General features: G+C 43.7%; 59 protein-coding genes and 1 pseudogene. 25 read left to right on the top strand and 35 right to left on the bottom strand.

The features are described 5' to 3' along the window. Positions 1-221 precede the first annotated feature (221 nt). The 5 genes from MICAI_RS20320 to MICAI_RS20300 form a co-directional block, all read right to left on the bottom strand. Entirely contained in the window at positions 222-542 is a 321-nt protein-coding gene (locus MICAI_RS20320; protein ID WP_008206554.1) for a P-II family nitrogen regulator, read from the bottom strand. A 398-nt stretch (positions 543-940) separates the two neighbouring features. Further along, entirely contained in the window at positions 941-1,789 is an 849-nt protein-coding gene (locus tag MICAI_RS20315; protein WP_008206552.1) for a transglutaminase-like domain-containing protein, read from the bottom strand. After that, a complete protein-coding gene (locus tag MICAI_RS27415; protein WP_002799014.1) occupies positions 1,783-2,289 on the bottom strand; it encodes a glycosyl-4,4'-diaponeurosporenoate acyltransferase CrtO family protein in 507 nt (168 codons plus the stop codon). Before MICAI_RS27415 ends, MICAI_RS20315 begins: the two co-directional genes overlap by 7 nt. After that, positions 2,290-3,384 (bottom strand): glycosyltransferase, encoded by a 1,095-nt coding sequence (locus MICAI_RS20305; RefSeq protein WP_008206545.1) that lies wholly within the window; start codon positions 3,382-3,384, stop codon positions 2,290-2,292. Positions 3,385-3,419: 35 nt separating this feature from the next. Beyond that, the gene (locus MICAI_RS20300) at positions 3,420-3,611 is read right to left on the bottom strand and encodes a Thivi_2564 family membrane protein (protein ID WP_039900597.1); all 192 of its coding nucleotides are present in this window, start codon (positions 3,609-3,611) and stop codon (positions 3,420-3,422) included. Between the two features lie 236 nt (positions 3,612-3,847). Between MICAI_RS20300 and MICAI_RS27410 the strand changes: the two are divergent. Next, positions 3,848-4,500, top strand: a pseudogene (locus tag MICAI_RS27410) (ISAs1 family transposase); the annotation flags it as partial. A gap of 170 nt (positions 4,501-4,670) precedes the next feature. Here the strand turns inward: MICAI_RS27410 and MICAI_RS27405 are convergent. The 3 genes from MICAI_RS27405 to MICAI_RS26090 form a co-directional block, all read right to left on the bottom strand. After that, a complete protein-coding gene (locus tag MICAI_RS27405; RefSeq protein ID WP_039900603.1) occupies positions 4,671-4,853 on the bottom strand; it encodes a hypothetical protein in 183 nt (60 codons plus the stop codon). Between the two features lie 451 nt (positions 4,854-5,304). Beyond that, positions 5,305-6,489 carry an ATP-grasp domain-containing protein gene (locus tag MICAI_RS20285; RefSeq protein ID WP_008206543.1) on the bottom strand — a complete coding sequence of 395 codons (1,185 nt, stop codon included), beginning with the start codon at positions 6,487-6,489 and terminating at the stop codon, positions 5,305-5,307. An 89-nt stretch (positions 6,490-6,578) separates the two neighbouring features. After that, the gene (locus tag MICAI_RS26090; RefSeq protein WP_008206542.1) at positions 6,579-6,734 is read right to left on the bottom strand and encodes a hypothetical protein; all 156 of its coding nucleotides are present in this window, start codon (positions 6,732-6,734) and stop codon (positions 6,579-6,581) included. 540 nt (positions 6,735-7,274) lie between these two features. Between MICAI_RS26090 and MICAI_RS20275 the strand changes: the two genes are divergently transcribed. After that, positions 7,275-7,943 carry a hypothetical protein gene (locus tag MICAI_RS20275; protein WP_008206540.1) on the top strand — a complete coding sequence of 223 codons (669 nt, stop codon included), beginning with the start codon at positions 7,275-7,277 and terminating at the stop codon, positions 7,941-7,943. Between the two features lie 53 nt (positions 7,944-7,996). Here the strand turns inward: MICAI_RS20275 and MICAI_RS20270 are convergent, their stop codons facing one another. The 5 genes from MICAI_RS20270 to MICAI_RS20250 all read right to left on the bottom strand — a co-directional run bounded on the left by MICAI_RS20270 (position 7,997) and on the right by MICAI_RS20250 (position 12,468). Further along, positions 7,997-8,935 (bottom strand): GDP-L-fucose synthase family protein, encoded by a 939-nt coding sequence (locus tag MICAI_RS20270; RefSeq protein WP_008206537.1) that lies wholly within the window; start codon positions 8,933-8,935, stop codon positions 7,997-7,999. A gap of 12 nt (positions 8,936-8,947) precedes the next feature. Then, positions 8,948-10,030, bottom strand: coding sequence for a GDP-mannose 4,6-dehydratase (gene gmd, locus MICAI_RS20265; protein WP_008206535.1), 1,083 nt, complete (start codon positions 10,028-10,030; stop codon positions 8,948-8,950). Positions 10,031-10,152: 122 nt separating this feature from the next. Further along, positions 10,153-10,497, bottom strand: a complete 345-nt coding sequence (locus tag MICAI_RS20260; RefSeq protein WP_008206533.1) for a TIGR03792 family protein — start codon at positions 10,495-10,497, stop codon at positions 10,153-10,155. Between the two features lie 12 nt (positions 10,498-10,509). Continuing rightward, a complete protein-coding gene (locus MICAI_RS20255; protein WP_008206532.1) occupies positions 10,510-11,397 on the bottom strand; it encodes a ParA family protein in 888 nt (295 codons plus the stop codon). A gap of 15 nt (positions 11,398-11,412) precedes the next feature. Next, positions 11,413-12,468, bottom strand: coding sequence for a metallophosphoesterase family protein (locus MICAI_RS20250; protein WP_008206530.1), 1,056 nt, complete (start codon positions 12,466-12,468; stop codon positions 11,413-11,415). 108 nt (positions 12,469-12,576) lie between these two features. Between MICAI_RS20250 and MICAI_RS20245 the strand changes: the two genes are divergently transcribed. Beyond that, positions 12,577-13,047: a pyroglutamyl-peptidase I family protein gene (locus tag MICAI_RS20245; protein ID WP_008206527.1), complete on the top strand. Its 471-nt coding sequence runs from the start codon at positions 12,577-12,579 to the stop codon at positions 13,045-13,047. An 89-nt stretch (positions 13,048-13,136) separates the two neighbouring features. Here the strand turns inward: MICAI_RS20245 and MICAI_RS20240 are convergent, their stop codons facing one another. The 3 genes from MICAI_RS20240 to MICAI_RS20230 all read right to left on the bottom strand — a co-directional run bounded on the left by MICAI_RS20240 (position 13,137) and on the right by MICAI_RS20230 (position 16,147). Then, positions 13,137-13,598, bottom strand: coding sequence for a hypothetical protein (locus MICAI_RS20240; RefSeq protein ID WP_008206526.1), 462 nt, complete (start codon positions 13,596-13,598; stop codon positions 13,137-13,139). Between the two features lie 509 nt (positions 13,599-14,107). Beyond that, complete coding sequence (fni, locus tag MICAI_RS20235) at positions 14,108-15,160, bottom strand: type 2 isopentenyl-diphosphate Delta-isomerase (RefSeq protein WP_008206525.1); 1,053 nt, start codon at positions 15,158-15,160, stop codon at positions 14,108-14,110. 228 nt (positions 15,161-15,388) lie between these two features. Continuing rightward, positions 15,389-16,147, bottom strand: coding sequence for an FkbM family methyltransferase (locus tag MICAI_RS20230; protein ID WP_008206524.1), 759 nt, complete (start codon positions 16,145-16,147; stop codon positions 15,389-15,391). A gap of 344 nt (positions 16,148-16,491) precedes the next feature. Here MICAI_RS20230 and cobS point away from each other — a divergent pair, with 344 nt between their 5' ends. Further along, on the top strand, positions 16,492-17,232 hold the full coding sequence (gene cobS, locus MICAI_RS20225; protein ID WP_039900593.1) for an adenosylcobinamide-GDP ribazoletransferase: 741 nt from the start codon (positions 16,492-16,494) through the stop codon (positions 17,230-17,232). On the opposite strand, the gene MICAI_RS20220 is transcribed toward cobS, so the two are convergent. The 3 genes from MICAI_RS20220 to MICAI_RS20210 form a co-directional block, all read right to left on the bottom strand. Beyond that, the gene (locus tag MICAI_RS20220) at positions 17,229-17,690 is read right to left on the bottom strand and encodes a PPC domain-containing protein (protein ID WP_002766150.1); all 462 of its coding nucleotides are present in this window, start codon (positions 17,688-17,690) and stop codon (positions 17,229-17,231) included. The two genes, cobS and MICAI_RS20220, sit on opposite strands and share 4 nt — an antisense overlap. Positions 17,691-17,991: 301 nt before the next feature. Next, a complete protein-coding gene (locus MICAI_RS20215) occupies positions 17,992-18,192 on the bottom strand; it encodes a DUF4278 domain-containing protein (protein WP_008206522.1) in 201 nt (66 codons plus the stop codon). A gap of 93 nt (positions 18,193-18,285) precedes the next feature. Beyond that, entirely contained in the window at positions 18,286-19,341 is a 1,056-nt protein-coding gene (locus MICAI_RS20210; protein ID WP_008206521.1) for a potassium channel family protein, read from the bottom strand. 520 nt (positions 19,342-19,861) lie between these two features. Here MICAI_RS20210 and MICAI_RS20205 point away from each other — a divergent pair. Further along, the gene (locus tag MICAI_RS20205; RefSeq protein ID WP_008206520.1) at positions 19,862-22,069 is read left to right on the top strand and encodes a PhoX family protein; all 2,208 of its coding nucleotides are present in this window, start codon (positions 19,862-19,864) and stop codon (positions 22,067-22,069) included. A gap of 85 nt (positions 22,070-22,154) precedes the next feature. On the opposite strand, the gene infC is transcribed toward MICAI_RS20205, so the two are convergent. After that, complete coding sequence (gene infC / locus MICAI_RS20200; RefSeq protein WP_002797889.1) at positions 22,155-22,685, bottom strand: translation initiation factor IF-3; 531 nt, start codon at positions 22,683-22,685, stop codon at positions 22,155-22,157. 470 nt (positions 22,686-23,155) lie between these two features. Between infC and MICAI_RS27400 the strand changes: the two genes are divergently transcribed. From MICAI_RS27400 to MICAI_RS20185, 3 genes are all read left to right on the top strand, one after another. After that, positions 23,156-25,093: a phospholipase effector Tle1 domain-containing protein gene (locus MICAI_RS27400; RefSeq protein WP_008206519.1), complete on the top strand. Its 1,938-nt coding sequence runs from the start codon at positions 23,156-23,158 to the stop codon at positions 25,091-25,093. Positions 25,094-25,241: 148 nt separating this feature from the next. Continuing rightward, positions 25,242-26,663, top strand: a complete 1,422-nt coding sequence (gene glnA / locus MICAI_RS20190; RefSeq protein WP_008206517.1) for a type I glutamate--ammonia ligase — start codon at positions 25,242-25,244, stop codon at positions 26,661-26,663. A gap of 363 nt (positions 26,664-27,026) precedes the next feature. Then, entirely contained in the window at positions 27,027-27,434 is a 408-nt protein-coding gene (locus MICAI_RS20185; protein ID WP_008206510.1) for a hypothetical protein, read from the top strand. A 12-nt stretch (positions 27,435-27,446) separates the two neighbouring features. Here the strand turns inward: MICAI_RS20185 and MICAI_RS20180 are convergent, their stop codons facing one another. From MICAI_RS20180 to petC, 5 genes are all read right to left on the bottom strand, one after another. After that, positions 27,447-29,096 carry an ABC1 kinase family protein gene (locus tag MICAI_RS20180; protein ID WP_008206509.1) on the bottom strand — a complete coding sequence of 550 codons (1,650 nt, stop codon included), beginning with the start codon at positions 29,094-29,096 and terminating at the stop codon, positions 27,447-27,449. A gap of 208 nt (positions 29,097-29,304) precedes the next feature. Beyond that, positions 29,305-29,499: a hypothetical protein gene (locus MICAI_RS27395; protein ID WP_045360803.1), complete on the bottom strand. Its 195-nt coding sequence runs from the start codon at positions 29,497-29,499 to the stop codon at positions 29,305-29,307. Between the two features lie 182 nt (positions 29,500-29,681). Beyond that, the gene (locus MICAI_RS20175) at positions 29,682-30,743 is read right to left on the bottom strand and encodes a mannose-1-phosphate guanylyltransferase (protein WP_002781460.1); all 1,062 of its coding nucleotides are present in this window, start codon (positions 30,741-30,743) and stop codon (positions 29,682-29,684) included. 133 nt (positions 30,744-30,876) lie between these two features. Then, the gene (gene petA, locus MICAI_RS20170) at positions 30,877-31,863 is read right to left on the bottom strand and encodes a cytochrome f (RefSeq protein ID WP_002754684.1); all 987 of its coding nucleotides are present in this window, start codon (positions 31,861-31,863) and stop codon (positions 30,877-30,879) included. A 43-nt stretch (positions 31,864-31,906) separates the two neighbouring features. Then, positions 31,907-32,446: a cytochrome b6-f complex iron-sulfur subunit gene (petC, locus tag MICAI_RS20165; RefSeq protein WP_002781457.1), complete on the bottom strand. Its 540-nt coding sequence runs from the start codon at positions 32,444-32,446 to the stop codon at positions 31,907-31,909. 512 nt (positions 32,447-32,958) lie between these two features. Here petC and MICAI_RS27615 point away from each other — a divergent pair. Beyond that, positions 32,959-33,138: a Rieske (2Fe-2S) protein gene (locus MICAI_RS27615; protein WP_106909155.1), complete on the top strand. Its 180-nt coding sequence runs from the start codon at positions 32,959-32,961 to the stop codon at positions 33,136-33,138. A 59-nt stretch (positions 33,139-33,197) separates the two neighbouring features. On the opposite strand, the gene MICAI_RS20160 is transcribed toward MICAI_RS27615, so the two are convergent. After that, on the bottom strand, positions 33,198-33,854 hold the full coding sequence (locus tag MICAI_RS20160; protein WP_008206503.1) for a PEP-CTERM sorting domain-containing protein: 657 nt from the start codon (positions 33,852-33,854) through the stop codon (positions 33,198-33,200). 433 nt (positions 33,855-34,287) lie between these two features. Here MICAI_RS20160 and MICAI_RS20155 point away from each other — a divergent pair, with 433 nt between their 5' ends. The 3 genes from MICAI_RS20155 to MICAI_RS20145 all read left to right on the top strand — a co-directional run bounded on the left by MICAI_RS20155 (position 34,288) and on the right by MICAI_RS20145 (position 35,340). Continuing rightward, entirely contained in the window at positions 34,288-34,575 is a 288-nt protein-coding gene (locus tag MICAI_RS20155) for a nucleotidyltransferase family protein (RefSeq protein ID WP_008206502.1), read from the top strand. After that, complete coding sequence (locus MICAI_RS20150) at positions 34,565-34,891, top strand: HepT-like ribonuclease domain-containing protein (protein ID WP_008206501.1); 327 nt, start codon at positions 34,565-34,567, stop codon at positions 34,889-34,891. Before MICAI_RS20155 ends, MICAI_RS20150 begins: the two co-directional genes overlap by 11 nt. Positions 34,892-35,043: 152 nt before the next feature. Beyond that, the gene (locus MICAI_RS20145; protein WP_008206499.1) at positions 35,044-35,340 is read left to right on the top strand and encodes a nucleotidyltransferase family protein; all 297 of its coding nucleotides are present in this window, start codon (positions 35,044-35,046) and stop codon (positions 35,338-35,340) included. Between the two features lie 151 nt (positions 35,341-35,491). Here the strand turns inward: MICAI_RS20145 and MICAI_RS20140 are convergent, their stop codons facing one another. From MICAI_RS20140 to polA, 3 genes are read right to left on the bottom strand one after another with little or no spacing between them, the layout of a single operon-like run. After that, positions 35,492-35,740 (bottom strand): heavy-metal-associated domain-containing protein, encoded by a 249-nt coding sequence (locus MICAI_RS20140; protein WP_008206496.1) that lies wholly within the window; start codon positions 35,738-35,740, stop codon positions 35,492-35,494. 36 nt (positions 35,741-35,776) lie between these two features. Then, positions 35,777-36,022, bottom strand: a complete 246-nt coding sequence (locus tag MICAI_RS20135) for a hypothetical protein (protein WP_002746191.1) — start codon at positions 36,020-36,022, stop codon at positions 35,777-35,779. A gap of 4 nt (positions 36,023-36,026) precedes the next feature. Beyond that, positions 36,027-38,897 carry a DNA polymerase I gene (gene polA / locus MICAI_RS20130; protein ID WP_008206494.1) on the bottom strand — a complete coding sequence of 957 codons (2,871 nt, stop codon included), beginning with the start codon at positions 38,895-38,897 and terminating at the stop codon, positions 36,027-36,029. 337 nt (positions 38,898-39,234) lie between these two features. On the opposite strand from polA, the gene MICAI_RS20125 reads away from it, so the two are divergent. The 9 genes from MICAI_RS20125 to MICAI_RS20085 all read left to right on the top strand — a co-directional run bounded on the left by MICAI_RS20125 (position 39,235) and on the right by MICAI_RS20085 (position 47,733). Beyond that, positions 39,235-39,471, top strand: a complete 237-nt coding sequence (locus MICAI_RS20125; protein ID WP_002781452.1) for a hypothetical protein — start codon at positions 39,235-39,237, stop codon at positions 39,469-39,471. Then, the gene (locus MICAI_RS20120) at positions 39,468-39,896 is read left to right on the top strand and encodes a type II toxin-antitoxin system VapC family toxin (protein ID WP_002781451.1); all 429 of its coding nucleotides are present in this window, start codon (positions 39,468-39,470) and stop codon (positions 39,894-39,896) included. Before MICAI_RS20125 ends, MICAI_RS20120 begins: the two co-directional genes overlap by 4 nt. Positions 39,897-40,060: 164 nt before the next feature. Then, a complete protein-coding gene (locus MICAI_RS20115; RefSeq protein WP_008206493.1) occupies positions 40,061-40,987 on the top strand; it encodes a UDP-glucuronic acid decarboxylase family protein in 927 nt (308 codons plus the stop codon). Positions 40,988-41,032: 45 nt separating this feature from the next. Continuing rightward, positions 41,033-42,418: a UDP-glucose dehydrogenase family protein gene (locus MICAI_RS20110; RefSeq protein WP_008206492.1), complete on the top strand. Its 1,386-nt coding sequence runs from the start codon at positions 41,033-41,035 to the stop codon at positions 42,416-42,418. A 248-nt stretch (positions 42,419-42,666) separates the two neighbouring features. Beyond that, positions 42,667-43,350 carry a Mo-dependent nitrogenase C-terminal domain-containing protein gene (locus MICAI_RS20105; RefSeq protein WP_008206491.1) on the top strand — a complete coding sequence of 228 codons (684 nt, stop codon included), beginning with the start codon at positions 42,667-42,669 and terminating at the stop codon, positions 43,348-43,350. A gap of 128 nt (positions 43,351-43,478) precedes the next feature. After that, complete coding sequence (locus MICAI_RS20100) at positions 43,479-45,167, top strand: SulP family inorganic anion transporter (protein ID WP_008206490.1); 1,689 nt, start codon at positions 43,479-43,481, stop codon at positions 45,165-45,167. A gap of 149 nt (positions 45,168-45,316) precedes the next feature. Beyond that, complete coding sequence (locus MICAI_RS20095; protein ID WP_008206489.1) at positions 45,317-46,936, top strand: SUMF1/EgtB/PvdO family nonheme iron enzyme; 1,620 nt, start codon at positions 45,317-45,319, stop codon at positions 46,934-46,936. A gap of 171 nt (positions 46,937-47,107) precedes the next feature. Further along, positions 47,108-47,401: a nucleotidyltransferase family protein gene (locus MICAI_RS20090; RefSeq protein WP_002790317.1), complete on the top strand. Its 294-nt coding sequence runs from the start codon at positions 47,108-47,110 to the stop codon at positions 47,399-47,401. Further along, entirely contained in the window at positions 47,398-47,733 is a 336-nt protein-coding gene (locus MICAI_RS20085) for a HepT-like ribonuclease domain-containing protein (protein WP_008206488.1), read from the top strand. Before MICAI_RS20090 ends, MICAI_RS20085 begins: the two co-directional genes overlap by 4 nt. A 139-nt stretch (positions 47,734-47,872) precedes the next feature. Here MICAI_RS20085 and MICAI_RS20080 read toward each other — a convergent pair whose 3' ends face one another. Then, positions 47,873-48,679: an Rpn family recombination-promoting nuclease/putative transposase gene (locus tag MICAI_RS20080; protein WP_008206487.1), complete on the bottom strand. Its 807-nt coding sequence runs from the start codon at positions 48,677-48,679 to the stop codon at positions 47,873-47,875. Between the two features lie 149 nt (positions 48,680-48,828). Then, a complete protein-coding gene (gene gatA / locus MICAI_RS20075) occupies positions 48,829-50,280 on the bottom strand; it encodes an Asp-tRNA(Asn)/Glu-tRNA(Gln) amidotransferase subunit GatA (protein WP_008206486.1) in 1,452 nt (483 codons plus the stop codon). Positions 50,281-50,415: 135 nt separating this feature from the next. Between gatA and MICAI_RS20070 the strand changes: the two genes are divergently transcribed. The 4 genes from MICAI_RS20070 (at position 50,416) to hetL (ending at position 54,468) form a co-directional block, all read left to right on the top strand. Then, positions 50,416-51,426: a DUF6398 domain-containing protein gene (locus MICAI_RS20070; RefSeq protein WP_008206485.1), complete on the top strand. Its 1,011-nt coding sequence runs from the start codon at positions 50,416-50,418 to the stop codon at positions 51,424-51,426. A 197-nt stretch (positions 51,427-51,623) separates the two neighbouring features. After that, complete coding sequence (locus MICAI_RS20065; RefSeq protein WP_008206483.1) at positions 51,624-51,986, top strand: ArsR/SmtB family transcription factor; 363 nt, start codon at positions 51,624-51,626, stop codon at positions 51,984-51,986. Between the two features lie 770 nt (positions 51,987-52,756). Beyond that, positions 52,757-53,476, top strand: a complete 720-nt coding sequence (locus tag MICAI_RS28010; RefSeq protein WP_039900586.1) for a PEP-CTERM sorting domain-containing protein — start codon at positions 52,757-52,759, stop codon at positions 53,474-53,476. Between the two features lie 329 nt (positions 53,477-53,805). Continuing rightward, on the top strand, positions 53,806-54,468 hold the full coding sequence (gene hetL, locus MICAI_RS20055) for a heterocyst differentiation pentapeptide repeat protein HetL (protein ID WP_008206482.1): 663 nt from the start codon (positions 53,806-53,808) through the stop codon (positions 54,466-54,468). Between the two features lie 118 nt (positions 54,469-54,586). Here hetL and MICAI_RS20050 read toward each other — a convergent pair whose 3' ends face one another. The 4 genes from MICAI_RS20050 to clpP form a co-directional block, all read right to left on the bottom strand. Further along, a complete protein-coding gene (locus MICAI_RS20050) occupies positions 54,587-54,724 on the bottom strand; it encodes a photosystem II reaction center protein K (RefSeq protein WP_008206475.1) in 138 nt (45 codons plus the stop codon). A gap of 50 nt (positions 54,725-54,774) precedes the next feature. Beyond that, entirely contained in the window at positions 54,775-55,899 is a 1,125-nt protein-coding gene (gene tgt / locus MICAI_RS20045; protein ID WP_008206473.1) for a tRNA guanosine(34) transglycosylase Tgt, read from the bottom strand. 94 nt (positions 55,900-55,993) lie between these two features. Then, positions 55,994-56,455 (bottom strand): hypothetical protein, encoded by a 462-nt coding sequence (locus MICAI_RS20040; RefSeq protein WP_039900599.1) that lies wholly within the window; start codon positions 56,453-56,455, stop codon positions 55,994-55,996. A gap of 210 nt (positions 56,456-56,665) precedes the next feature. Beyond that, the gene (gene clpP / locus MICAI_RS20035) at positions 56,666-57,307 is read right to left on the bottom strand and encodes an ATP-dependent Clp endopeptidase proteolytic subunit ClpP (protein WP_223211172.1); all 642 of its coding nucleotides are present in this window, start codon (positions 57,305-57,307) and stop codon (positions 56,666-56,668) included. Between the last annotated feature and the right edge of the window lie 165 nt (positions 57,308-57,472).

Below are 57,472 nucleotides of genomic sequence, written 5' to 3'. Positions count from 1 at the left end.
CTATGGAGATAATCCTTAAGAGTAAAGTTAAAGTCCCTTACCGCAACACAATCCAGATGTCTTGTCTAACAACGCTTTACCAATAGAGCTTAGAGGTAATCCGAACTAGGGAAGTATTCGGAAGTCTGGGCCAGATTGTGTCTCGATCGGTAGTCTCTACTTGCGTCGCCTAAATTGGTCTAGGCAAGCCCCGTCCCTTTTAGGGCGGGGTTAGTGACGAATTAAATTATCTCAAACCCAGTCAACGCTTCGACATTTTGTCGGAAAGCGATTAAGGCATGATTAGCTTGATACTCGACGAGACCAGAGAAGATCGCCTCCGAGACTTCCTGCGAGACAACGGTTTTGATCTCAATATTGGTGTTATAACCGACCATATCTCCCTGGCGGTTGCCGTGGCGACCTGCGCCCTGGGCTTGCGAGAGGGTATAGCCAGTTACGCCTAACTCTTGCAGCAGCTTGATCATGCGGTCTTGCAAGACGGTTTCACCAATGATGACAACCAGTACAGCCAGTTTAATGGGTAGGGATGAGGATGACATGGGCAACTCCTAAAATGGGTTTTTCAAAGACAATGTTATTGACATCCTCACCACGCCACTTTTTTTGGATGGTCGCGTCAATGGGGTTGACGCAGATAGCGAAAAACGCTTAATTGCTTAAGTCTGACACTTTCGACCCGTCCGTTTTGAGTGTCCGAATGCCGGACGGCCACTTTGAACAAGTCGAAAAAATCTCATGTTCAACCTTATTTCCTAGAAAGTTTTACTCGTTCAAGGCCGAATTTGAATTCTTTTCTGAACGAAACCCCCTACTATCTGTGGTCAGGGTTTAGTTTTTAGCTTGGTTATCGCTTTTTCCATTGTAGCTTAAAGCCGTCCTCAAAGGACGGGGTTTTCAACCCAAATTTTCGATAATAGAATACCTGACTGGGGTACGCTCAAGAGATGGCGATCGCCTCTGTTGTCGGTATCAAAATATTCTCGGAAATCGGCTTGGCATCGGGTAAGTAGTCCATAAAAAGCCTCATCTGATTCATTTGTACCGGACCAAAAATAGTGGCAAAAGAAACATCGGCGGCATCTCGTCCTGTGCCAACGCGAATTAGCCCGCTCTGAGGCACAAGGCGGGTAGGATCGAAAAGATACCAGCGATCCCCTAGATAAGCCTCAAACCAGGCATGAAAATCGGGGGGATTTAAACCATAGGCGTAGCCGGAAACAAAGCGTGCCGGAATGTTCAAAGCTCGACAAAAAGCAATGCCTAAATGGGCAAAATCACGACAAACGCCTACCCTTTCTATCGCTGTATCGCAAGCAGAAGTTAAAGAATCACTGCTACCAGAGAGATACAAAACATTGTCATAAATCCAGTTACAGATAGCTGTCACCCTGGAATAACCAGGGACTAAATGGCCAAATTCAGCCGCGACAAAGCGCAATAATCGATCTGACTGACAGTAACGACTCGGATAAAGATAGTACAAGATATCGAGGGGTAAATCGGCTGGCTTTACTTCAAAAATCGTACTGGGGTCTGAATAATAAGGAGATAAGCCAACGGTTGCTCGATAGGAAATTTGCAAATTGCCAGGAGGGGCATTGAGTCGAAAGTATCGATTTCCACTGACAGAAGTGATGTATTCCTCAATCGACCGTTGAGAGTTAGAATGGAGGTCTTCCTGAACAATAATCTGATGGTTGTTGCTGACAATAGCAACATTAAGAATTAGAGTGCTTGCTTGCTCAATGCTGTAGGTTAATTCACAGCCAAGTTCATACTTTAGCATATCGTTTTTCCCTGTCCTTTCAATACGAGCAGATGCTGGAGCCGAAGCCGATTGTAACGCTGCACCCACAAACAAGGCAGGTTGAAGGCTGTTCCTACGGCGAGGTTTACCAGCACACCCCAGCCAGGAGTCCAGAGCATCGTCACTAACCAAAACAGCCAGATGGCGATGTGAACGTATTCCGCGCGACGGGTTTCAGCCAAAAAACGGGACATTACGGCACAGTCCCCACCGCCAACGGATGTTTTGCGAAAACCTCCCGGGAAGAAATCCCCTGCTTCTGGCAACCGATCCTTCCATCGCTTGATCCGCAGTACCCGATTGTACCATTGTCTATCTTCCCCCCAGGGTCGTGGCCGGGTCAGGCAGGTGTCCGTTTCTAGGAATTTCAGGGGAAGTCGATGACCGACAAAACCGATCAAAAGTGACCAGGCTGTCCAACCGACCACACAAAGCCCGACGATTACCCCATCCGGTAACTGTAGTATAGATAATCTCATTCATTCACCTTGCCATCGGGTACTTATCCTTCGTCCTTTCCATTCGATTTGACCACGTTCGAGATTCAGAATTGCCAGCAGGAACACTGCAATGAAGAAGGCAACCGGAATGGGGAAGAAAAAGACGATTGCTCCGAATGAACCCACTGGCCATACAATTATGGCTAACTGTATGGCGAAGGCAAGATAAAGCAGTACGTTATATAGTAAGGATGAATTCCCGACAATCGGCCAGCCGAATAGGGATGCGGGCAGACACCAAGCCGCCCAGAACAACCCTGAAAGCCAGAACACAACCGCCAGCATCCGCAGCCAAGAGACTTCCCCTGCTGCCGTTGCAAAGTTTTTGTCGAAACCAACAACCAAGTCCCGCAGCCCGCCGGGGTACATCCGATAGTCCAGTTGGCCATGACCAATGTATGCACTCACTGGCAGTCCCGCACTCTCATAAATATGAGCCATGAACCAGTCTTCTACAACATATCCTGCCACAGCGTCGTGGCCGCCGACCCGCTCATAGTCATCCTTGCTGGTAGCCATAGCCGGTCCAAAAGCCACACCACCTCTTGCTCCCAGTTTGACAGCCATCAAGCCGACGAGATTGAACAGAACCGCTAACAGTTCGTAGGGGCGTTCAGTGCGGTGATAGGGCTGAACTGAGACCAGACCACCTAAGTGTTGAACAGTTGCCACCAGCCTGCGGAGCAGCTCCTCCCCTGGCTCAGTGTCGGCATCGAGAAAGACGAGAATATCGCCAGATGAGGCTGCATATCCGGTTTTGAGTGCCCAGTTTTTCCCTGTCCAACCTGTGGGCAAAGGGCTAGTCTGCACTACTTTCACCCCGGCCTGTTCGGCGATCTGTGGGGTAGCATCGGCGGACTGGTCATCGATGACAATGATTTCGTAGGGCTTGAATGTTTGCTGCTTTAAGGCTGTTAGCAAATTAGGGAGGGTACTCTCTTCATTCCTCGCCGGAATCAAGACCGAGACTTTAGGCGAACCGACGACTGAAAGGTCTGGAAGTCGCGGCAACCGCCACATCAATCCCCAGCCTATTAGCCAGCGCACCACCAGTGTGATGGACATCAGATCCATAATAATTCAACCTTTCCTTCCGTCTAGAACATCACTCACCTACCGATACGAATTCCCTTGAGAAAACTCAGCAATCCGAACACCTTAAGAATCCACAAAACGAGGGCGATGACAACCACAATGTTCAGGATTTGCTTGATCTTGCTGTCCATCGGAATGTAGTTGTTCACGAGCCCCAATAGAACCCCAACCACGATGATAACTACCATAAACTGGACCAGATCCATGACTGACCTCCTTTCTCCGATCTAATGAGTTTCGTCAAGTATTTTATTCTCTTCATTATTATATATGCTCGTTTATATATGCTCGTTAGGTGACCAGGGCAATCGCACACAATTCTTGAAGATACGCAATAAATCTACAAGATATCCTCATGGAATAGCAATTAGGAGATAAATATTAAATTTTTCAAGTTAGTATACAGAATATTAACTATCTGTTTACAGGTTCGCACAAAACAATGTTAACGGACAAATGTTCATCACCAACAGCCCTGATTGAAAAACACTTTGGCACTCTAAAAGACCCTAGAGCGTTACACAACATTGAGCATTTGTGATAGATATTATTGCGATTAATATCTGTGCAACCATTTGTGGGGCGAACAACTGGGAAGCGGTTGTTGCCTATGGTATAACCAAATATGAATGGCTAAAAACTTTTCTAGCTCTGCCTAATGGGATTCCCTCTCATGATACATTGATCCGATTATTTGCCCGTTTAAAATCAGAAGAACTCCAGTCATGCTTTATTAGTTGGATGCAAGCAGTTCATCAGGTGACCAATGGAGAACTCTTAAATGTGGACGGGAAAACCTTACGAGGGGCAAAAGAACGAGGAAATAACCGCAGTTTAATTCCTATGGTAAGTGTCTGGTCAGCCACTAATCATTTGGTACTTGGTCAACGAAAAGTCGCTGAAAAATCCAATGAGATTACTGCTATTCCTGAATTATTGAAGATTTGAGAAATTCGAGGTTGTTTAGTAAGTATTGATGCCATGGGATGTCAAACTGAAATTGCCTCTACAATTATTGAGCAAGGCGCTGATTATGTATTAGCATTGAAAGCTAATCAAGGCAATCTTTATGAAGATGTCACCCAATTGTTTAATAGTACATCAGTGTCTCATGCTGACGAGGCTTTACTTCTGTCTTAAACTGTATTATTGTCGGCTCTTCTAGAGTAGTTATGATATATTAAGTAGTCGTGCAAAATTAATTTCCTAGTGAAGATAGGCAAAAGGCAAAAGGCAGGAGGCAAGAGGTGGTTAGATATGTATAATTAGGGTCTGCTGAATAAATCTAAAAACCTTGTTGGATAAGACTTTTGGACTTTTTTACCCTCAAAAAGTGCCAGCCATTGCGGGGATCGGGGGGAAAATCCCTGGACTTTTTCCCTGAAAATTAGGTAGTTGACCACCTGAAAATCGATAAAACCCCACACCCCACACCCCACCCCCCCGATGTCGGGGGGGTTGGGGGGCACACCCTGCCACCACCGAAAAGCTTTTTGCCGCAAACCCTAATTAATTTTGCTTAGGTACTTAGCAGAAAATAATCCACGCAAGCCCTGCGGCTCTTCTAGGTTCTGTGTGATAAGTTTAATTGACATAGGATCGATCGATCTTTGTGTCCTTTGTGTCTTTGTGGTTCGTTCCACCCCCTCGCTCTTGAGAAATGTATCTTAGAATACATTTTACCCACCAAAGCTGGGAGAGCCGCCCTGCCAAAAGGCTCACCAGAATTCAAAAAAGCAATTTTCAAAAAAAAGCTTTTTGCTTTGTTGGATTCCAGGCTATTTAAGGGGTTAGGCTCATTTAAACTACTAATTTGCTATAACCAGTCTAGGAGAGCCTTATTGTCTTTGAGTAAAAAATGCAAGTTATAGCCGTGCAAATTATAACTGATCACTGATTCTAGGCTAATTTAATTGCTGCAGTGACTACCTCTTCTAAAGACTCTAACCAATGAAAGTTAACATCAGCTAAACTCTGACTGAGATCGATCGCTTTGCTGTCAGCTAGGACGCGAAAAATTATTTGTGGTAGGGTGGGATTGAGAAAAGAGCGGGGTTCCAAGGTTTGTCTTTCCTGTCGTGTGGCCCGGATCGTTCGTTCGCCGCTGCCCCGGCTGGGTGATAATGGGCTATAACTGCGGTAGTAATGGCTAATACTCTCGATCGCTTTTTGGCCAAAGTCGGGATAACTGACAATATCAACGATAACCACTTTTAAATTAGACAATAGTTGGAATTGTTGCAGACCAGCCTCTATTTGCTCGTTTAATTGCTCTAATTCTAGTCTTTCCTCCAGTATAAGCCAGGCTGCCAGTTTTGCCCCCTTGCTGGCTAAGGCATCCCAGACAGTGGACATCAAACCCTGGCCATTGCTAATCACGGCTATTCGGCCGGTTTGATCAATTATCGACCAAGGGGATTGTAATTGGGGTGGGGTCAAAGCGAGGAGATCGAGATGTCTAGCTAAAGCGGCATCATTAACAGTTATTTTGCCATCTAGGGCCATCACTTCCCCGGCTTCGTTGATACCCAGGGGATTAATCTCGATAATATCGAGATCTTTGCTGACAAAGAGACTATACATTTTTTCGAGAATTTGACTGATAGACTCGATCAAAGACCCTCTTAAACCCATAGATACGGCTAATTGCCGACAGAGATAGGGGGAAAATCTCGCTTCGATGACCACTTTTTGCATGGTTGCCAGTAAACTGTCCACATCCATTCCCCCTTGACTCGCACCCAGTAAAACCGGTCTTTGCAGATGATAATCGAGTAAAATCGCTAAAAATATCTCCTGTTGCGGATTATACCTGGCTTCTGCTAAGATTACCTCTGGATATTCTCCGGCGATCGGTAAATGAAAGATAGCATGGGCAGCAGCGATCGCATCGATGGTATTAGCGACAAATTTCACTCCTCCCGCTTTTCCCCGGCCTCCCGTGCGTACCTGGGATTTCAGCACGATAGGATAGGGAATGTTTAATCTTTTTAGTCCCGCCGGTTCGTGGATTGGTTGGGAAGGTAAAATGGGGATACCTACTTGAGCAAATATTTCCTTGGCTTGGTATTCGAGTAAATCCATAATTGATTAATTGATAAAGTGGCGGTTCTCTCTTTGCTCGTTTCGGTAGCTTGGGGACTATGAAGATTATTTTAGCAACAGCATCCAGTTCACGGGTGATCGGGGAGAATATTCTTGGTTTCTAGGGATGGGGGACTGGTAGTGACGGCAATCTCGATCGCAAAAATTAAAGTTATACTAAATCCAGTTATTAAAGACTGATTATTTATTCCTCCTTTTGCCTCTTGCCTTTTGCCTGTCCTCATAAATAGCCTATACTCAGCGGATTTAGTATTAATTGTGTGATTATGGGGTTAAAGGCGAGACTTTTTGAGCTATCCACTCCCAGCAGTCTAGCAATCTTTGACTCTCTCTATTTCTATCTTTAGCTGGCTTGACTGCATTTAAACTGTGTATTAAATTAGTACGAGCGCACCACTCACCACTTCCCACTTCATAATTCATAATTCATAATTCCCCACTCCCTCAGTTTTTTGTCACAATTGTTACATTTTTTCAGAGATTTTAATTCGATCGGGTGATTTTTTTTGATAGGAGTGAACCTATAATTTGCTCAGAAATAGTTATTGTTCTCCATTGACCGTGTAAAACTAAGAACTGCGAACAAATCAAGAGTTTTGGCGTTTCAATAGACCAACTAAACTAACAACTGGCAATTAGTCGGAAATATCAGTTATTTTTTGCTAAAATTCTCCTTTTTCCCGCATTTTCCTGCTTGGAAACAAACTTTTTCCCGCTTTCGTCTCTGTCTTTAATTCGCTCCCACTAGGAAACTCAAGGGTAAGATGCTATATTTTCAAAAGCAGGGTCGTCATCATCCTTTGACCCTATTAACAATGCTTTTAAGTGCTTCTTTCGTTGTGGTCTGCCTCTCCTTGACTCCCGCGATCGCACGTCAATTCGCCCCAATTAAACCGATTCTTTTGGGGAATAATCAATTAATTCCTGCCGGCACAGACATCCCTGTAAAATACGAGCAAGGGAAAAAAATTCTTTTAACCAAACAAGAAACTTTTTCTTTATCTCTGACCGTCACCGATAATATCAAAAATTCCCAAGGACAGACAATTATTCCCGATGGTAGTCAGATTATCGGAGAAATTAAACCTGACGGTCAAGGTTCGCGTTTTCTATCCCAAAAAATCTTTTTAAAAACCCCTCAACCCCAAGAAAAATCTATCGATGCTATTTCGGCAGTTTTCACTCGTCTAGAAAGACTAATTAAAGGAGTTAACCCCGATAAAATTATTCAGGGTGCGGTATTAGGAAAATCCGCCGCTTCTGTCCTCGCTTCCTTTACTTCTGACCAACCAGTTAGCGAGGGATTATTACGAGGAGGAGGATTAGAAGTATTAGCCGGCTGGTTATTACGAGGAGAATCTGTGGAATTATTGTCAATTAACCCCAAGGAAGATTTAAAATTAACCCTTCGTTCTGATTTTACAGGTCAGTAAGCTTAAAAAAATCTGGTGTGTTAGTTATTAATCTAACACACCAGCTATCGAGACTAGGCGGCGTTTTGCCGATACCATTCAATGGTTTTTTGCAAACCTTCTTTAAATTCCATTTGAGCAACAAAACCGAATTTTTCCTGAGCGCGGGTTGTATCTAAACAGCGTCGCGGTTGACCATTCGGTTTATCTATTTCCCAAACAATTTCGCCATCAAAACCCATTAAATCAGAGATTAATTCGACTAAATCTTTGATAGAAATCTCATAATTTGTACCAAGATTAACTGGCTCCGATTCATTATAGAATTGACTGGCCATGACAATGCCGCGTGCTGCATCGGTGGAGTAGAGAAACTCCCGGGTTGGACTACCATCTCCCCAGACAGGAAGTTGTTTATCCCCCCGTTGTTGTGCCTCATAAACCTTGCGAATTAAAGCAGGAATTACATGAGAACTACCCGGATCAAAATTATCCTCTGGCCCGTATAAATTCACCGGTAAAAGATAAATTCCGTTGAAACCATACTGGAAACGATAGGACTCTAATTGTACCAATAAAGCCTTTTTAGCGATACCATAAGGCGCATTGGTTTCTTCGGGATATCCTGACCATAAATCGTCTTCATGGAAAGGTACTGGAGTAAATTTTGGATAGGCACAAATTGTCCCCACACAGACAAATTTTTGCACTCCTGCTAGATAGGCAGCGTGAATTAATTGGGTTCCCATCATCAAATTATCATAGAATAATTCGGCGGGTTTTTCCCGATTGAGACCGATGCCTCCCACATGGGCCGCCAAATGGATAATTAAATCTTCTTGGTCGGCTAAACGTTGACAGTTTTCCCAAACTCTTAAATCACAATCTTTAGACCGAGGAATTGTAATTTTTTCGGGATTGGCCCCCGCTGCAATTAATTGATTAACTACTTGCCGACCTAAAAATCCGGCCCCTCCGGTGACAACGATTCTCTGTTCGCTTAAATTCAGCATATTTTCACCTCTTTAATCCACAGTTGTCATCGAACGATTGCGAAGATAGGCCAAATCTTTTAATAACTGTCCGCTATCACCACCGTTATTAAGATTAATCCCCAAAGCCGCTAAATCCGCATCTACCATTAATTTTACCAGTCCCTCGAATGTCACCGACGGCTGCCAGCCTAATTTCTCTCTGGCTTTTGTGGAATCCCCTATCAATAAATCCACTTCCGCCGGACGCAAATAACGTTGATCAAACTCCACATAATCCTGCCAATTTAGATTAACGTATTGAAAGGAAATATCGAGAAACTCCCGGATAGAATAGGTTTCATTTGTCGCCACCACATAATCATCTGGTTCTTGCTGTTGTAACATTAACCACATCGCCCGCACATAGTCCTTAGCATAACCCCAATCCCGTTTAGAATCGAGATTTCCTAGGTAGAGTTTTTTCTGTTGTCCGGCAATAATTCGGGCCAAAGCGCGGGTAATTTTGCGCGTGACAAAAGTTTCTCCACGACGGGGGGATTCATGGTTAAATAAAACGCCGTTACAGGCAAATAAGTCGTAGGATTCCCGATAGTTGACCGTTTGCCAGTGACCGTAAACTTTCGCACAAGCGTAGGGACTGCGGGGATAAAATGGCGTGGTTTCTTTTTGGGGAACTTCCATGACTTTCCCGAACATTTCCGAGGAACCTGCTTGATAGAAACGGACTTCGATGCCGGTTCTTTTTTGGTAATCCCGAATTGCTTCTAGTAGTCTTAAGACACCCACACCGACAGCATCAACGGTGTATTCTGGGGCATCAAAACTAACTCGCACGTGGGATTGGGCCCCTAAATTATACACTTCTACCGGTTGCACTTGTTCAAGGATACGCCGCAGGGTCGTCCCGTCGGTGAGGTCGCCATAATGAAGAAATAATTTAGCATCGGGCTGGTGGGGGTCAATGTAGATATGATCGATGCGATCGGTGTTAAAAGTTGAAGTACGACGGATGATACCGTGGACTTCATAGCCTTTTTCTAGTAACAATTCGCTCAGATAGGAACCATCTTGACCGGTGATGCCGGTAATGAGGGCGCGTTTAGCTTCAGTCATCAGTAATTTACCTAATCGGAAAGAATAAAGACCAGGGCAGGGTCTGACTGCTTATAGCATACTTTAGCCCCTCATGACAAGTTTGGCTAGGTTGACAGGGGACAAAAAGATGAATTGATTTTTTATCCGGGCTGCATAGATACTAAATTGTTCTGACAATTTTCTCGGAATTTTCTGACTTGAAATTCCTTGACTTTGGTTAATTGATAATTATCTTTTCCCATGGCCAAGGAAAATTTGGCTTCGGTCTCATTGAGTAAATTTTTGGAGATAGCTTTCCACTGTTCTTCTGTTTGCCAATGGACAACGATAATTAATTCCTCCTCAATGGCGGGATTAATCCAAAGTTCTTTACCTAAAAAACCCGCTTGTTTTGCTAAAAAATTTGTCCAAATTTCTTGATCTTTTTGGATAAATTTTTCCCTAGCTTCGGGTTTAACTTGAAATTCTAGCCACTCAATAACCATAGTAATTATCTCCTATTTTTTGGTTTTGATCAAGAATTCTTCTGTGAGTTTCATAAAAGCTTTGGACCCACTAGAAGAGGGCATGGCTGCCACCGCAGGCACGAACATATCCACAGCTTTAGCTACATTAACATCCATAGGAATCGCATTAGCAAAAATTTGATGGGCTTGAAAATCCTGTTGTACCCGGCGCATGACTTGATTATAGTAGCGACTGAGTAAACCACCACCAGAAAGAATAAAAACTATACCGAGTAACCCGGGGTTAATCGGTTCGGTTTCTTGATGACTAGCTTTCAGTTTCACTATTCTTCTTTCTAATAGCTGAATGCCGACAATTGATAAGGGTTCTGGACGGGCAGGTAGTAAATAAAAATGACTGCTACATAGACCACTACGAGTTAAAAGATTATAGCCCGGAGCGCAATCCATGATAATATAATCGTAACGGTCTTGAATGGGGTCAATGATTTTTTGAATTAGGATTCTTTCTAGGTTATTCCAAGCATGATCAAAGCCTAAATCTTCCTCTAGAATTGCTTGATGGTGCAGGGTTTCTGAGACGACATATTCATCATAAAGCTCGATGTCTCCCGGCAGTAAATCTAATCCTTGAATTTCACATACTGAAGGGACAATAATATCATCAATAGTTAATTTATTGTAGGGATTGGGTTTGATAATTGCTTCTAACAAATAGCTTAAAGTGCGTTTTTTGCGACGCAGTTGAGCAAATTCATGGGGGGACATTAAACTAAGAGTTGCACTGATTTGAGCGTCTAAATCGAGGACAAGCACTCGTTTTTGCTGAAATTTAGCTAAACAGGTGGCAAGGTTGACGGTAAGGGTAGTTTTTCCTACTCCTCCTTTCATATTAACGGTGCTGATGACAGTGGCCATTAGGGTAATTCCTTTCTAGTTAACCGATGGAATATCTCGACGCAAAACCTGCCCGTTGGGAGCCATAATCAAAGGGGGTAAACTGGTAATATCGATCGCCTCTTGGGTTTTCATGTCGTAGGTGGTGTAAACTGTTTCCTGTTGATTGGGATTAATATCGACAATTGTTAGGGTTTTTCTGGGTGCTTGTTCACTGTTCAATAACCGTCGCGGTCCACTGCCTAAAGCTCCTGCGTGTAATAATTGTAATTGCCCCCGTTTACCCGGATAGTAAGCGTGAGCGTGGCCACTAATATAAGTATGCACCTGATGGCTTTCTAAAAAGGCTCTTAATTGCTCGGCATCGGCTAAATAATCCCCCGGTCGATTTCTGCCCACGGCAATACCGTAGAGAGGTAAATGACCGATTACTAACCGCATTTTAGCATTTTTAGCGTCGCTACTACTCAAGTTTTTTGCCGCCCAATTTAGTTGTTCCCGAGAGATTAAATGAGTGGAGGCATCCCAAACTAGATAGAATATACCATTTTGAGTGAAAGTATAATAAAAAGGAAAGCCAGTTTTATCGATAAAATTTAAACTTGTATTATGTTGGGGATTTTGCCAATAATCCTGGGCTAATTTCCTCTCTTTAGCATAGATAAATTTTCCCGTCGATAAAGCTCCAGAAGCGTCATGATTACCGATGGTAAAAGCAAAAGGTATTTTAGCAGCTCGCAGGGGTGCAGCGATATGGTGATCAAAGGCTGACCACATGGCGTTAATTGCTGCCTCTGTCAAGCTGCTTTTTTGTCCTGCCACCATGTCGCCACCACAGAGAACCAGATCGGGTTTATGATTGATAATTAAGGGGATAGCTCGATCGATTTCGGGATCGTAAGTAGTGGAACCGTATTGACTATTAAGGTCACTAATGACGATTATCTTGACTTTTTTCGCCTTTTGTGCTTGTTTAACGGGAGACTCAGGGGGATTTTTGGAAGTAACGGGCTGTAAAATCTGATGAGCGCAAGCCACCAAGCTAAAACCGCCTAAACTGCCACTAATCAGCAAAAATTTACGGCGTTGCATAGGCTATCAATCTCGTCTTTAATTGAGGTCACGTCAGTTAGTGTAGCAATTTTTGTCCCTTCGATCGCTTTTTTTCTCCATCATCCCAATTAACCCTCAGGAGATAACTTGACAATTCTCTTAACTTCTTTTGCGCCTTGGTTATGCCATCACCGCAGTAATTCCTCCGATGATTTGTTAGTATCTATTCAAGATAATTATGCAAAAAAGCTTTTATTTTTGCGTCAACTTCCCGTTAATACCCATCGAGCCAGTGAACGAGTTATCAAAGCTATTCAAGACAAAAACCCCGATTTTGTTATTTGTTGTGGCATGGCAGAAAGTCGTTATCGTTTAAGTTTAGAATCTCAGGCTAGGAGTAGCACAAAAAAGTTATTGACACCAATTCCTCTTCAGGATTTGGTCAAAGAGCTTGCCTATACCTACATCAGCGATAATGCCGGTCAGTTTGTCTGCGAAGAATTATATTTTCAAGTCTTAAAACATCATCCGAGGGCTTTATTCGTTCATGTGCCGCTTTTAACTGACAAAAATTTCGCTATCATTCAAAGAGATTTTCAAAAAATTATCAGTAAGTAGTCGTTAGCTTATAGACTATCATCGGGGAGTCAGTTTCAAGGGAAAAAGGAAAAAGAAGATACTGGTATTTTGCCAAGCAACAAGCAAGGTTATTGCAAACGTGCAGTACATTGACCTATACTTGTATTTTGCCAAATCACATAGTAGGTATTATTTGGTATTACATTAATTAACCCTTCCCCATAGACTTGACAATTGCCAATAGTTTGACAACGAATTTGTCCAGTTATTTGATATCTTTGTTGTCCTAAGTCAATATTATTTATAGTAGAAAAATTTCCTTGCGGATAAAAATATTGACCACTAATGTTGATAGCTATGGGCAGAACACATCCAAAATTATCCCCCAGATAAGCTATATTAATTAAGGTTTTTTGTGGCGTATATGTAGGGGTTGGTATTGGTGTTAGTGACGGTTCCGGTGGTTTACGAGCAAAAAAAGATTTAATTTCTTGCCACCACCAGGGGGCTGTCGCTCCAGCAAGAAGGGCTATAATAACAGAACTAATAATCTGTACGATTAAACTATTGTTTTTATTATCACCGGACATTTTCCTATTCCTCACTTGTGGATACAGCGTTTACCAGATACATGAGGTTCTTTCTCGCATCTGAAACACCTAATTGGTAAGGATTAGTCTCCGCTTCACCTTGACGAGAAAGGCTGTAATTAATTAGCTATTGACATTTAAGAAAATCACTGGGAGTCTAAGTAGTGTAATATCCATTGCCAGACTAGCACATAATTGGGGATAGGTCATCTACTTGTTACATTAGTTAAAAATGATGCAAAAACCTTCTATTAGTTAAGAAGAGATTAATTACTTTAACAACAAAAGAGTCAGATAAAACTAAAAAGCTCCTCAATTATCCAAACTGGTAGTGACTTTACTAAAAAATGTTTACTGCTGAAACGCTCCCGCATAGTGAGATAAAATCTCGGATACAGCAGTTAAGTACCTAAGCAAAATTAATTACACATATCTAACCACCTCTTGCCTCTTGTCTCTTGCCTCTTGCCTATCTTCACTAGGAAATTAATTTTGCACGACTACTTATCTTAATGGTGAGTTATAGCACCGGAATTTTTTAAGGCCGATAAATTAGCATTACCCGTACAGAATAAAGCAATTTCTAATTCAGCAATTAAAAAAGTCACCAACTCATCTACCGCCGCCTCCGATGCCACGGCTGCGGTGAGAAAAGGCCGGGCTAAACCGCCTAAATCAGCCCCTAAAGCGATAGCTTTGGCAATATCGACCCCATTTTTCAGACCTCCGGAAGCGATGAGAGGAATAGTAGAATTAATCGCCCGGATAGAGGTAATACAATCGGCTGTGGGTAAACCCCAATCGGCAAAAACTTGACCTAAATGACGCTGTTTTTTGTCTTTTGCCCTTTGACTTTCCACCTTGGCCCAAGAAGTACCGCCAGCCCCCGCCACATCAATCGCCGCCACCCCCGCCTCTATTAACTTTTCAGCCATTGCCCCGGAGATGCCGTTACCCACTTCCTTGGCCACCACAGGAACGGGCAATTTAGAGCAGACAAGGGCGATTTTGTCAAGGAGTCCTCGAAAATTTTTATCGCCTCCCGATTGTACCCATTCTTGCAGGGGATTAAGATGAAGAATCAGGGCATCAGCCTCTAATAAATCGACTAATTTGAGGCATTCTTCCACACCACAACCATAATTTAACTGTACTGCCCCTAAATTGGCCAAAAGTAGGATATCGGGGGCGAGATGGCGAACGGAAAAAGTGGCGGCTAATTCTGGCTGTTCGAGGGCGATACGTTGGGACCCAACCCCCATAGCTAAACGGTAACGTTGGGCGACGGTTGCCAGTCGAGTATTGACTAGATGGGCTAAGGTAGTTCCCCCGGTCATCGAAGAAATCAACAGAGGGGCGCCGAGGCTTTTGCCCAAAAAGCTAGTAGCGATATTAAGATCACTGCGGTCTAGTTCTGGCAAACAGCAGTGATTAAAGCGATATTTCTCTAATCCGCTGCTAATTTCGCTAAATTCTACGTCTTCTTCCAGACAAACTCGCAAATGTTCGGCTTTACGATTTTCTATGTCACTAGCGGCATTAACGGGGGGGAGAGTGGTCATAGGTGAAGGATGACAATCGCTACACAGTTAACTATACAGGATATCGCCTCACAGTTTTGATCAACAATTCCCCGCATCATAGAGTTATCGCCAACGACCTACACCAAAATGTGCAGGGTGCGTTCCCCAAAAATCGATCAGTGGAGCAGTAGGAGCCACTTTAGGGAACGCACCCTACGGCGATCGCACTCAATAGCCGGTGGGTGAAAACACTCAAAGTGATCTCATCTAAAACTGCTCCTTATCTCTAAAAAATGTCCCCATTACCTGAAGCAGTCTTCCTGTACGATAATCATAAAATCCAGGAGTCAAGTTATAAAGGGAAAACCCCATTTCATTAATATTGCTTAGCATCTCCTCAAACAGCACTTGGTCTTCATATAGAGGAACCAAAGACATTTCTAAAAACATTCCTTTAATTGAGGGTAGAATTCCTGATGCACCTTGCAGAACTCTATCTTCATACCCTTGTGTATCAATTTTGAGAAACGGCGCTTGGAAATTGGAAAAGCAGTGGCTCACTAGTTCATCTAACCGCCTCACCTTGACTACTTCAGAATCAATGTAAGCTGATCTACGAGCCGCGTCTACATGAGCAGGTAAGATACCCAGTATTGAACTACTTTCAGAATTACCAGAAATATTAATTGTGGCTTCACCAGTTGTATTGCCAACCGCGCAACGTTCTGCAACTTCCCAGTTAGGGTAGTTCTTACTTGCAATAACTAGCTTCTCATAAGCAGATGAGAGAGGCTCAAAGGAAACAATTTTACCTTGATACCCAATTTCAATAAGACCCTGAGCATATTGCCCAATGTTTGCTCCTACATCTAAAACCAAGTCAACTTCATAGAGGGTCAATAGCTTCAAAAATCGTGAGCCTTTACGTTGAGCATCAATCGCCTTAGCTCGATCAAATGCTGAGGGATAGTACTTAACGATGTCGAAACCTAGTTGTCGAATAAATTGTCGTATTTTCTTTTTCATATTTTAGCCACAGCTATGAACTCAACCTGCTGCCAATTGCAGCCCCAAGGCAGACAGAACCGCTACCACTAAAAGACTGCGGTCTAACTACATAATATACGGAAACTTTCCACATATCACGCCAAATACGCATTTTTAAAAAAATTTCCGCCTATTACTCTCCTATAGAGCGATCGCAAGAACTTTTCCTATAAAATGACAAGTAACCGTGTTATGCCGAATTATTATAGGCGTTCTCATGTTTTGAAAATCCCACAGGGTGGCCGATACAAAATTAGGTTATACTTCATCTTTATGAGAAACGATCCCATTACGGGAGCGAATTTGGGGAGGGATTTACTACCATATTTAACTTCATTTGTCAAGAAATTCGCTCATTTTTAGGCGCGATCGCTTTTTACACAATTATTCCGGTTCCGATTGCCTGGCCTGATTTTGGCAGAATTGCCCGATGGATTCCCTTAGTGGGCTTATTTTTGGGTTTAATTCTAGTTTTGCTCGATATAACTCTAGCTGGTCTGGGAATGCCACCCCTGACTCGTGCAGTTGTCCTTGTGGGGGTTTGGGTTTATCTGACGGGAGGACTACACCTTGATGGAGTTAGTGACACGGCCGATGGTTTAGCTGTCACCGACCCCCAGCGTCGTTTAGCGGTTATGGCCGATAGTGTTACTGGGGCCTTTGGAGTCATGGCCGTGACTATGGTTTTGCTGCTAAAAATCGCCGCTTTGACCGATTTAAGCGATAATCGAGCCTTAGCTCTAATTTTAGCACCAATTTGGGGACGTTGGGGGCAAGTAATGGCGATCGCTCTTTATCCCTACCTCAAACCCACCGGTAAGGGAGCCTTTCATAAAGTGGCTTTTTGTCTGCCTTGGGACTGTGGGGGAGTAATTTGGGGTTTAATCGCCCTATTTGGCGGTCTAAGGTGGGGAATAATCGCCATTAGTGCTGGAATCGCCCTCGCTCTGCTTACTGGTTACTGGTTATATCGTCGTCTTCGGGGTCACACCGGCGATACCTACGGTGCGGTGGTGGAGTGGACAGAGGCTCTTTTCTTGGTTTTTTTGAGAATAATTAGCTAATTTTTGCCCTCCACGGCCCGTAAACGGGTTAATTTCAGGGTAAATTTTCCTCCACCGGTTTCTCCGAAAGCTCTCACCCGAATAATATATTTACCCGACTCGGTAATGCGCGCAAAGAGGAGGGCATTAGTGCCACCATCGGGACCATCGTCATTTTCTGCTACAGTGGAACCATCGTCAGCCAGGAGAATTAACACCCCATCAAAATTTTCTGACTTGAGATCGATGGCCACCTGATCATCCTTGTCCAAATCTACGGTATAATCTCTGGCAAACCCCCCCTCACCCGTGGGAATATCCTTGTCGGTGAGAGTATCGTTAATTTCTTTGTTGAGGATGAGGGGGACGGGATTATAGATTTTTTCCGCTCGCACTGGTAAAGATTGACCGCTTAACCAGAATAAAGTGAGCAAGACGCATAAACCAGAGTAGCGACCAGTCAAAGGGAATCTTGTCATAATGGCAGATGTTCGTTTTCTCAATCTCCCTATTCTACAAAAAACTGATAACCATCAGCAGTTCGACAAAATTAAATTCAGAATCTGGAAAGGGGGAACACCAGGACTGGGGAACTGCCTGTAATTAATTTGCTTAACTATGAATATATATTCTTTGTTAGCAAAAACAAGTAAAAAAATCCCCCTTTGAGCAAGGGGGAAGATAAAATCCATTTAAGGTAATTGCTGTGATCATTAATTGACAATATTTAAAAGAGATTGATTGAAAAAGAACTAGAAGTTAAAAACTTAAAGAGGGTTCTTACATGGGCAAAGAAGCTAAAGACTGAGTGATATTATAGGCTTGACCGCGATAGGTAACGGCTACCAGTTTCTCAATGGTTTGAACGACACCACGGGTTTTTAAATAGGGAACACCACGATAGCCTAAAATCAGCGGACTGGATGCAACGGTGGCAGTGGGATTTTTCTTGTAAACAATGCCGCGATAGGTTAATTTCATAGCTGTCCCTGGAGATAATTAGTGAGTTAGTCTTATCTCCATCGGCAGCGAAATTAATTCCAGAAAAGCTCAACTTTTTTCTGGGTAACTATCCTACCAAGAAGACCCTCGATAGCGCATTTCTCGACGCAAGGCATAACGACGGGCAAAATTGGGAACATCGCCCCGATGACCTAATAAAATGACCGTATCGCCTTGCTGTAGAATGGTGGAATGGTCGGGATGGGTGATGACACCACCATCAAATTGACGGATAGCGACGATAATAAAAGCACCCTGTCCCCGCACTTCCATCTGACTGATAGGTTGTCCCAAAAAGGGCGAATCGCTTAAAATCGAGTATTCTTCAAATTGCATATCGATATCGGCTAATAATTCGTTGAGATTGCGCCTACCTTCATCTTCCTGTAAAAAATCGATTGCGGCCGGATGGGTGATTAAATGGGCCATTCTCTCCGCTCCAATGGTAGCAGGTAAGACCACTTGATCGGCTCCGGCTAGTTTTAATTTTTTCTCGGTGCTGGGATATTCTCCCCTGGCGATAATGTATAGTTGCGGACTGAGTTCTCTTGCGGTTAAAGTGATGAAGACATTTAAGGCATCATCGGGTAATACCGTCGCTAAAACTCGCGCTTTGTCGATGCCGGCTTTTTGGAGAATGCTTTCATCGGTAGCGTTACCATTAAGAGTTAAGTAGCCTTTTTCCTGAGCTAATCCAATGCGATCGGGGTTATTATCGACGATAATAAAGGATTGGGCTGTTTTTGCCAATTTAGTCGTTAGGATGCGTCCTATGCGCCCAAAACCGCAGATTATGACGTGATTTTCTAAGGATTCCATCTCTTTATTCATCCGGCGATCGCTAAAGGCTTTGTTAATTTCTCCCTCGGTCAGCATCTGAAAAAACCCCCCCACCACATAAACGGCCGAGGTGGTCCCACAGACGATAACTAACATGGTAAAAGCTCTCAGACTGGGTGTGTTAATCGGTTTAACTTCCCCGAAACCTACCCCAAATATGGTGATAATCACCATATAAACGGCATCGAGAAAACTCCAACCGTAGGCCATATAACCGATAGTTGCCCCGACTACCGTAGCGAGAAAAAAACTCGCCCCGATGATGATCCTTTTCAGTGAACTTTGCATCGATTTCTGTTAACTGACAATCTAGCTATCAGCTTACAACCGTTTACTGTTTACTGATCACTGTTTACTGTTTCACCGCGTTTTAATAAAGCTTGTCTTGCTTGTTTTTCATCTAACCAGTATTTCGGTAAAGCATACCGATGGGTGAAATGTAATATAGATATTTCTAGATAATCCTCTCAGATTTGCCTGAGAAAATAACATTTCTCCCAGTTGCTTGGTTCCGATGAGGGAATTTACCGAGATGATCTTAAAATCAATGTTCGGCAGCAACTAAAGCAAGAAATAAACTTTGATCTAATGTCCGAGGGAGGGATGGGATTTTCTTACCTCTTTTTTCTGCTCCTGTCTCCGAATCTCCTCACCTAACGGAAGATTTTTTATTTTTGCAGGAGAGCTTTTTAACTGGCTGTTAACTTAGTCATAACTTGGATACTGTATAATCCCTATGTCAAGGGTCTGTAATAAAATTTAACCTAATCAAAGTCCGAGTATCAGTTTTGACTTTATTAATGAAAATATGAGTATTTCTCGCCGTAATTTCCTCACCTTTTTAACTGCCACTGCTGGTGTCTCTTTTTTCAGTCTGCAAGAGAAAAAATATTCCTCTCTGATTAGCAGTCCTGCGATCGCTGCTAATAATTTCGGCTTCAACTTTGTCCCAGTCAAACTGCCAATTCCCTTAAAAATTGACGGGATGAGCGATGAAAGCCAAAAAAGTGCCTATCAAACCTATACAGTCCTAGATGATCTCGTTCTTCCGCAAGGATTCACCTATGATGTGCTGGCCCAGTGGGGGGATGCAGTGGGTGATTCCCGTTTCGGTTATAACAATGATTATCTATCTTTTATCGAAACCAGTGGGGGTCAAGGTTATCTAACCGTTAATTTTGAATATATCAGTGGTCGTACTTGGCTACAAACCTTTGAACAAGTGATTGGTAAAACCCTACCCGTCAAGGAAGTACGGGAAAAAACGAACGAAAAGGGTGAAATTGCCGCCTATAGCCTGCAAGATGCCAGCTTAAAGGCAAAAATTGCGGAAATATCCCTAGAAGGTTTAATTGATCAGGGAATTGGCGTAATTTCCCTGGCGAAAGATGCAACAGGAAAATGGCAACGTACCTATAGTAAAGCCGATCGCCGCATTACCGGTATCTCTGGACTAAAGGACGGCCGTCACCTAAAAGCGACCGGTCCTGCTGTAGCAATTTTTACCAAAACCGATAAACTTGGCTACGATGACGGATTAGGGGCAAAAATTATCGGAACGTTTCAAAATTGCGCCGGGGGAACAACTCCCTGGGGAACCGTATTTAGTGCCGAGGAGAACTTTCAAGACCAAGTGACGGAGGTAGTGTTAAAAGATGGTTCCTCCTTGCATCCCGATACTACTCCCTTTATTCTCAATAGTGGGGAAGTGGATGGCCGGGGTAACGTCTTTGGGTTAGCGGGAAATAAATACGGTTGGATGGTGGAGGTGGATCCGGCCAATCCCGACGATTACGGCACAAAACACACTTGGTTAGGGCGTTTTCGCCATGAAGCGGTCGCTTTTCTCGCTCGGACGGGGCAACCCTTGGCAGTTTATTCGGGATGCGATCGCAGAGGCGGTCATATCTATAAATTCGTTTCCGAGGGCAAAATTAGCGATATTAAGCAGAAAAATAACTCAAAACTCCTAGAAAAAGGAATGCTCTACGGGGCGAAATTCAACCCCGATAAAACTGGTTATTGGATACCATTAAATCCCGACACGGAGATAAATCCGGTCCTACCGAGTCAAATTGCCGCTAGTCGCGGGGATGGGGTGGTAGCTTTGCCAAATCCCGAAAGAACGGCCAATGAGACTAAATTACTGCTATTTAAGGACGATGAGGAGATTCTAGCCTACAAAGCTAAATATAAGACCCTCGCAGACCTGTATGAAGGTAATGGGACGGAAAAACAGGGAGCAATTCTCATCGATGCTCATTTTGCCGCTAACGCAGTTGGGATCACTTGTACTGGTCGGCCAGAAGATACGGAAGTGGACGAGAATGGCACTTTATATATAACCTTTACCTCTGGTAGTCCCAGTGAAGCGGAGGGAGGAGCCGATAGGGAGATATTTAAGGGACCAAATGGCGAAATACCCTACGAATTTGGTTGGATTATCAGCTTAAGGGAAGATAACAACGATGCTGCTTCCTTAAGTTTTCGTTGGGATGTGGTCGCTTATGGAGGGGAACCGACAGAGAAGGGTGAGGGTTTTTCTAATCCCGATAACCTCGCTTTCGATAAACAGGGAAATCTCTGGATGGTTAGCGACATTTCCACGGGTGGGTTAAATCGAGAGATGAAAACTCGTTATCCCCAAGGAGTCCCGGTTAGTCAACGGGATTTATTGGGGATTTTTGGTAATAATAGCGCTTGGGTGTTTGCCAAGGGTCAAGAGCATCCCTATCCTTTTGCTATCGCTCCCATGGATGCGGAATTAACGGGATTGTACTTTACTCCCGACCAAGAGACGTTATTTTTGGCAGTACAACATCCGGGGGAAGCGGGGGGAATTCGTCGGGATTTGGCCTTTGAAAACCGAAAATTTGCCCTGAAAACCACTAATGGGCAGGAATTTGAACAAATACGACAAGTCCCCCTAGGGTCGAATTGGCCCAGTGGTCAAGTTAATCAACCTCCCCGGCCGGCAGTGGTGGCGATTCGGCGAATTGAGTCAAAATCTGGTTAATACATTTGTTTCAAATGATTGGGTTCCTTTGGGGATTTCTGAAAAACAAAAAAGGGGTTTTAGCCCCTTTTTCTGGATTATTTAGTTATTTTTTCGGCGATAACATCATCATCATGTTACGACCTTCTTTTTTTGGCGCTTGCTGTACCTCAGCCACATCCTGTAAGTCTTTGGCCATGCGCGCCAGTAATTCTTCCGCTAGGTTAGAGTGTTGAATTTCCCGGCCTCGGAAGGTAATCGTCGCTTTTACCTTATCTCCCGCTTTTAAAAAACGTTGCGCTTGGTTGACTCGCACGTTGTAGTCATGCTCATCGATTTTATAGCGCATTTTAACTTCTTTTATATCGGCTGTATGCTGTTTTTTCTTGGCTTCGCGGGCTTTTTTCTCCTGTTCAAACTTGTATTTGCCATAGTCCATAATCCGGCAAACGGGAGGACTTGCCGTTTCACTGACAAGGACTAGATCAAGTTCCTTTTCTTCGGCCACGCGCAAAGCTTCGGCAGGAGTAATAATTCCTAGTTGAGAGCCGTCGCTATCGATAACGCGGATTTCAGGAAAGCGGATTCTTTCGTTAATTTGGGGGAGATCGCGAGTAGTGCGTCTTTTATCTATCACAGGCGTTCTTGGTTATCTCTATTCTGGTTAGTTAATCGGGTGGAGTTTACAAAATGATTTACTTGCTATTCTACCTACTCGATCGAGTTTCTTGGCCAATTGTTAAGTTTTCTTGCAAGGTTAATTTTTAGCCGCCGGTCGTCAGCCAGATAAGCTGTTGTCTATGGGCTTTGTTAGACTAAATCCCGTTTAAAAGCTCTAGGATTGGCAAGTTGTGGAACAATACCTAACTGGGTTTTTCAAGTTGGATTGGCAGTTATACCATTTTTCTTGGTTCGTGTCCCTCACCCCCGCCTCCCCTTGCCTCCCGACCCCCCCGATGTCGGGGTAGGGCAGGGGGGGTGGGGAATTAACCATCTCTGCCACTACTTTAGAAAAATGGCATCACATTCTAGCCTATATCGTGTAAATGCGCTAGTATTCAAATTAAAAACGTTCTAAAAGGAGGGGGTTTCAGACCCAATTTTTCGATGAATAGCAGTCAACAATCTGAAGTTACAGGCCAATCTGTTCTGACATTTGATGGAATAGATGATTATATACAGTTGCCCGCTGCCAATACCGACTATTCCCAGGGGTTTACCGTAGAAGCTTGGGTACAGCACCAGAGTTGGCGCTTTTGGTCAAGAATTATTGATTTCGGGAATGGAGCCGGGAAAAATAACATTGTTTTGGGAAATGTGGGAACATCTAACGCCCTAGGACTACATCTGTATTGTAACAATGGACATCACATCTTAGAAGCCGCAAATGTCTTAGAAATTGGTAAGTGGACTCATATAGGAGCTACCATTGATCAGTGGGGGATGGCCAAATTGTATAAAAATGGTCAATTAATCCAAAGTAAACAATTAAGCCTTCCAGATAACCTAAACCGAACCCTAAACTATATAGGTAAGAGTAACTGGACTAATGATGGTTACTTTGAAGGTCAAATGACGGAAGTGAGGGTGTGGAATACCGCCCGACTGGAATCGGAGCTGCAAAGGGATATGTACCAGAGATTAAAAGGAAATGAAACCGGATTAGTAGCATATTGGCCTCTCAATGAAGGTTCAGAAAATATCGCTAAAGATCAAACAAGTAATGACAATAAAGGCACAATTAATGGTGCCACTTGGCAGCAAGAGCAACTGCCGATTCAAACTCAACTATCTCAACCGGTAGAATTAGGTCAGGTAGGTGGTTCAATCGCCACTCCAGCAAAACCCGAACTATCTGTAACTAGCGACAAAGGAGATCAAATCCAGTCAACCGACAAAGAGGACCGGAAAGATTCACAATTATCTGGGGCCGACAATAGCGAACCTACTAAACCATCCCATACAAGCAAGAAAAAACGTTTAGTTGTTTGCTGTGATGGGACTTGGAATCAACTGGCAAGTTCCTATCCTACGAATGTGGTCAAATTTGCCCGCTTAGTTAAACACAGCGCCGATGATCAAACGCCACAGATTGTCCATTATATATCAGGATCTGGCACGGCAGAAGATGATAATTTAATCGAACGTTTAGGCGGGGGTGCCTTTGGCTGGGGAATTGACAGAATTATTCAAGATGCCTATCGCTTTTTGTGTATGAATTATAATGTAGAGGCTGAAGACGAAATTTACCTAGTGGGCTTTAGTCGGGGGGCCTATATAGTTCGTTGTTTAGCAGGTATGATCTATAAATGTGGTTTATTGAGTCGTTCCAAGATCCGCGAATTGCCTAAAGCTTATCAGCTTTATCGAAATTTTAAAATTAGTCCAAATGCTCCAGAATATCAAAAATTCCGCCAAGATAACAGCAAAAAGATAGATACCGAACAAGATTATTTACAGTATCGTGTACCTATCAAAATGTTAGGGTGCTGGGATACGGTGGGAGCATTAGGTGTTCCTGATGTGGTGCCTTGGCTATCCTTGGATAAACTCTGGAATCGGAAGTATGAATTTTTCGATGCCAGACTAAGTCCGATTGTGGAAAATGCCTTTCATGCAGTTGCCATTGATGAGAAACGCAAAAGTTTTCCTTCCACTGCCATGGAGAAAAATGAAAAAAATCCCGAACAAGTAGTCCAACAAGTGTTCTTTGCCGGTGAACATGGCTGTATTGGTGGGGGAACCGAAAAATATCGGGGGCTATCGGATTGTACTTTAAAATGGATGATCGACGAGGCTAAAAAGTTAGGATTGGAGTTTGATTTAACTGAAAAGTATGGTGAGGAATTCCAGATTAAACCAGAGCCAACCACTAAATTTGATAATAGAGTGACCGGTTTGTATGCTTTAGGTGGCGAGGCATGGCGACCGATAAAATCGGCAAAAGTTGCCGTTCATGGTAGTGTGGTCGAACGACTTAAGGCTGATCCCAATTATCGTCCTCAAAATCTCCTTCCGCTGCTTCAGGATTTGCTGCCAAGTTAGCTTTTGCGGCAGACCAAGGAAATTACAGATTTTTTCAAGCTAGGATTCAAGATTTTGTATCGAAAAATACAAAACCGGCCAAAGTGACTGTTTAGGATGGATTTTTTGAGAAGCTTAAGAACTGATCCATACGTCAAAGGAGTTTTCCATGCCCGAAACGCCACAAGAAGTCTTGAAAATGATTCAGGACAACAATATTAAGATTATCGACCTGAAATTTATTGATATGCCAGGTATTTGGCAACATTGCTCGTTCTACTACGATCAAATCGATGAAAGCTCTTTCAGTGATGGTGTTGCCTTCGATGGTTCCAGTATTCGCGGTTGGAAAGCAATTAACGAATCCGATATGGCCATGGTTCCCGATCCTACCACTGCTTGGATCGATCCCTTCTACAAGGAACCTACCCTAAGTATGATCTGTAGCATCAAAGAACCGAGAACCGGTGAATGGTATAGCCGCGATCCTCGCTCTATTGCTCAGAAAGCGATCGATTATCTTAGCACTACCGGTTTAGGTGATACCGTATATTTTGGACCGGAAGCGGAATTTTTCCTCTTTGATAGCGCTCGTTTCGACCAAACCGCCAACTCGGGCTATTACTACATGGATAGTGTCGAAGGTCGTTGGAATAGCGGTAAAGACGAAAAAGAAGGAAATCTTGCCTATAAACCCGCCTACAAACAGGGTTATTTCCCCGTTAGTCCCACCGACACCTCTCAAGATATCCGCACGGAAATGCTCTTAACCATGGCCGACTGCGGAGTTCCCATCGAAAAACATCACCATGAAGTCGCCACTGGTGGTCAAAACGAGCTAGGGATTAAATTCTCTACCCTAGTACGGGCTGCCGACTACTTGATGACCTATAAATACTGCATTAAGAACGTGGCCAAGAAATACGGTAAAACCGTCACCTTTATGCCCAAACCCATCTTTGGTGATAATGGTTCCGGGATGCACGTTCACCAGTCTATCTGGAAAGATGGTCAACCCCTGTTCGCTGGGGATAAATACGCCGGACTTAGCCAAATGGCACTGTACTACATCGGTGGTTTGCTTAGACACGCTCCCGCTCTCTTAGCTTTAACTAACCCCACCACCAACTCTTACAAGCGTCTCGTCCCCGGTTTTGAGGCCCCTGTAAACCTGGCCTACTCCCAAGGTAATCGCTCCGCTTCGATTCGGATTCCTTTATCGGGAAGCAACCCAAAAGCCAAACGTTTAGAATTCCGTTGTCCTGATGCCACTTCTAACCCCTACCTCGCTTTTGCCGCCATGCTCTGTGCCGGTATCGATGGGATTAAAAATCAAATTGAACCAGGGGAACCCCTCGATGTGGATATCTACGAACTCAGCCCCGAAGAATTGTCAAAAATACCCTCTACCCCCGGTTCTCTAGAAGCAGCTCTGGAAAGTCTCGAAAAAGATCACGCTTTCTTGACCGATTCTGGTGTTTTTACCGAAGACTTTATCCAAAACTGGATCACCTACAAACTCGATAACGAAGTTAACCCGATGCGCTTACGTCCTCACCCCTACGAGTTCTCTCTCTACTACGATGTCTAAGGTTTGATTGACTAATTATTAATCCTAGGGTGGGCTTTTGTCTGCCCTTTTTTTCCGAATCAGCAAGTCAGTCCCGATGAAAAAATTTTCACCACCGCAGATGAAAGAGGTTTCCTTCCCCACACCCCACACCCCACACCCTGCCACCACCGAAAAACTTTTTGCCGCAAACCCTAGTATAATCCCTTGCTGCCAATTAAGTAGGGAGGCACAATTATTTGTAGGATGGGTTAGCGGTAGCGTAACCCATGCGGGCGTTGGGTTTCATGCTTCAACCCAACCTACGTTCATCTTATATTTAATTCCACCCACCCACTTAGCATAAAATACGATTAATTGACTGGTATTTTGGGGCGATAGTTTATGGAACGCGGGTTATTGTGGACACCTTTATTAATTCTATTTATTTGGTTGGCTTGGAGTGGTTGGAATGAATACCAAAAAGTGGAAATCTATCGAGTATGGGCGGAAAACTTCGATCGAGCTAAGTATGATATATATTCTGTCTTAGGTCAAAAAGATAAAATTATCACTTGGGGAAAGCCAACTCGTAAGGGAGTGATTAATTTACAAACTTTTTCCCTAGAGGAGGTCAAAGAAATCCGTCTGCTAGTTAATAATCAAGTGGTGGATTTAGATGCTCTTCCCCCCCAAGGTTCCCCTTGCCTAGAATTTATTTTTAAGGAGCGATCGCCTGAAAAAATTCCCTTTACTGAAGTTGAATTGGCTAGTCAGTGGGCGAAATTTTTACAACAACAAATCTTAATTTAATCGCCATAATTTCTAGCGCAATCTACCCGATCGCAGGATACCGACAACTAACCATAAACCGATAAAACTAGCTGTAGCAAATAATACGGTACTAATAATAGTTAATTGCCGAGATTGGGTGCTGGCTGTGACAATGGCGGCCCCGATAATTAAGGAACCAATAATCACACTAAAAGCTAGTCGATTGGCGGAATTATCTAAACTGCGACGGAGATTATCTAAGTCGCGAATTTTCAGATTAACATTTAAAGTTTCCGAGGTTAAACCATCTAGTAAAACTTCGATTTGACGGGGATATTTCAGGGAAAAAGATTTCAAGTCTAAAACTGTTCTTAGGGCAGTTTGTAGGGGAGTGCTACCGATTAACTGTTGTTCGAGAATATTAGTTAATAGCGGTTTGACTTCTTCCAGGATATTAATATCAGGATTAAATTTTCGGGCAGTTCCTTCTAGATTAGCGAGACTTTTGGCGAATAAACCTAAATTACCCGGAAGTTTAATTCTATTGCGACGGGCAATTTGCAAAAGTTCATAAACCACCTCACTAAAGTTAATTTGATTTAAATTGAGGTTATAATATTTTCGCAGCATCCGCTCATAATCCACCTCTAATTGTACTAAAGTAATCGGGACTACTGACTCGGATAGTTTAATAGTTAGCTGACTGCATCTTTTCGCATCTAAGTCAACAATTGCTAATAACAATTCTGTTAAAATTTGTTGAGTTTGCGGGTCTAATCTGCCCACCATACCACAGTCAATTAAAGCTACTCTACCATCGTCAAGATAGAAAATATTACCCGGATGAGGATCGGCATGAAAGAAGCCATCAATATAAATTTGTTGAAAAAATGACCGAAACAAAATCCTAGTTATTTCGCTTTTTCTTTGGGAAATTGCTTGCTCAGTTGGCGGTCTAGAAACATCGGCCTCTAAAATTTGTTTTCCCTCTAACCATTCTAACACTAATATCTTGGAATTAGTTAAGTCCCAATAAATTTTAGGAATAACTAACTGTTTGGGTTCTGACCACCGACTCTGGGTTAAATTATAGCGCAATTGGTCGGTATAATGACCTTCTTGGGTGAAATCTAATTCCGCATTGACTGCTTTAATAAACTCCTCTGCTAAGTTAACAACGTCGTAACTTTGACCAAATTCTGTGAGGGCAACTAAATCAGCAATTCCCTTAATTAAGGCACTATCTTGGGCGACAATTTTTTCAATCCCCGGACGCAAGACTTTAATCGCTACTTCCTCCCCAGATAATAAAGTTGCCCGATGAATTTGCCCGATCGAGCCTGCGGCGATCGGTTGGGGATTAATATATTTAAATACCTGTTCGATCGGTTTTGCTAACTGTTCGGTGATGACTATTTCTATATCTGTCCAAGCAACGGGAGGAACTTGCGCTTGTAGGGCAGTTAAAGCCTCGATATAATTAGCAGGTAGCAGATCGGGACGGGTACTAAGTAACTGTCCCAATTTGACATAAAAAGGCCCCAATTCCACGAGGATTTTTTTGAGAACTTCTGGGGTGGGAATCTGGGGATTTTCTGTTTTTCCTAGGGTTAAAACCCCGCGCATATAGTCCCAACCGTTGCCGAGAACTATCTCAAGGATTTCTTTTTGTCTTTGACTGGTTTGGGGGAGTGAGAACACGGTATTATCAGTTATCAGTGATCAGTTATCAGTTATCAGTTATCAGTTATCAGTTATCAGTTATCAGTTATCAGTTATCAGTTATTAGTTATTAGTTATCAGTTATCAGTTATTAGTTATCAGTTTATCAGTGGGTAAGTTAGGTACTTATCGATGGCTGCATCCCACATTTGCAGAAATACCGATAATCAGCAATTATCAGTGACTCTTAAATTATTACAGATATATCAGCAGCTGCGTGTAAGCATCCCACAAAAAAACTAATGCGCTCCGGGGTTCGGGGGAGGCGCTTCGTCCCCCGACGGGGGGTTTGGGGGGTAGAACCCCCCAAAAGCTTGGATTGAGCGATAAAACCGAAAGTAACGCCCGATTTTAGTAGAGAGTTTCCCTTAAAAAATCCCAACTTAGTAGATTTACAAAAATGAGATGTACCCCTTTCAGTTATCAGTTATCAGTGGGTAAGTTATCAGTGATCAGATTTGAGTTTTAAGTTAGCAGTATTAAATAGAGGTTTCCTACTGTCTTTTCACTGATTACTGTTTACTGATCACTGATTACTGAAAAAGCTGGTAACTAATATCAATCCTATAACAATTTCTCTAATTTGGGATCAGTTTGTAATTGCTTGAGAACTTGTTTAATATCTTGGGTACGATCTTTGTGGACAACGAGAGTTGCTTTACCGTCGCGAACAATTACCAGATCTTTTAAACCAATAGTAACGATCACTTCCTCCTCATCACTAGCATAGATAATAGAGCCTTCCGTATCCAAACCGACATGATTGGCCAGTTCAATATTTTTGCCCTTTGCTTCTAGTAATCTTTCCAGAGAATTCCAATCTCCCAGATCATCCCAACCAAAATTAGCGGGTAAAACGTAAGCGAGTTGGGTTTTTTCCATCAAAGCATAATCGATACTTTTTTTCTCTAAATCCTCATAGGCAGCGATGCCCCGATCGATCAGAGGTTGTAAAATATTATTAGCGTGGGTTTTTAGCTCCTCTAAAACCACTTGTCCCTGAAAGATAAACATTCCGCTATTCCAGCTAAAAAGTCCCGTTTCTAGGAATTTTTCGGCCGTGGTGCGATCGGGTTTTTCCGTAAAACGACTCACTTTATAGACGGGTAAACCATTAAATTCGCCTTGATTTTCTCCCTGTTCGATATAACCGTAACCGGTGGAGGGATAATCGGGTTTAATCCCTAAAGTAACGATCGCTTTTTGGCTGACGGCCACTTCTACGGCCGCTTTTAAAGTGTTAATATAAGCCTCTTGATCACCAATATAATGATCGGCAGGAAAAAAACCGATCGCCACTTCCTTACCATAACGTTTTATCACTTCTAAAGTAGCCCAAGTCACAGCCGGGGCCGTATCCTTGCCCACCGGTTCCACTAATAGGTTACTCTCCGGTAAATCGGGCAGTTGTTCGCGGACACCATCAGCGATCGCACTAGCGGTAATTACCCAGAGATTTTCCCAACCTGCCCCTAAAGATAATAGACGATCGGCCGTTGCTTGTAAAAGACTGCGACCACTACCATCAAGACAGAGAAACTGTTTCGGACGCGCTAGACGACTGAGGGGCCAAAAACGTTCCCCTTTACCACCGGCGAGAATGACTGGAACAAGCGACTGATTCATAAAAAATTGACACTTATCGGTTAAGTTGAACCGATTGTATCAGACGGCAGCGAGGGGTGAGCGTTTTCCCGACCCAAAGCTAAAAAGCGGGCAAATAACCCGCTTTCTAGCAAAAATAACCGAAATATTACGATTAGAAATTCATTTCGGCCGCTTGTACTGTTTCCACTTGTTTTTTCTTAATAACTAAGAGGATTTGGCAGAGCATAATACCACCGAGGAATAAAACCAATCCTTTGATCCGGCCGGGATTTTGTAGGACAACTTCCGTCTCTTTTTGACCAAAACCGCCAACATTGGGGTTACTGGTTAAAAATTGTCCCACTTCGATGGCTTGACCTTCCGAGACGATTAACTCAGGACCTGCGGGAATATTTTCCACCACGGGGCCAGCTTCAGAAGTGATGGTGACTTCATAACCACCGGCTTCGGTTTTGCTGATCTGGCTAATTGTACCTGCGGTAGAAGCTTTGAAAGCGTTATTATTGCTCGGTTCACCGGTGGGGTACACTTGACCGCGACCACGATTGGCCCCTAAATGCACAGCATATTTACCGAAGTGAATACCTTTATTTTGGCTAGGATCGGGGGCCAGGACGGGGAAAACGATTTCTTTGTATTGATCCCCGGGTAAGGGGCCGACGATAACCACGTTATCTTGACCTTCTTTGTAGGATTGGAAATAGACTCCACCGAGTTTTTCCTGCATTTCTTCGGGAATGCGATCGGGGGGCGCGATTTTAAAACCATCCGGTAGCATTAAGACTGCACCGACGTTTAAACCCCCCTTCGATCCGTCTCCTAACACCTGTTGACTGGCGGGATCGTAGGGGATTTTTACCACTGCTTCAAAGACGCTATCGGGTAATACCGAGTGGGGGATTTCAATTTCGGCGGGTTTTTGGGCTAAATGGCAGTTCGCGCAGACAATCCGACCGGTTGCTTCTCTGGGGGTTTCCGGGGCGGTTTGTTGCGCCCAAAAAGGATATGCTTGGGCAGATTGGGGGTTAATGACATCGCTGGTTAGGAGTAGGGAAACGGTAGCGATCGCCACGAGGACAGCTTTCACTAGGGCCTGTCTGTGGACTTGCGGGAAGCTTAAAAAGTTGAATGTTCTCATCTCTATCGGTTGAATAATTCCAAATCTCGTCACATTGAATAATCTAGGACCACCAGGGTTCTTCGCCGGTGCGGAAGTCGGTTTCCGTCCAAGTGGAGAAGACGACTTTATCATTATCGGTGACGTTGGCATGGGCGAGGGCTAAGGATAGAGGCGCTGGACCGCGAACTACTTTTCCTTCGGCATTGTACTGGGAACCGTGGCAAGGACACATGAATTTTTCTTCGCTGGCATTCCAAGGCACCACACAACCTAAGTGGGTACAGACGGCGTTAATTCCGTAGTTGGCCAGGGTTTTGTCCTCTTGGACGACTAAATAGGTGGGGTCGCCTTTTAAGCCTTGGGCTAAGGTGCGATCGCCAGCGTTATGGCTGGTCAGAAATTGACTGACAATCACATCATTGCCTAGGGCATCTTTAGCGGTGACACCGCCACCTGTACCACCGGCCGAGGGGGGAATAAAATACTTAACAATCGGATACAAAGCCCCCGCCGCTACTCCGGTAATTGTACCAAAGGTCAACAGGTTCATAAATTGACGACGACCCAAATCGGGAACATCTGTACCGGAAACTTGACTCATTGCTCCTTATCTCCAAATGTAAATTTTTGTAAACTAATTCTCATCTAAGGGCGATTTTGTGCATCTCGATCAAGACGAAAACCCAGAGCTTAAAGAAGGTTTACAAGGGCTTTATTAGATTATTACAGATATTGAGTCACGGACAATTGATGCCAAGTAAAAAGGAAAAAGTAACAAGGAAAAAGTAAAACCTAGATACAATCAGAGTTTTTGCACCGTCCACGAACTTTTTGAAGTTGCCAATTTAGGAGAGTAAACGATTATGGCTGACTTGCACGCTTTGCTAATTGGTATTGAGCTAATCAGTCGTTGCTAAGGAGCGAGCATGGCTGCATCTCTCAACTTGGGAAGATCATCATCAGTTAGTGGCGATCGGAATCAAAAGAGTGATCGAATCCCCCCATCGCGAGGCGCTAACGAGGTTAATCTGTCATTTCAAATCGTCAAGCCCTACCTGCCTTAAAAAGCACCCTGACTGACGAAGTGATCTACGGACTTCTCCGCTATCACGAATTAGTCAAACCCTGGTTACAGGAACGTTTACCCATAATATCCCTACTTGTTCTCACCATCATTTTCAGTACCGTCTCGATACGGGGGAATGTTTGACCGTTGCCGATCTGCCTTTGCCAGCGTACCCGGTGCAGGTGCGGGATGGGTTAGTATATGTGCAGATCGATCGAGTGTCCTAGTGCGATCGCTTAAGTCGAGCCGAGATGGATTGAATAATACTAATCCGTCCTTTGGTTCGTTACTTCCGCTTCCAGCGAGCGGCGACGAAACCAAGTCCTAATAGGCTTAAACCGATCGCTCCAGATGGCTCCGGTGTACCCACCGCTTCGCGAAAGAGTCTTACCGTAAAAGTCCCCTGGTTGTCAAAGCCACTGGCTGCGCCTATATCATTCACGTAGAAATCTATAGCACTTCCCGTACCGAAAAACTCGTAGGAATAAACGCCAGAAGCTTGATAAGTTCCCCAGAAATCATCGTCATCGCCGCCTAAAGCTGTCGAGAACAAACCAAAATCGAAATCAAAGAAATTCGGATCAGTATCGTTAACAGTTGCGAAATTATCTCGGCTTACGAAGCGAGCGTCCACATCCCAAAATTCGCCTCTCTGACCGAAGGCGAAGTCGGGTGTAAACACTCCAGACACCTCGGCCTTGTAGAGAACTCCACTAACAAGGATGCTAGAAAAAACTTTATTAATCGCAGCTGGGGTTTCGGAATTTACCGTCAGGATTTGAAAAGGTGTAGTCTCGAAGGTAGCCGCCGATGCGGTTGTAGCTAGGCAGAAAATACCGCCGATAATCGCGCTCCCTAGAACAAGTTTTTCACGAGAGAGAAACGATAGGTTGTTTTTATCTCCCCCCCCACAATGGATAAGTTTTTTTGATGGGTTGATCATTGCAATTGTCCTCCAAAAATGTTTTTTCTTACTTATAATTTAAGGATGGGATAGGTGTAAAGAAAAATTTTCTCATGACCAGGGCAATCTCACACGCTTCTTAACAATACGCAATAAATATATAAAATAGGTTCTTCCGAACCTGTCATGTAAAACTATCAGCAACTCACACTTGTAAATAAGGATTTCAGTCGCAAGAACGTACCTCATCTATCGAAGAAACGCTGTAAAGGAACATTTATTAGAGCGAAATTGGTGAACTTTTCAAGTTAGAATGCTCCCCTATTAAATCTTTATTCAAGCACTTGAAAACCATGTCAATAGACGGAAATTCAACAGAAACCGATGAAGAAACGGCAACCGCTTGGATAAACCAAAAACTAGAAAGCTTGGGAGTAAAACTAATCTGATGAACACAAAAATAAATCTACCAATGGAACAAATTAAAGCATTTTGTCAAAAGTGGCAAGTCACCGAATTGGCATTATTTGGTTCAGTTTTACGCGAAGATTTCCGTTCAGATAGCGATATTGATATTTTAATTACCTTTTCCCCAACTGCTAAACGAGGTTTAACCGAAACCCTACAAATGCGCGATGAACTGCAAGCAATTTTTGATCGAAAAGTAGATTTAATTGTGAAAGCAGCACTCAAACGGAGTGATAACTGGCTAAGATGTAAAAACATTTTAGAATCAGCACAGATTATATATGCCTCGTGATCAAGAATCTCTAATCGACATTGTAAATTCTATTAGACGTATTTTGCGCTATACCGATGGTATCGGTAAATCAGAATTGGAAAACAATGATGAAAAATTGTCTGCCATCCTCTACCAAATTACCATTATTGGTGAAGCGACTAAACGTCTTTCTGTAATCTTCCGTCAACAACATCCAGAAATTCCTTGGCGAGAAATGGCTGGAATGCGAGATGTCATTGTTCATAAATACGATCAGCTTGATTTGGATGTGGTATGGGACATAGTTGAAAATAAATTAACAGAACTTTTAAAAGCGATCGCACCCTTACTCTAAGAGTGCTTTAAAAGCAAAATCCAAACAACTCTTAGAAATTGCTAAAATAGGAGTAGAAAAAGCGATAGAAACCGAGGAATAAACGGCAACCGCTTGGATAAACCAACAACTAGAAAGCTTGGGAGTAAACCTAATCTGATCAACACAAAAATATGAAAATTCCTCAAGAAAAACTCTCACAACTTTGTCAACATTGGCATATTCATAAACTTTCCTTATTTGGTTCAGTTTTACGAGATGATTTCACCGCAGATAGTGATATTGATATGCTCGTTGAGTTTGAACTTGGTTTTACTCCCAGTTTTTTCAAACTTCATCAAATTCAAGAAGAATTATCTCAATTATTTGATGGACGTACTATTGATCTCGTTACCGTCAAATCTCTTAATCATCGTATTCGTGAGCGTGTTTTAGCAACAGCAGAGGTGTGTTATGTCGCAGAAAGATAATCAAGTGTATGTTGAACACATGATTGACACAGCAAATAAAGCACTTAGCTTTGTAGAAGGTGTCAGTCGAGCAGTATTCGAGATGACATTCAACAATAATCACGACAATTGTTGATTTTTACCAGAGGTCTATTTTTAACGGGGGAGGATGTCAACCCTCACTTCCAGACTCAACAGTATGGCCGACTTCGCTGATCCATTGGGCAATTTCTGCGCGGGATGCGGTGGTTTCTACCGTGACGATTTTATTGGCTACATCCACCGATATTTGGGCTGCCGGTTGCTGATTGTTAATCGCTTTAGTAATGGTATTAGCGCAACCTTCACAGGCAATACTAGGCACTTTTAGGGTAATTGTCATTGTTGTAACTCCAGTAACTTCATAGCTAAAAACTAGCATAAATTGTCAGGGGTAGCTAATTTTTTAAGAGTTTATTTACCATTTCAGCACTGCCGCTTCGATCCCCTGTTCCCGACGCAGTTGACTATCTTTTTCTAGCCATTGAATGACCTGTTTATGGGTTAGTTCTTCTAGGGTTACTCCCGTATCTTCGGCGATTATTTTTAGTAAGCGTAGGGAAGAAATCGTTAAACGAGTCAGGAATTTTTCGGGAGAAGTCAAGAGGGCAGCGTCCACATCTGCGGATTCTTCTGGGGTTAAAAATTGTCTGTTTTCGATCATAGTTTTATTTGGTTTCCATCCAATTGTCACCGGCTTTAATTTCTACCAAGAGAGGGATCGTCAAGGAGACAGCTTCTTCCATAGTCGTCTTGATTTTTGACTCTAGGGATGGCCATTCTTCCCTCGGTACTTCCAAGACTAATTCATCATGGACTTGCAGCAGTAATCTCGCTCGATAATTTTGCAGTACCTCGGCCAATTTTACCATCGCTACTTTAATAATATCAGCACTGGAACCCTGAATGGGCGCATTAGCAGCCGATCTTAATAATTGTGCTTCCTCGTTGTTGAGTTTGAGGCTATCTAAATCGATGTCATGTAAGGACAGTCCCCGCAGTCTTTTTAAGAGGGGATTATCGAAGTTAAAATAACGTCTTCTGCCCAAAATTGTTTCCACATATCCCTGAGCAATTGCTTGTTTTTTGCTATTCTCTAAATACTCAAATACTTGGGCATAACGTTGATGATATTTTTCAATAAATTTTCTGCCCTGTTCTACGGTTAATTTCGATTCACGGGCGAATTTTTGCGCTCCCATGCCATAAATAACCCCGAAGTTAATTGTTTTTCCTAAACTGCGTTCTTCGGGGGTAATTTCCTTTTTATCAAAGAGCAATTGAGCGGTGACTTTATGAACATCTTGGTTACTACGATAAGCTTCTAATAAAACTGGTTCTTGACTGAGATGAGCGAGAATTCTTAACTCGATTTGTGAGTAGTCTGCTGACACCAATAAGTAACCATCTTCGGGGATAAAAGCTTGACGAATTCGCCTGGAAAATTCACTGCGAATGGGGATATTTTGTAGGTTAGGATTGGAGGATGATAAGCGTCCGGTGCTGGTGATGGTTTGATTAAAATCTGTATGTACTCGTGCGGTTTTTGGTTCGGCTAATTTCGGTAAAGCATCCACATAGGTGGATTTTAATTTGGATAAGGTGCGATGTTCAAGGATATAATCAACTAAGGGATGATCTCCTTGTAGTTTCTCTAAAACACTTTGATCGGTGGAGTAACCTGTTTTAGTTTTTCTGGATTTTTTGCGATTGAGTGCCAATCGATCAAAGAGGATTTCACTTAACTGTTTAGGAGAGCTAAGATTAAAGGTTTCTCCGATGGATTCATAAGCTTTTTTTTCTATTTCTGCTAAGTCTCTTTCTAGCTGCTGGGACAAGTTTTTTAGATAATTGATATTAATTTTTATACCATAATTTTCCATCTGCCACAGCACCATGACTAAGGGAGATTCTACCTCTGAGAATAATTGATACAAAGGGGTGATTTTAGTTAATTCTGCCTGTAATTTTTCTTGAAGTAAATAGGTAGCGTAGGCATCTAATCCGCAGTAGGTAGCAGTAGTGGCAATATCTAAATCAGCGATGGTTTTTCCCGCAGGAATACCGAGACTTTTATAACTAAGGGAAGTGATACCGTCTAAATAGCGATCGCATAAATCTTCGAGATTATGAGTTAGTTCGGGATGGAGGACATAACTAGCCACCATAGTATCAAAAAATAGACCTTTAACGGTAATTCCTTGATGATAAAAAACATCAATATCAAATTTCGCATTCTGGAAGACTTTCGGATAATTATCACTGGCTAAAATTGGGCGTAATTTTTCGAGAACTATCTCTAGATTTAAATTATCACCGCTCTGGTGGCCGATGGGAATATAGGCCAGAGAATTTAATTCTTTTCCCCAACAGCAACCGATGCCGACTAATTTGGCTACACGAGGATTTAAATCCGTGGTTTCGGTGTCCCAAGCGACGGGAAAATGTGGATTAGTGAAAGTTGTTAATTTTGCCAGTAAAGCATCTAACTTAGGAATAGTATCAATAATGTCGGGAGCAATTAGAACTGGTGGAGAAATAGGGGGTAAATCAAACAGAGACAATTGATTAGAATCAGCATCGCTAGTTAATTCTAGGGTAGTAGTGCCACCTAGATGCTGTTGAATTTGATCGAGTTTCTGGAGAATTTTCTTTAATTCTAATCTTTCCAATAAAGCTTTAACTAAACGCCGATCAAAACCTCGGAGGCGAAATTTCTCCTCTTCGAGGCTAACGGGGGCATCAAGGGCAATTTTGGCCAAATAGCGAGAACTTTCGGCAGCGGTTTTACCCTCTAATAATTTAGTTTTTACCATTCCCTTAATCGATTCCAGATTGGTATATATATCCTCTAAGTTATCGTATTTTTTTAATAAATCTATCGCTGTTTTTTCGCCAATTCCGCGCACCCCGGGGATATTATCAGACTTGTCACCGCAAAGAGCTTTAAAATCTACTACCTGTTTTGGTGTCACCCCTAACTTTTCCGTGACAGCTTGGGAATTAAATTCTGTATAACCCTGGCCAGAGGTACTTTTGACCGCATTAATATCCAGATAGAGAACCGTGGTTTTTTTCTCCTCATCTACCAATTGGAATAAATCTCGATCGCCTGTTAAAATCTTAACAGTATAACCATTATCGCCGGCTTGTTTTGCCAAAGTTCCTAAAACATCATCTGCTTCGTAACCCGGAGAAGTCACAATAGGAATATTCATCGCTGCCAAGAGACTTTGCAGATTAGTTAAATCGGGGCGAAATTCTTCGGGAGTTTCTTGCCGATTCGCCTTATAATTGACATCAGCTTCATGGCGAAAAGAAGGGACTGCTAAATCAAAAGCCACTGCTAAATAAGTGGGTTTTTGAGTTTCTAGTAACTGCAGCAGAGAATTTAAAAACCCAAAACAAACACTGGTGGGAATGCCGCTAGAAGTACGCAGAGGTCCCGAACGAGACTTAGCAAAGGCATAATAGGCACGAAAAGCCAAAGAATGCCCATCGATCAGGATAAATAGCTTATTTTGCTCGGCACTGGTCATAATCTAGCCTCTTTAGTCCTATCAAAATAATACTAAATAGTGTATAAAATTTACATCCCCTATTTTGCCCGAATTTGCCTAAATTTGACAAGGGAGTTTCTTCTGTATTAAACTATAACAGATGCTGGCCTTGTTCTAACCTTAAATCTTTCTATCTCTTTACAGGCGGCGGATGCCTGTGCTACCAATTGCATCAATGTCATTTACAGGCATCCTGTTTGTACCACTAGGGAACTATCAGAAAAATGCGGATTACTGTAGGATCTGTTTTAAAGCTGTTAGCGAAGGGAATTATGCTACACTAGCATCAATATCTAGTCAAAAAGGCTTGTAATTTATGACTCCTCATCTTTCTCTTAGCCAGATTATAGAATCTATCGATAAACTTTCTTTAGAAGAACAAAACCAATTATTTGAAAAATTAGCGCAGAAAAAACAACAACAAGAGCATCCACTGCTCAATATACCAGTTACACTAACCTATAATCCCCTCTTAGATGAAGTCATAGAGAGTATGGAAACCTATCGTCAAAAAGTTGACCAAGAAGACAGTCAACAAGTTGAAACACCGTGACTCAATATATATTAGATACCGATCATATAACCCTACTGCAAAAACTACATCCGAACTTAGTTCGGAGAGTAGCGTCTATCGATCCTGATGATACGGCTATAACAATTATTACTTTAGAAGAACAAGTAAGAGGATGGTTCAGCGTGATCAGAAAATACTCTCAAAGCAATCAATATGAAAAGTTAATCAAAGGCTATCAAGGTTTGAGAGATATAGTTAATTATCTGAGCAAATTTAAAATTTTGAACTATACTTTAGAAGCTCATTATCATTTCAGAGAATTACGGGAGCAAAAAATTCGTATAGGAACACAAGATTTAAGAATTGCAGCGATTAGTTTATCAGAAAACAGTATTTTAGTAACACGCAATTATCGTGATTTCTCTCAAATCCCTAATTTACGCCTACAAGATTGGACGATATAGAACTCTGTAGGGATGACTACGAAAATTGTTACATTTTTTAAGGATTACCCAGCCATTAGCCTAGCATCGGCGATCGCTGATAACACCTCGTCAAAAAAATATTTGCCAAAAAGCCAGCGTAAGGGTATTTTAAGAATAATTTTATATGTGTGCTTTGCGATTACATGAGAATCCTAGTTACAGGCGGTGCGGGTTTTATTGGTTCCCATCTAATCGATCGCTTGATGGAACAGGGTCATGAAGTGATCTGTCTGGATAACTTCTACACGGGGGTGCGCCGAAATATCGTTAAATGGCTAGGAAATCCTTATTTTGAGCTAATTCGTCACGATATCACCGAGCCGATCCGTTTAGAGGTGGATCAGATCTATCACCTGGCCTGTCCTGCTTCCCCGATCCACTATCAATATAATCCCGTCAAAACGATTAAAACCAATGTTTTAGGGACTATGTATATGCTGGGCCTAGCTAAAAGGGTAAAAGCGCGATTTTTGCTCGCTTCTACCTCAGAAGTCTATGGTGATCCCGATGTGCATCCGCAAACGGAAGAATATCGAGGTAATGTCAACTGCATCGGACCGCGTTCCTGTTATGACGAGGGTAAACGGGTGGCGGAAACCCTGGCTTTTGAGTATTATCGGGAGCATAAAGTCGATATCCGGGTGGCCCGGATTTTCAACACCTACGGCCCGCGAATGTTGGAAAACGATGGTCGAGTGGTGAGTAATTTCGTGGTGCAAGCTTTGCGCGGTGAACCCCTAACGGTTTATGGTCAAGGTTCCCAAACCCGCAGTTTTTGCTATGTTTCTGACCTGGTGGAAGGGTTAATGCGTTTGATGAATGGAGACTTTATCGGGCCGGTTAATCTCGGCAATCCCGACGAATACACAATTTTGGAATTAGCGCAAGTGATCCAAGGCATGATTAATCCCGAGGCCGAATTGGTCTATAAACCACTGCCAGAAGATGATCCCAAGCAGCGACAACCGGATATCACCCGTGCTAAAACCTATTTGGATTGGAGTCCCACTATTCCTCTACACCAGGGTTTAAAAATGACGATCGAGGATTTCCGTTCTCGTCTCAGCTAATCCCTAATCAATAAATTTAACTTAATTGTCATCGGAGTAATTATCATGCGTGTTTGTGTTATCGGAACGGGTTATGTGGGTTTAGTCACGGGGGTTTGTCTAGCACATATCGGCCATCATGTTATCTGTATTGACAACAATGAAGAAAAAGTCAAATTAATGAAATCGGGACAATCTCCCATCTATGAACCGGGGTTATCGGAATTAATGCAGTCTTCGGCAGCCTCCGGCAATCTGGAATTTTCCACGGACCTAGAAGCGGGAGTTAAACACGGCGAAATCCTCTTTATCGCTGTTGGTACACCCGCACTACCCAACGGAGAAAGTGACACCCGTTATGTGGAAGCGGTGGCCCGGGGTATTGGGGCCCATCTCAACGGTGGTTATAAAGTAATCGTCAATAAATCTACCGTTCCCATCGGTTCCGGCGATTGGGTACGGATGATCGTCCTCGATGGCGTGGCCGAGAGACAAAAAAATCTCGTGGCCGCTGGTGGCGGTATTAGTACACTAGAACGCATCGAAGCGGATTTCGATGTGGTCAGCAATCCCGAATTTTTACGGGAAGGTTCGGCGGTTTATGATACTTTTAACCCCGATCGCATTGTTTTAGGTAGTAATAACCCGAAAGCCATCGAAATGATGAAGGAATTGTATGCGCCTTTGGTTGAACGTCAATTCTCTGAAGATCCCTCCTTGCCTCCCGTTCCCGTAGTGGTCACGGATCTCAGTTCGGCAGAAATGATTAAATACGCCGCTAATGCCTTCCTAGCCACCAAAATTAGCTTTATTAACGAAGTAGCTAACATCTGCGATCGCGTCGGGGCCGATGTCACCCAAGTGGCTAAAGGTATCGGTTTAGATTCCCGTATCGGTAGCAAGTTCCTCTCGGCCGGGATCGGTTGGGGGGGGTCCTGTTTCCCCAAAGATGTGTCGGCTTTGGTACATACCGCGGAAGACTACGGTTACGAAACGGAATTACTTAACGCCGCTATCAATGTTAACAAACGTCAACGGACAATCGCGATCGAAAAACTGCAACAGGAATTAAAAATCCTCAAGGGTAAAACCGTCGGTTTGTTGGGATTAACTTTTAAACCCGATACCGATGATATGCGCGATGCTCCGGCTTTAACTATGATCGAACAGTTAAATCGTTTAGGTGCTAAGGTAAAAGCATACGATCCGATCGTTTCCCAAAGTGGTTTAAGTCACGGTTTAACCGGTGTGATTATCGAATCAGATCCAGAAAGATTGGCCGATGGTTGTGACGCTTTGGTGGTGGTGACGGAATGGCAAGAATTCCTCCGTCTCGACTACGGCAAAATGGTTAAAACCATGCGCGAACCCGTGTTAATTGATGGTCGCAATTTCCTCGATCCTGCGGTGGTGACAGCAGCCGGTTTCCGTTACCTGGGGATTGGCCGTTAATCCCAGCAATCCGCCTTTTTATCAGGACTGATGCGGGTGGGGAAGGAGCAAGAAGCAGCAACCCTTACCCCTGCTCCTGGAGGCGAAAATTGCCCGATTATGCCCGCTGAAAACCGAAAACTTCCTAGTTGACCATGGGGTTATTGGCTATAGTTACATGATGTGAACAGGAGCCACTAGAATCCAGAAGCGATCGGTAGAATGGAATTGAGAAACTAGAAATCAGTTTTAGCAATACATACATACCTATGGTTAGCTCTGTTCAATACCGCTACACTAACGAACAAGTTAGGGACTGGTTACGGGGATTACTGACAATTGCCTGGTCTGATGGGGATTATAGCACCAGCGAACAGGAATCGATCGCCCGTTTCGCTCACGAATTAGAATTAGATGACAACCACGTTCTCTATCAGTCGATTAGTCCCGAAGAATTGGCCGCAAGTTTCGGTCATGACCCCAAAATATCAGAAAACTTCCTCCGCACGGCGGTCATGGTAGCGATCGCCGATGGCATTTATTCCCCCGCAGAAGCGGCATTACTGCGTAGTTATCGGGATGCTTTCGGGTTAGAAATCGAGGCCCTGTCAGCTTTAGAACATACTATCTGTGAAATTCCCGAAATTACCACAGAAGCGAATAAATCCGAGTTTATCAGTGCCGAACATCCCCACCCGGATCTGCTGCATCCCCTCAAAGACTGGTTAGATGGGGTAGAAATGCACGATCCGCGTTTGGCCCGGTTTATCTGCAAAATGGTCCCACCTCAATGTCCTTTTGAACGCGATATCGTGCTGTTTGGTCATAAATTAGTGCATATTCCGCCCCTGTGCAAGTTAAATCCTCTCTACGAGCAATTAGTCGGTTTACGCTTCCGCGCTCTATCATACTTAGCTGATGATTGTCAAGAGGATATTTCCGAGTATATTTAGCCAGTTTAACTAAAATTGCGGCTAAAATGGTATAATTATCCTGCTGACAAAAAATATCTCAGCCTCAAGGCTTTTCCTAGCTAATTCTTCCGTTAAAATTAGGTTAGGTCGCCGTTGACAGAGAAAATATGAGTAAAAACTCCCGACGAGTCGATTTTCCTGATTTACCGGGGCTAAAAAACCTGCGCTCCTATCAATGGCAGTGGCTGGGGAGAGATATCCTCGCCGGTGTCACCGTGGCGGCCTACGCTATTCCCCAGTGTATGGCCTACGGCGACCTAGCCGGGGTCGATCCCGTGGTGGGATTGTGGACTCTCGTGCCGGCCGCCCTAGTTTACGCCCTTTTCGGATCCTCATCGCAACTATCCCTCGGACCGGAATCGACCACGGCAGTGATGACGGCGGCAGCGATCGCACCTATGGTGAGCCTTCAAGGAGAAAATTACGGCAGTTTAGCGGCTTTTTTAGCCCTAATGGTCGGTTTAATCTGTTTAGTTGGTTATATCGCCCGCTTGGGATTTCTAGCTAATTTACTCTCCAAACCGATCCTAATCGGTTATATGGCGGGAGTGGCGGTGATCATGATTGCGGGACAACTGGGTAAAATTAGCGGTTTGTCAATCCGTGAAAATACGGTTTTTAAAGAAATTTTAGCTTTTTTTCAGGGAATAAACCAATGGCACTGGCCAACCCTTAGCCTAGCTCTATTGCTGCTACTATTCCTATTTCTCATCGAAAAATATTTTCCCAAAGCACCTGGTTCCTTGCTGGCGGTTTTACTGGGAACCCTCGCCGTCGCCACCCTCCATCTCGATGGAGAGGGGGTGGCAGTAGTGGGGAAAATTAGCAAGACTTTGCCCAATTTTGGCTTACCAACCCTCGATTTTTCCCAATTACTACCCCTAGTAACCGCAGCCGTCGGCATTGCCCTGGTGGGCTATTCCGATAACGTCCTGACCGCCAGAGCCTTCGCCGCACGCCATAACCAAGAAATCGATGCCAATCAAGAATTTTTGGCCCTGGGACTGGGGAATCTAGCGGCGGGTTTTTGTCAGGGATTTCCCATCAGCAGCAGTGCCAGTCGCACCGCGGTGGGCGATTCCGTGGGCAGTCAAAGTCAGCTTTACTCCTTGGTGGTGGCAGTGGTGGTGGTGGCGGTCATTTTCCTGCTCGGTCCGATACTGGCACTCTTTCCCAAGGCCGCTTTGGGTGCGCTGGTGATTTATGCGGCCTGTAAACTGGTGGATATTGCCGGTGCTAAACGACTAAAAAGCTTTCGCAATAGTGAGTTTAATCTCGCTGTCCTGACCATGGTGGGGGTGCTAACCACGGGGATTTTAAGCGGGGTTGCTATCGCTATCGGTCTCTCGGTTATCGATTTATTGGCCCGCATTACTCGACCCGATGATGCCGTTTTGGGTAGAGTACCGGGCGTGATGGGTTTACACGCGCTTCAGGATTGGCCGGAAGCGCAAACAATACCGGGGTTAGTTATCTATCGTTACGATGCCCCCTTATTTTTTGCTAATGCGGCCGACTTTAAACGTCGCGCCCTCAGCGCCATTGCCCGGGAGACAAAACCGGTAGAATGGTTTGTCTTGAATACGGAGGCCCTTGGGGAATTGGATAGTACAGCCGTGGAGATTCTTGAGGAACTAGGGGCAGAATTATCAAGACAGGGTATAGTTTTTGTCCTCGCTAGGGTTAAACACGATCTGTACTTACAATTGCAACGCTCTCGCTTGTTAGATAAAATCAGCGAGGAGAGAATTTACTATACTTTGCCAGCAGCGATCGAAGCTTTTAAAAATCGTTAACTGATGGGTGAGACTAAATCTGGTTATTAAAAACTGATTATCTATTGCTCCTTTTGCCTTTTGCCATTTGCCCTTTGCCTTCGTTAAAACCACTGACTTAATAGGATAGTTACACAACGTAAAAATTGGCTAATTCAGGAGTTATTATTATGCTAGACCAAATGATGAGGATGTTAGAAGGGCAACAAATAGGCCCCTATCGTCTTAATAATTTTCTCGGTGCGGGTGGTTTTGGGGGTGTATTTCATGCTAGTGAAATGGTCAGAAATACATCAGTCCAAGAAGTTGCTATTAAAGTTATCCCCGAAAGTAGCGATGATAAATTAATTGAATTAACAAATGCCAGAAAGTTAGAACATTCTAATTTAATTAAGGCTTATTCAGTGGGGGAATTTACTTTTCTCAATACAGAGATGCTTTATTTAGTGATGGAATTGGCACAGGGTAGCCTAGAAAATCACATCACCAAAGGCGGTTTGTCATCAAGTGAGATTAAAAATATTACTGCTCAAGTCGCCCAAGGTTTAAATTATCTTCATGGACAAAATAAAGTCCATCGAGATTTAAAACCGGGTAATATCCTCAAGGTTAATCAACAATACAAGTTAGCAGATTTTGGCTTAATTAGAACTTTAAATAACAAAAGCCACACTCAAACCGTCCACAATAGCGGTACAATTATTTATATGCCTCCCGAAGCCTTTAGGGGGGATATTTCATCAGCTTGGGATCTGTGGTCATTAGGTATTATGTTAATCGAAATGACCACTAATCAACTTCCCTATAAGTTTAATAATGATATTCACCAGTTAATGGCAAAGGTGATGAATTGTGAGCTACAAATCCCCAGTTTACCGAAAGAGTTTAAACCGATTATTGAAGGGTGTTTGCAAAAAGATAGAAAACAAAGATGGACAGCACAACAGGTTTTAAATGCCTTACAACCTGTGGGATGGACTTCTCCCCCGTCACCTCCACCAGCACCGGCAGCAGTCAAAAAGCCTGTTTCACCAATACCCCTAATTGCTTCACCTACTCCATTTACCGAAAAACTACCCAATCGAGTCACACTGGAGATGGTGAGCTTACCAGCAGGTCAATTTCTCATGGGTTCTCCTGATAGTGATTATGAAAAGCCTCCACACCAGGTTAAAGTCAACAGTTTTGCGATCGGGAAATATCCAATTACTCAGGCGCAATATGAAGCAGTAATGGGAATCAATCCCTCTCATTTTAAAAACAACTCTTGGTTGAAAAATAATCCGCAAAATCCGGTAGAAAAGGTTAGTTGGAACGATGCTCAAGCTTTTTGCCAGAAATTGAGTCAAATAACCGGGAAAACCTATCGCCTCCCCACAGAAGCGGAATGGGAATATGCTTGTCGTGCGGGGACTACTACTCGCTATTATTTCGGTGATGATGGTAGTCAGTTAGGAGATGACGCTTGGTATAGCGCAAATTCTCAGAGTAAAACTCATCCTGTGGGACAGAAAAAACCCAATGCTTGGGGACTGTATGACATGATTGGCAATGTTTCGGAATGGTGCGAAGACGATTGGCACGATAACTATATCGGAGCGCCAAAGGATGGATCTGCGTGGACTATCAATAATGATAATCGTTCTCATCCCAAGTGTCTGCGCGGCGGTTCCTGGTGCAACGATCCTTATGGCTGCCGTTCCGCGGTTCGCTACGACAACTCCCGCCGCGTCAACCGCGACTTCCGTAACGGTTTTCGGGTAGTCTGCGTATTCGGGAGGACTCTGTAACCCTTTTTCCCTTTTTTTCCCTTTTTACCCTTTTTCTCTTTTTCCCGCCGCTAGGCGGGTCGATTATTCAGCCAACCCTAGATAAAGAGTGAGAAACAAACTAAACCCCCACCCCAAGAATCGGTACAAGGAAGCTTTTTTCGACAAAATTTACCGCCAACTAAGTAGATCATGAAAATTGACGAATTACTCAAAAACAAACGGGAAAAAATCATTGCTATTGCCGCTAAACACGGCGCAAATAACGTGCGAATCTTTGGTTCTGTTGCACGGGGAGAAGCTGACGAAAAAAGCGATATTGATTTATTAATTGATTATTGTAGCGAACGTCGGAGTCCCTGGTTTCCTTTGCCGTTAATTCGAGAACTGGAAGACTTGTTAGGCTGCAAAGTTGATATTGTTACCGAACAGGGACTTAAAGATAGAATCAGAGAGCGGGTACTTAAAGAAGCAATACCACTATGAGAGATGATAGCGAACGCTTGCGGGATATTTTAGAAGCAATTGAGCGTGTAGAAAAGTATGCTCGACAGGGAAAAACCGTGTTTGAACAACAAGAATTAATTCAAACTTGGATTGTCTATCATTTACAAATTATTGGTGAAGCAGCTAGAGCAACTTCTCAAGAATTTAAAGCAAGATATCCCGAAGTTCCTTGGCGAGATGCCAGCGATCTAAGAAACTTAACTATTCATGAATATTTTCGTATTAATCTAGAGATTATTTGGGATATTGTTGAAAATGATATTCCTCCTCTAAAAGGACAAATCGAAGCTATTTTACAGGAATTTATTTGACTAAACCCAACCCAATTACTTAAGTGTTGGGTTTCACTATCGTTCGGCCCAACCTACTTTATTCTTCGATTTACTTGATAGCTACCGGCAAAAGATAGCCACCAGCAATTATATTAATTTATCAAAGTTTGAACTTTTCCTATTCCCTTTGAGTTGCTTGTCTAACCTGTTCAATCTCTAATTCTAAAGCTTGTGCTATCTGTTCCAAGTTTAATCCTAAGGCCAATAAACGAGGAATAGAGGCTAATTTTGCCGCTAATTCGCCTTCTTGTCGGCCTTCCTCTCTACCTTCCTCTCTACCTTCCTCTAAAGCTTCCTGATACACTTTAGTTTGTTTTAAATCACTTAAACTAAACATCGCTTCTATCTCCTTTATACTGACTTGGGGTAACTTATAAACCAGGATTGTCTCTATCAATTCTAAAAGTTCTTGCTGTTGTTTGAGATTAGGCAATTCTTCTCTAATCCGTGGAATTAATTGTTTTCCCTGCTCGATCGCTCTGGCGGTTGGTGCTATAATTAATTGTAACATCGATATTCCCAGGGATTCCCCTTCTCTTAATTCCTCGAGATAAAAACGTAAAATCCTGCCTGAGTTGATTAACTCCCCATAACGAGCCGTCTCTACGCTTTCCACTGAACGCCGAGGATAAATAACTACTCCCTGCCAGTTGTTGCTTAAGTCCGTTTGGTGGAGATAGAGGAAGATTTCACTAAAGAAACGAGAATAAAACCTATTATCTTTCTGAAATTGTACTTCTAGGAAATAGATAGGCTGATTGGGTGTATCAGGCAAAAAGACTCCATCGAGACGAAAGGATAATTGTTTAACTTCCACCGAGGAGAATTGATAAGAATTGGCGGTTTCGGGGGGAAGGTTCAACAAATCAAAGAAACAAGCGGGAAATCTTTGTAAGAGTTGATAGAAAATACTGTCAGTTTTCACGCAATTAAACTCAAAAAGAGGCCTCCAGTTTAGCAGCAGTTTTTTATTGTGTTCTTCAGGAAGCTCCTGTTTTTGAGCAATTGGGATGACGAAGTAACAGCTTTTTCGGTAACTTGTCCCCAATTAAGAGATAGCCACCGGCAATTGTATCAATTTGTAAAAGATGGTTGACGTTTATGCCAATCGGTGGATTGTTCGTAGGCGTGGGCGACGTGAAATAACTGATCTTCGCGCAGCACATTACCGACTAATTGTAAACCAATTGGCAAACCTTGCCCATCAAAACCGCAGGGAAGACTTAACCCGGGTAAACCGGCTAAATTGACGGGAATTGTCATTAAATCCGATAAATACATACTCAGAGGGTCCGCGGTTTTTTCCCCAGCTTTAAAAGCTGTGGTCGGTGAAGTGGGAGAAACTAACACATCTACCGATTGAAAAGCTCGATCAAAATCCTCTTTGATCAAAGTCCTTACCTTTTGTGCTTTCAGGTAATAAGCATCATAATAACCCGCCGAGAGGGTATAGGTTCCCAACATAATCCGGCGCTTAACTTCCGCACCAAAACCCTTGGCGCGAGTCTTGGTGTACATATCAATTAAACTATCGGCATCTTCCCGAATACCGTATTTAACCCCATCGTAACGGGCTAAATTCGCTGATGCTTCCGAGGGGGCGATAATGTAGTAGGTGGGCAATCCGTAACGGAAACGGGGACAGGAAATCTCTTTAATTGTGGCACCGAGGGCCTTTAACTGCGCTAAAGCTTGATTAACTGCCTCAGCAACCACCTGATCCAAACCTTCCCCGAAAGTTTCCTTAATTACGCCAATTTTTAGCCCTTTTAAACTGGTTTTCAGGAATTGGCTATAGTCGGGAATCGGCAGATTGAGACTGGTAGAATCTTGGGGATCGTAACCTGCGATCGCTTGTAATAAAATCGCCGCATCTTCTACGGTACGACCAAAGGGACCGATCTGATCGAGAGAAGAAGCGTAAGCCACTAAACCAAAGCGAGAAACTAAGCCATAGGTCGGTTTTAGCCCGACAACGCCACAAAATGAAGCCGGTTGACGAATTGAGCCACCGGTATCCGAGCCTAGGGCCACCACACATTCTTGAGCTGCCACAGCCGCAGCCGAACCCCCCGAAGAGCCTCCAGGCACCCGGGATAAGTCCCAAGGATTAGCAGTAACGTGATAACCGGAGTTTTCGGTGGAACTCCCCATGGCAAACTCGTCTAAATTGGTTTTACCGACGATAACTGCCCCTAAATCCCGTAATTTTTGGGTAACGGTGGACTCGTAGGGGGGGACAAAATTCTCTAAAATCCGGGAAGCGCAGGTGGTGGGGATACCCTTGGTGCAGAGATTATCTTTTAGCGCAATGGGAATACCTGCCAACAGATGCAGAGATTCACCTCTAGCTATTTTCTCGTCCACTTTTCGGGCTTGTGCGAGGGCTAAATCTGGGGTTAAATGGAGAAAGCTTTTTACTTGTGGTTCGAGCGCTTCGATGCGAGCGAGAAATTCTGTGGCGATTTCGACGGCTGTTTTTTCTTTATTAACGAGTTGTTGATGCAGTTGACGAATCGAAGTCATGTTCAGTTACCGGTTACAACCACCGTCAGGAGCAAGCAACAACCCCGGACAGCAAAGACTATTTTAGCGTCAGTTTGGTCGTCGGTCAGCTAATCCCCTAAAATTAAAGGGAAGCCTCGCAGGAAAACTAGAGTTATGACTTTTAATATCCGACAATTAGATAATTTAGACTACGATGAAGCCGAACCCTTATTAGAAGATTATATTACTGGAGCGATCGAGGAATATATCAATTCGCCAGAGGGAGAGGCCTATTATCAAGAAAAAGAAGAAGGTGGTGGTTGGATTGCCAGCTTTATCGAGTTGGGCTATCTCTATGAAGGTTATACCCTTGCTACCATGACTAAGGCTGATGTGCAGATCTTAATGGAGAAGATTTTACCACGCAAAATTACTATCCTCGATCCGACGGAAACCGAGGACGCTATCCCTGAATTAATTAGTTTTTGGCAATTTTTGGGACGAGAATATAAATTAACTCAGGCTAAGGCTATTATTAAATATTTAGAGCAATTAGGCGATCGCTTTAGTCAACTGATGAACGATCCCAACAGTGGCGGTTTTATGAAAAATCTCCTGTTACAAGCGCATCAGCAGGGTTTTGATATCACCAGTCAGGAGGGTTTAACAGCTTTTCAAGAAAAATATAATGCTGAACAGCACGCCAAACAGCAAGCGGCAGCAACATCGAAAAAAACGCCCCCAGCTGTTCCTAAATCGGAAAATGTTCCCAAGGCAATGCAGGCCAAATATCAAGAAATTACCACTATTACTGATAAATTTGCCGCTCAATATCTTAATGAAGAATACGCCCAACTTATTCGCCAATTAACCGCAACTTTAGCTCGTAAGCGTCCCTCTCCCCTAGAAAAAGGTAAAGCCAATTCCTGGGCTGCCGGCATTACTCACGCCCTAGGAATGGTCAATTTTCTCTTCGATCCTACTCAAAATCCCCACATTTCGGCCACAGAACTTTATCAGGCTTTTGGGGTTGCTCAAAGTACAGGACAAGCTAAATCAAAACAAGTGAGAGATTTACTGAAGATGTCCTATCTTGACTCAGAATGGGCTTTACCAAGCAATTTAGAGAACCATCCTAGCACTACGGTCCGGCAGTTAATCACTACCATGCTCGCTGATAGTTAGGGTTTGCGATAAAAAGTCTGTTGGTGGAGTTAGGAGGCACTCTTGCAGCAGTAGATTCCTGAATGACCCAATCTCGATCGAGTTTGCCCACTAGACTCTAGTGACCTCTCCAGTTAAACTATAGTAGTCAATAGTTATAAAGTTTTAAACGATCACCTATTGTCAGCCTTTTTAACCGGTCACTTTATTACTTACCTATGTTAGACAGTTTCTCCCCCCAAACCTCTAGCCTCGTCCTCGCTTCGGTGGCGGACTATTTCAAAGTCCTGTCAGAAGTCAGTCGCCTACAGATTCTCAGTTGCTTGCAATTAGGCGCGATGAATGGTAAAGAAATCGCTGAAGCGACCGGACTAGGCCAGGCCAATCTCTCCAAACACCTGAAAGCTTTAACCCAAGCGGGAATTATCTCGCGGCAACCCCAAGGAGTCAGCGTTTACTATCAAATTACCGACCCTGTGATCTATGATCTCTGTCAGGTGGTTTGCGATCGTATTAGTCAGCAAATGCGTCAACGAGTCCGAGAATTCGAGAGTCTGCCGGCTTTCCATCTCCCTAAATAGGGTTTGCGGCAAAAAGTTTGTTGCTGGGGTTAGGAGTCGTTGGTCAGCCGGGGGGCCTGCCGAATTAGGCGATGATTTAATAATTTTGGATTTTGGATTGTCATACCATTTTTCTAAAGCTGAAAAAGTACGGGCGAAGCATTCGAATAGGAAATCCAGGGTTTCAGCGAAAAGAAAAAACTGAAATCAAGTCAGAATAAGGCTTGGATTGCTTCCTGAAAAAATTGTTAAGAAATATCCCTATAAGGGATAGCCCAGAAAGGGAGAGGGGCCGGGGTAAGGGACACGAATCAAGAAAACTGGGTTTTGGGAGCATCTCATTTGGGCAAGTGAGTAATTAAGTAGGTAGGCACAATTATTTGTAGGATGGGTTAGCGGTAGCGTAACATAATCGGGCGTTGGGTTTCATGCTTCAACCCAACCTAGGTTCATTTTATATTTAATTCCACCCACCTACTTATGCTTGTCCCTAAAACTGGTTTCTAGTAAGGCTTTCAAAATAGTTTGACATAATACCTGATTTAGGGGTTACAAAGGTGAGATGCTCCCCTGGGTTTTTTACCCTGCTCTCATGAATAATGCAGGCTAAGTGATTATGAAGATTGACATTTTTAAATAGTTGACGTTATAATCTCTAAGGGATTCAAAATATAAACAGCCAAACACTGTAGCCACTCTTTTTCGAGTAAGGGGTATGTGTCATCCTTTGAAGGCCACAAAATGGGATGCTTTTGAAGACCGATATGTACCATTAAGACACAACAAAACTAATGAATTTCAAATCCGCTTTAAGCCTAGCCTCCTGCACCGCCGGAGCACTAGGAATGATCGCCGGTTCCCTAGTAGTCGCCACTGCCCCCGCCCAAGCCCAAGCGGTAACAGCCTGTGCTCCTGGCCAGTTTCTTAGTGCATTCCTTGCCCTCCCTAATGGCTGTCAAGACGGGGATAAGATATATGTAGGTAATTCGACCCTAACCACAAGTGCCGCTGATTTTCGTGACCTGGGGGCCTTGGGCATCGATTTTATGCCGAATCCAGCGGGAGACGTGCACCGATTTGCCTACAATCGGTTTGGCCCCTTGGTATCTGCTGGCGCTCCCTATGTTCTGGCGTACAAAGTCTCAATTGCGCCTGGTAGCGGTGCGACGTTCAAAGATATATCCTTGGGTTCGGACGTGCCTGCGGGAACTGCTGGGATTACAGTGACGAAGGATATCTTTACTGGCGACTGGTCAGGACCGGGGTCGGTGCTTCTCTCTACACTAACGTCAATCGACGGCTCCACGGCTGGACCGCTTCCTGTCCCCGCTGGAATAACGGAGTTGTTCATCCTCGACACCGTCACATACACGAGTGCTACTGCACAGTTCTCCTCGTTCACTAACACCTTCACACAAACCCCAAAACTAGTCCCCGAACCCTCTGCCCTGTTGGGTCTGGGACTGCTGGGACTGGGAGGCTTAATCAGCAAGACTCGCCGCCGGGGTTAAACGAAGCAGCTTCAATTAGCTGTTTGTGGGTTGCTTCCGACCGGTTGACACTTCGGGGGATGCCGCTACCTTAGGGGTATTCTGATGCTGTCCCCCAAGTCCGTTTAAAGTCTCCGATTGCCCACCGGCGACCTTGATATTTACCACGGCGTTGATGTCTTGATTATGGAAAGTCCCACAGAAAAGACATTACCACTCGCAGATATTTAACGCCTTTTTCCCCCCAACGTTCCCGCCACAAGAACATCGTTGGTTTTTAAAGTCGGTTTTTTTTTGGCTATAATTTTCTGTTGACATTTTGCGTCAATTATGATAGTGAAAAAAATTCCATGCTCCTAGAAGAACTTTGTCAACGCTATCGGGAGGGAGAAAGAGATTTTCAGGGGATTAATTTGCGGGAAGGCGACTTAACTAATATTATCCTCCCAGGAGTCAATTTTTGCCGTGCTGATCTGCGACAGGCGCGGTTAGGAAAAATACGCCTCGCGCGATCGCTGCTGAGAGAAGCGGATTTAAGTGAGGCTATTCTCTGGGGAGCAGATTTAAGTCAAGTGGACTTTTATCGAGCTTGTTTACGCGATGCGGACTTAAGCGGGGCTAATCTGATCGAAGCCAATTTAGAAGCCGCTTATTTAACCAAAGCCGTCTTAAACGGTGTTAATCTCAACAGTGCTAATCTCCAGCAGGCCCTATTAATCGATGCGGATTTTCGCTCCACTTCCGACCAACGCACGGACTTAGGCAAAACTAACTTTCGCGGAGCCGATCTCAACTATGCTAATCTGAGCGGCTCCCTGTTATATCGAGCTAATTTCGCCGATTGCCGACTTTGCCGGGTTAATTTTCGTGCTAGTCCCGAAAGAGATGGATTTGTTACCGATCTCACCGGGGCCAGTTTCCGGGGTGCGGATCTCAGTTATGCGGATTTGCGCGGGGCAGTTTTAGAAGATGTGGACTTAACTGGTGCTGATTTAACTGGGACTTTGTTTTAATCTGGTAAGCTTTTTCAGTAATCAGTAAACAGTAAACCGTGAAAAGATGTCATTTTACTTAAAACTCAAATCTGCTCACTGATAACTGCTCACTGATAACTGATAATTGAAAGTCGATTTATTTAAAACCGACGGATGCTTGCCAAACAAAGGCCAGCAAGAGGAAAAATAGGGGAATCAGGGGCAAGACATCGACTAAGGGGTCGAAAATTTGGTATGCTTCCGGCAATTTGGCCAACAAAAGTGCAGTTTCCATCTCTCTATCTACCTTGACAAGAAAATTTTTAAACGTTTGCTGAAATTTTATCACGTTGGGGTCACATCTGCGGCATCCTCAAGCCAAGAGGCAAAATCTTGGGCAAAAGTCCCCCCGAGGATAGATTGACGAATTTCACGGGTAAATCTGATTAATTCGGCGATATTGTGCAGAGATAAGAGAATATAACCCAACATTTCCCCCGATTTAATTAAATGATTTAGATAGGCACGGCTAAAGTGTTGACAGGTGTAACAGGGACAAGTCTCGTCTAAAGGGGCGAAATCCTCCTTAAAACGGGCATTTTTGAGGTTCCAACGCTCTCCCCGCACCAAAGCCGTGCCATGGCGACCAAAACGGGTGGGAATGACGCAATCAAACAGATCTATGCCACTAGCGATCGCCTTGGCCATTTCTCGATAGGTTCCCACTCCCATCAGGTAACGGGGTTTATTTTCGGGGAGTAAAGGGGCAGTTATCTGGACAATGCGATGAATTAGGCTCGTTTCTTCCCCCACACTCACGCCACCGATAGCGTAACCGGGTAAATCGAGTTTTACTAAAGATTCCGCCGCTGCTGCCCGTAAATCCTCATAAATTCCCCCCTGGACTATGGCGAATAAGGCCTGTTCTTGAGGTCGTTGATGGGCCGTCAGACAGCGCTCTAACCAGCGATAGGTGCGTTCTATGGATGCTTTCATGGTCTCATGACTGACTCCTGTGGGGGGACATTCATCGAAGGCCATAATCACATCAGCACCGAGGGCATTTTGAATCTGAATCGATTTTTCTGGCGTAATTTCGATTATTCTACCGTCCCGGGGCGATCGAAAGGTGACTCCCGACTCTTTAATTTGCCGCAGTTGACTAAGGCTAAATACCTGAAATCCACCCGAATCTGTTAATATTGGCTGATTCCACGCCATGAAATCGTGTAAACCTCCGGCTTTCTCGATAATACTTTCTCCGGGCTGCAGATGCAGGTGATAGGTATTAGCGAGAATCATTTGCGCCCCCGTGCTGGCGATTTGAGCGGGGGTCAAACCTTTCACCGTGGCCAAAGTTCCCACGGGCATAAAACGGGGTGTTTCTACCGGTCCGTGGGGAGTATGCCAAACCCCAACCCGCGCACCGGTTTGGGGACACCTGGCGATTAATTCAAAGGAAAATCCCACTGTTTCAGTTATCAGTTATCAGTTATCAGTTATCAGTTATCAGTTATCAGTAACCAGTTATCAGTAACCAGTTATCAGTATTTCTGCTCGCTGCCTAAAAGGGGCAATCGTTGTCGTCTTCGTCTTCAAACTGTACATCCCACTTAGCAGAAAGTACCTGAGTAACCATAGCTTCGAGGGTATCGGCATTGAGACGGGCTTTCATATCGGGGTCTTGCAGTGGATTACTCAGGGGAATCAGCCGTAATTGCCGATTGTCTTGGATCAGATCAAAATAGGTTTCACCGTCAGGAGAGCGGGTTAAACGCAGATAATCGAAGCTATAGGTATTCAGATAAAGACTGTAGTTAGCAACTAGGGTGCTTTGCTGATAATCGGCGAAAACTTCCACTATCCATCCCTCCCCTTCACTCTGAATCACCCCTTCGAGACTATGGATGTAGCGAACTCGTCCGATATCATCAAGGAGACGACGCATATCTTCTTTAGCGATGACCACGCCAGAGTCAATAATACAGGGGGCGGGCAGGGGCTGTGAGGGCGGATGATAGTTCATAGGGATTGCCAGTAAAAAAATTTCCGTTAATAACCCACCGGGTGTTTCTACCGATTCCTGTTGCAATTTTTTTCGGGTTACGTCTCGATCTTAACCCAATCCGCTAGAACTTTTCACTGTTACTTAGGATTAATAACGATGATCGATGATTAATTTCTGTTTACTAAATATTTACAAAAATCTGGGTAGACAGGGCCTACCCGATCATGATTATTTACTGGGAGGGTTAGAAGCGGAAGGACTGCGATCGATGACTTGATCGATTAAACCATAGTCCAGGGCCTCTTCGGCGGACATAAAGAAATCCCTTTCCGTATCCTCGGCGATGAGGTCGAGAGGTTTACCCGTATGACTAGCTAGGTGTTGATTGAGTAATTGTTTGAGATAGAGAATTTCTTTGGCCTGAATTTCGATATCGGTGGCCTGACCTTGGGCGCCGCCGAGGGGTTGGTGAATCATGATCCGCGAGTTGGGTAGGCTCATTCTTTTGCCCGGTTTGCCGGCGCTGAGGAGAAAAGCCCCCATACTGGCAGCTAAACCAATACAAATGGTGCTGACATCGGGACGGATTTGATTCATGGTGTCAAAAATCCCTAATCCGGCCGAAACGGAACCCCCGGGGGAGTTGATATACAGGTAAATATCTTTTTCGGGGTCTTCTGCTTCTAGAAAGAGTAATTGGGCGACGATTAGGTTAGCTAGGTCGCTGGTTACTTCTTGTCCCAAAAAAACGATTCTTTCCCGGAGTAGTCGGGAGTAGATATCGAAGGCGCGTTCGCCCCGGCCTGTGGTTTCAATAACGGTAGGAATCATTGCGCTTTCTTGTCTTGCTGCTGCGGTTAGTTTTTTGATTTTGACATACTCCCACCGTCAAGCTACGCTGTGACGGGGGATTCTTTCCAGATCACTATCGGAAATTCCTTGTTCAACGAGACAGCTTAGATTCTCAATGTCTCCACTGAAAATCCAGAGGCCGGACTCTCCCCCCCCTTGCCCCCCCGACAGTCGGGGGGGTTT

The organism is Microcystis sp. T1-4, from assembly GCF_000297435.1.
GTDB lineage: Bacteria > Cyanobacteriota > Cyanobacteriia > Cyanobacteriales > Microcystaceae > Microcystis.
Note: the sequence above shows the minus strand (reverse complement) of the source record. Positions and strands in the feature narration are given on the sequence as shown.

Coding starts and splice junctions, on each gene's coding strand:
- MICAI_RS20085 (WP_008206488.1), top strand. CDS start 47,398: ATGAGAGATGATAGCGAACGCTTGCGGGATATTTTAGAAGCAATTGAG.
- MICAI_RS20160 (WP_008206503.1), bottom strand. CDS start 33,854: ATGATCAACCCATCAAAAAAACTTATCCATTGTGGGGGGGGAGATAAA.
- petA (WP_002754684.1), bottom strand. CDS start 31,863: ATGAGAACATTCAACTTTTTAAGCTTCCCGCAAGTCCACAGACAGGCC.
- MICAI_RS20135 (WP_002746191.1), bottom strand. CDS start 36,022: ATGATCGAAAACAGACAATTTTTAACCCCAGAAGAATCCGCAGATGTG.
- MICAI_RS20065 (WP_008206483.1), top strand. CDS start 51,624: ATGTTAGACAGTTTCTCCCCCCAAACCTCTAGCCTCGTCCTCGCTTCG.
- MICAI_RS20220 (WP_002766150.1), bottom strand. CDS start 17,690: ATGACAAGATTCCCTTTGACTGGTCGCTACTCTGGTTTATGCGTCTTG.
- MICAI_RS20250 (WP_008206530.1), bottom strand. CDS start 12,468: ATGCAACGCCGTAAATTTTTGCTGATTAGTGGCAGTTTAGGCGGTTTT.
- MICAI_RS20105 (WP_008206491.1), top strand. CDS start 42,667: ATGGTTAGCTCTGTTCAATACCGCTACACTAACGAACAAGTTAGGGAC.
- gatA (WP_008206486.1), bottom strand. CDS start 50,280: ATGACTTCGATTCGTCAACTGCATCAACAACTCGTTAATAAAGAAAAA.
- MICAI_RS20115 (WP_008206493.1), top strand. CDS start 40,061: ATGAGAATCCTAGTTACAGGCGGTGCGGGTTTTATTGGTTCCCATCTA.
- MICAI_RS20110 (WP_008206492.1), top strand. CDS start 41,033: ATGCGTGTTTGTGTTATCGGAACGGGTTATGTGGGTTTAGTCACGGGG.
- MICAI_RS20320 (WP_008206554.1), bottom strand. CDS start 542: ATGTCATCCTCATCCCTACCCATTAAACTGGCTGTACTGGTTGTCATC.
- MICAI_RS26090 (WP_008206542.1), bottom strand. CDS start 6,734: ATGAGGACAGGCAAAAGGCAAGAGGCAAAAGGAGGAATAAATAATCAG.
- MICAI_RS20210 (WP_008206521.1), bottom strand. CDS start 19,341: ATGCAAAGTTCACTGAAAAGGATCATCATCGGGGCGAGTTTTTTTCTC.
- hetL (WP_008206482.1), top strand. CDS start 53,806: ATGCTCCTAGAAGAACTTTGTCAACGCTATCGGGAGGGAGAAAGAGAT.
- MICAI_RS20215 (WP_008206522.1), bottom strand. CDS start 18,192: ATGAAATTAACCTATCGCGGCATTGTTTACAAGAAAAATCCCACTGCC.
- MICAI_RS20300 (WP_039900597.1), bottom strand. CDS start 3,611: ATGGATCTGGTCCAGTTTATGGTAGTTATCATCGTGGTTGGGGTTCTA.
- MICAI_RS20185 (WP_008206510.1), top strand. CDS start 27,027: ATGGAACGCGGGTTATTGTGGACACCTTTATTAATTCTATTTATTTGG.
- MICAI_RS20140 (WP_008206496.1), bottom strand. CDS start 35,740: ATGCTAGTTTTTAGCTATGAAGTTACTGGAGTTACAACAATGACAATT.
- MICAI_RS27415 (WP_002799014.1), bottom strand. CDS start 2,289: ATGAGATTATCTATACTACAGTTACCGGATGGGGTAATCGTCGGGCTT.
- MICAI_RS20315 (WP_008206552.1), bottom strand. CDS start 1,789: ATGCTAAAGTATGAACTTGGCTGTGAATTAACCTACAGCATTGAGCAA.
- MICAI_RS20095 (WP_008206489.1), top strand. CDS start 45,317: ATGCTAGACCAAATGATGAGGATGTTAGAAGGGCAACAAATAGGCCCC.
- MICAI_RS20275 (WP_008206540.1), top strand. CDS start 7,275: ATGCTATATTTTCAAAAGCAGGGTCGTCATCATCCTTTGACCCTATTA.
- MICAI_RS20255 (WP_008206532.1), bottom strand. CDS start 11,397: ATGGCCACTGTCATCAGCACCGTTAATATGAAAGGAGGAGTAGGAAAA.
- polA (WP_008206494.1), bottom strand. CDS start 38,897: ATGACCAGTGCCGAGCAAAATAAGCTATTTATCCTGATCGATGGGCAT.
- MICAI_RS20155 (WP_008206502.1), top strand. CDS start 34,288: ATGGAACAAATTAAAGCATTTTGTCAAAAGTGGCAAGTCACCGAATTG.
- MICAI_RS20100 (WP_008206490.1), top strand. CDS start 43,479: ATGAGTAAAAACTCCCGACGAGTCGATTTTCCTGATTTACCGGGGCTA.
- MICAI_RS20305 (WP_008206545.1), bottom strand. CDS start 3,384: ATGGATCTGATGTCCATCACACTGGTGGTGCGCTGGCTAATAGGCTGG.
- MICAI_RS20090 (WP_002790317.1), top strand. CDS start 47,108: ATGAAAATTGACGAATTACTCAAAAACAAACGGGAAAAAATCATTGCT.
- MICAI_RS20150 (WP_008206501.1), top strand. CDS start 34,565: ATGCCTCGTGATCAAGAATCTCTAATCGACATTGTAAATTCTATTAGA.
- MICAI_RS27400 (WP_008206519.1), top strand. CDS start 23,156: ATGAATAGCAGTCAACAATCTGAAGTTACAGGCCAATCTGTTCTGACA.
- MICAI_RS28010 (WP_039900586.1), top strand. CDS start 52,757: ATGAATTTCAAATCCGCTTTAAGCCTAGCCTCCTGCACCGCCGGAGCA.
- MICAI_RS20070 (WP_008206485.1), top strand. CDS start 50,416: ATGACTTTTAATATCCGACAATTAGATAATTTAGACTACGATGAAGCC.
- MICAI_RS20175 (WP_002781460.1), bottom strand. CDS start 30,743: ATGAATCAGTCGCTTGTTCCAGTCATTCTCGCCGGTGGTAAAGGGGAA.
- petC (WP_002781457.1), bottom strand. CDS start 32,446: ATGAGTCAAGTTTCCGGTACAGATGTTCCCGATTTGGGTCGTCGTCAA.
- MICAI_RS20145 (WP_008206499.1), top strand. CDS start 35,044: ATGAAAATTCCTCAAGAAAAACTCTCACAACTTTGTCAACATTGGCAT.
- MICAI_RS20125 (WP_002781452.1), top strand. CDS start 39,235: ATGACTCCTCATCTTTCTCTTAGCCAGATTATAGAATCTATCGATAAA.
- gmd (WP_008206535.1), bottom strand. CDS start 10,030: ATGACTGAAGCTAAACGCGCCCTCATTACCGGCATCACCGGTCAAGAT.
- MICAI_RS20240 (WP_008206526.1), bottom strand. CDS start 13,598: ATGTCCGGTGATAATAAAAACAATAGTTTAATCGTACAGATTATTAGT.
- fni (WP_008206525.1), bottom strand. CDS start 15,160: ATGACCACTCTCCCCCCCGTTAATGCCGCTAGTGACATAGAAAATCGT.
- glnA (WP_008206517.1), top strand. CDS start 25,242: ATGCCCGAAACGCCACAAGAAGTCTTGAAAATGATTCAGGACAACAAT.
- MICAI_RS20040 (WP_039900599.1), bottom strand. CDS start 56,455: ATGAACTATCATCCGCCCTCACAGCCCCTGCCCGCCCCCTGTATTATT.
- MICAI_RS20270 (WP_008206537.1), bottom strand. CDS start 8,935: ATGCTGAATTTAAGCGAACAGAGAATCGTTGTCACCGGAGGGGCCGGA.
- MICAI_RS20260 (WP_008206533.1), bottom strand. CDS start 10,497: ATGGTTATTGAGTGGCTAGAATTTCAAGTTAAACCCGAAGCTAGGGAA.
- MICAI_RS20050 (WP_008206475.1), bottom strand. CDS start 54,724: ATGGAAACTGCACTTTTGTTGGCCAAATTGCCGGAAGCATACCAAATT.
- MICAI_RS20285 (WP_008206543.1), bottom strand. CDS start 6,489: ATGGATTTACTCGAATACCAAGCCAAGGAAATATTTGCTCAAGTAGGT.
- MICAI_RS20230 (WP_008206524.1), bottom strand. CDS start 16,147: ATGAAAAAGAAAATACGACAATTTATTCGACAACTAGGTTTCGACATC.
- MICAI_RS20205 (WP_008206520.1), top strand. CDS start 19,862: ATGAGTATTTCTCGCCGTAATTTCCTCACCTTTTTAACTGCCACTGCT.